The sequence below is a fragment of the Nocardia sp. NPDC051990 genome (genome assembly GCF_040680755.1).
GTDB lineage: Bacteria > Actinomycetota > Actinomycetes > Mycobacteriales > Mycobacteriaceae > Nocardia.
This window is the reverse complement of sequence record NZ_JBFAXH010000005.1, coordinates 56,800-113,288: the sequence shown is the minus strand read 5'-3', so window position 1 is coordinate 113,288 and position 56,489 is coordinate 56,800. Positions and strand designations below refer to the sequence as shown.

The window sequence follows — 56,489 nt, the reverse complement described above, 5'->3', positions numbered from 1 at the left end:
TGTAGCGCAGTGGGGACCCGGCCGGTCAGCTGTGCATCACACCTCGGCGACCGCGGCGGCATAGGCACGTGCCAACCGGTCGGTGGCGGTCGGCGCATCCGGATCCGGACGCGGAATCCCGAGGTGCGACTCGCGCAGCTCGTCCATGAACTCGGCCCATAGCCGCGGCCCACCCCCCTCCAGCAGTTCGGCGCGCACCCGCAGGCGTTTCGTCGTCGGGCGATGCCGGAGCCCCCATGCGCCCAATTGCGCCATGATCGGGACCAGTTGGATCGCGGGTTCGGTGAGCCGGTACTCGGCCTTCTGCCCGGGGCGGGCGTCCTCGCGACTGAGCAGTCCGGCCGCGACGAGGCGCTTGAGCCGGTCGGACAGGATATTGGACGCGATCCCCTCCTCCGATCCGGCCAGCAGTTCGCGGAAGTGGCGGCGATTGCCGAACATCACGTCGCGTAGCACCAGCAACGTCCACCGATCGCCGATCACCTCGATGGTCGCGTTGATCGGGCAGCCAGAACGTCCCTCGTCACGCATGCAGCGCTCCTTCCGTCGAATTTCTGCTTGCAATCTACAACCAGTTACCCTCAGGGCGCCCAAGCGATTGCAAAATGCAAGCAGGTCGAGAGTGGGGAGACCCGGGGCCAAGTCGCGCGTACACAACCTCGCGATCTCGCTCGACGGCCACATCGCCGGACCGAATCGACTCGAGAGTCCGCTCGGCGAGGGCGGGATGCGGCTACACAACTAGGGTGGGCCACCCGCTACGCACACCAGATGGACGGCGCGGACACCGGCGAGACCGGCGTGGACAACGATTTCATCGTCGCGGGCGACGCCGGAATCGGCGCAACCATCATGGGACGCAACATGTTCGGCGCGGGTGAGCGGCTCTGCGAGGATCTAGGCACCCTGCCGGGCTACGAGATCAGCGCTGCGGTGCGCTCCCCCGGGGTCACCCATGTCACGTTCACCAAGAGCACCTGAGTACCCCCGAAAAACGAGGAGAGGCCCGCACCCCCTGCCGGGTGCGAGCCTCTTAAGTCACGCTTGAATCAGATAGCGCGGACGTCCTGGGCCTGCGGACCCTTCTGGCCCTGGCCGATCTCGAACTCCACGCGCTGGCCCTCTTCCAGGGACCGGAAACCCGAGCCGGAAACGGCCGAGTAATGCACGAAGACGTCAGGGCCGCCTCCGTCTTGAGCGATAAAGCCGAAGCCCTTCTCGCTGTTGAACCACTTCACACTGCCTTGAGCCATGTTCTTTACTTCTTACTTCCTGTTGGTGAGCCGAGCAGATCACTTCGATAAGCCCGATCTCGCGATCAACAATGCCATCATCCGACGAATCCGGCCACATCCAGCAGCGGTAACTGTGAGCAAAACGACGTTGGCGCAGCCCGGTGGCCGCGGACGCAACAGCGGGTGCGAAGGGCTGGCTACCCTGATAAAAAGCGGTCGCAACACATGGACCCGCCGGTCAGCGCACATTTTCGGCTACCCGCGTGGACGCGGCCGAAATCTCAGCAACCGCGCTCGGCGCGGACCTCGGACCAAACCTAAGAATTCACGAAGAAAATCCGCGACTTCGGAGGTGGATGTGCACTAAGTGGTCGGTTTTCAGTTATGCGACTGTGACCAAGTGTCCTACACCGCAGAGCCGCCCGCAAATTCGGTGAGCGATAGGACATTGCCATCGAGGTTCGGGAACCAGGCGATCTTGTCGCCGCCGGGCGTGTTCGGAGATGCCGTTGGCGTCTTGGTCCATGCCGTTATATCGGCAGAATTCCCTGCACGCGGCTACTCCGCTGATTCGGCTCTGTTCAGATAACGCACCTGCGCCGCCTTGGCATCGTCGTACTTCGCGCGGCCCGACAGATACTCCGGCACGCCGACCTCCCACCACGCGCCCGCATCGGTCCAGGTGGACGACTGGGTGGGCACGACCACGACGGCCGGGCGGGACTCGCTCAAGGCCGCTGCTCTTGCCCGTGCGTACGCGCCGCGGAACTCGGTCAGATCGGCTGCGGTGAATACCGCGCAGCCCAATGCTCTTGCGTGGCTTGCGAAATCGGCACGAGGTGGTTGCGCATGGTTGGTGCGGCAGTCGGCATAGCGGTTGTTGAAGGGGGCACCGCCCTGCCCCTCCTGGAGCCGGGCGATCACCGCGTAGCCGTCGTTGTCGCAGACGACCGCGACGAACCGGTGGCCCGCGAAGGCCGCGGAGAACAGTTCGGAGTTGAGCATCAGATAGGAGCCGTCGCCGAGCATGGTGGTGACCAGACCGTGCACATGCGCCATGGCCGCACCCCAAGCGCCCGCGAGTTCATAACCCATGCAGGAGAATCCGTACTCGACGTCCATGGTAGGCACGGTGCCGGTGGCCCGCCAGCCGCCGATCAGCTCGCCGGGCATGCCGCCCGCGGCGGTCATGACGTAGTCGTCCGGTGCACTCAATTCATTGACGACGCCGACGATTTGGGCGTAGCTCGGAATGCCAGGTGTCGGTGCGCGCAGCTTGTCGATATGGGCGTCCCAGGTGCTACGAAGCCCTGCCGCGCAGCCGGACCATTCGGTGTCGACCCGCCAATTCGTGAGGAGCGCGGCCAATTCCCGCACGGTCGCGTCGGCGTCACCCACGACCGCGAGCGCGCCATGCTTCACGGCGTCGAAACGTGCGGTGTTGATGGTGATCAGCCGGACATCGGGCGCAAAGACGGTCCAGGACGCCGTGGTGAAGTCCTGCAGTCGGGTGCCGATGGCCAGCACCAGATCCGCCCGTGCGGCAGCGGCATTGGCCGATGCCGAGCCGGTTATGCCGAGCGGACCGGCATACAACTCGTGGTCGTGCGGTACAAGGGTGCGGCCGGCCGTCGTTTCGGTTATCGGAATGCCGTGCTGCTCCGCGAATTCGAGTACCAGCCGACCGGCACCCGAATAGCGCACACCGCCGCCGACGACCAGCAGCGGACGTCGCGCCGAGCGCAGTGCGGCTGCTGCATCAACCAGGACCCGGGAATCGGGGCGCGAACGCGTGATTCGGTGCACGACCGGCTCGAACAGGGCGTCCGGGAAGTCGTAGGTCTCGGCTTGGACATCCTGAGGCAGCGCAAGTGTCACCGGGCCCACATCGGCGGCATCGGTCAGTACTCGGGCCGCCTGGGGCAGGGTGGCGATGAGTTGTTCCGGGCGGGTGATGCGGTCGAAATAGCGGCTCACCGCGCGGAACGCATCGTTGACGGTGAGGGTCGGGTCGCCGAAGTGTTCGACTTGTTGCAGCACCGGATCCGGTGCGCGGCTGGTGAAGGTATCCCCCGGGAGTAGCAGCAGCGGTAGACGATTCGCATGGGCGACACCGGCGGCGGTCACCATATTCAGCGCGCCGGGACCGATAGAGGAAGTCGCGATCCCGACCTGGCGACGGTGGGTCGCCTTGGCCAAGCCGATGGCCGCCAGGGCCATCCCCTGCTCGGTATGCCCACGCCAAACCGGGATTTCATCGCGACGCTCGGACAGTGCGGTGCCGAGGCCGAGCACATTGCCATGCCCGAATATCGCGAAAGCCGCGGGGAACAGGGGGACTTCGCGCCCGTCGAAGGTCTCCGAATGCTGGGCGACCAGCCAGCCGACCAATGCCTGCGCGGTTGTCAGCCTCACGGCGTCACCACGCGCTGTAGTTCGTGCTGTAGTGCGTCCAATTCCGCGCCTCCGGCCATTTGTCTTGTCAGCTCCGGCAGGTCGATCTCCGACTTCTCGTACGAACCGAGCATCGCACCGCGTTTGAGCAGCAGGAAGCGGTCGCCGACTGGATAAGCGTGGTGTGGGTTATGGGTGATCAAGATGACACCCAGCCCTCGATCCCTGGCCTGCACAACGTACTTCAGTACGACACCGGCTTGTTTCACGCCGAGAGCGGCCGTGGGTTCGTCGAGAATAAGCACCTTGGCCCCGTAGTGCACCGCCCTGGCGATCGCGATGCATTGGCGTTGTCCGCCGGACAGTGTGCCGACCGGCTGCTCCAGATCGTGGATCTCGATCCCCATGTCCGCCAGTGCCTCTCGCACGATATGGCGGCCCTTACGACGGTCCAGCAGTCGCAGGGGACCGTATCCGATGGTCGGCTCGGAACCGAGTACGAAGTTGCGCCAGACGCTCATCAGCGGCACCACCGCGAGATCCTGGTAGACGGTCGCGATGCCGTGGTCCAAAGCCACACGGGGCGAGGACAATCGAGCCGAATGGCCATCCAGCTTCAGTTCACCGCGGTCGTGCTGGTGCACACCGGCCAGAATCTTGATCAGCGTTGATTTGCCCGCACCGTTATCGCCGAGAATGCAGGTGACCTGTCCCACCCGCACCACGGTCGAGACGTCATGCAGTGCGACGATACCGCCGTAGCTCTTGCCGATATCGATCGCTTCGATCAGTGGTGGCGTCATCGACGTACCCTTTCGGCTCGCTTCTTGAATATGTTGTTGACCAACACCGCGGCCAGCAGCAGCACGCCGAGGAACAGCATGAACCAGTCGCTGTCCCATCCAGCGAAGACGATGCCCTGCCGCGCCATGCCGAAGATCAGCGCACCGATCGCGGCGCCGATCGCCGAACCGAATCCACCGGTCAGCAGGCAGCCGCCGACCACCGCCGCGATGATGTAGTGCAGTTCCAGCCCGATACCCTGATTCGCCTGCACGCTGGAGAACCGGAGGATGCTGCAGGATCCGACGACCCACCCGGCGAAGGCGGTAGTCATGAAGAGCAGGATCTTCGTCCGATCGGCGGGGACGCCGACGGCCCGCGCGCTCGGCAGCGCACCACCCACCGCGAAGATCCAGTTGCCGAACTTGGTGCGTACCAATACAAGTGCGGCGATCGCGGTCAGCACCACCCACCAGACGATCGATGCCTGCAAGTGCGTGTCGCCGATATCCAGAGTCGAGGCGAAGACCCAGCCGGCCGAGTTGTATCCGTTTGCGCTGCGAATGCCCGACACCTGAACGGTTCCGGTGACCAGCCGGGTCACACCGAGGTTGAGACCTTGCAGCGCAAGAAATGTGCCGAGGGTCACGATGAAACTCGGTAGCCCGGTGCGCATCACGAGCCAGCCGTTGAAGGCACCGATCGTGAGCGCGAAGAGCAGCGAAACCAATAACGCGAGCCAGACATTCCACCCCGCGTGCACTGCGAGCAATGCGGTGACCAGCGCGGTGGATGCGGTCATGACACCGGCGGACAAGTCGAATTCGCCGCCTATCATCAGTAGTGCGACCGCGACCGCCATGATGCCCAGAGTGGACGAATCGTCCAGCCAGGTCGCGATGCCGAGCGGGCTGAGGAACCGGTCGGTAATGATCGAGAAGAATACGAAGACGAGCGCGGCGCCCAGCAACGCGCCGATCTCCGGTCGCACGACCACCCGCTGCAATAGTGACGGCCGGTCCGGCGGGCTGCTCGGAGTTACCTCGGAAGCTTGTGTGGCAACAGTCATTTCATTCACTCCCTCAGCGCATACCCAGTGCAACTCGGGCCGCCACGGCCTCGACATTGTTCTTGTCGACGAAGGCGGGGCCCGTCTGCACCGGTGCGCCACCACCGACCGAATTCAGATTCGTCCGATACAGCTGCAGCAGGACAACCGGCAGATAGCCCTGCTCGTACTGCTGCTGGTCCACGGCGAACAGCAGCTTGCCCGCCCGAATCGCCTCGACCACATCGGTATTCAGGTCGAAGGTCGCAACCGTCGCGGCCGACCGCGATTCCTTCACCCCGTCCACCGCACGGGCGGCGACCTGTGAATTCAGCGTCAGCACGGCGTCGATGGACCGATCCGTCTCCAACGCGCCCTTGATGCGTGACTGGGCGTCGGTGGGATTGTTGATATCCACCTGCAGTGTGGTGCCGTTGCCGAAGGCCTTCGTCGCGCCGTCACAGCGCTGATTGGCGCCGATATTGCCCGCCTCGTGGATCACGCACAACAGCTTCTTGCGGCCGGCGTCGGCGAGGCGCTTGCCCGCGGTCTGTCCGGCCAACGTTTCGCTTTGTCCCACATGACCGATGGCGCCGAATTTCGCGCTGTCGCTCTCGCCCGAGTTGATGGTCACCACCGGAATGCCCACGGCGACGGCCTTTTCGATCGATGGGCGTAGGGCTTCGGGGTTCGCCATCGATACGACCAGACCGTCTACGCCTTGGGCAACCGCGTTATCGATGAGTTTGGCCTGCTGACCCGGATCGCCCGAGGAGTTGTATTCGATGCGGACGCCGAGGTCCTTGCCTGCTGCCTCCGCGCCGTTCTTGACGACATTCCAGAAGGCGTCGCCGGGACTCCCATGCGTCACCACCGCGACGGAGCCCAGCTTGCCCTGCGCGACTGGGGATTGGGTCGGTGCGGGCACATCCGCACCCGGACCACTACACGCGACGAGGAAGGTGGCCGCGGCTAGCCACGGCAGCACGCAGCGGGATCGCCGCCGCCAGGCCGTGCGTATTTCGAGCGACATCGTTGTCATCACTTCCCATCTAGATTCGGGCCCAGACAGATCGGGCTGAGCCCAGCGCGGAACCTATGTCCGCAAGGTGGTTCAGACTGCGGGTGGCGTCGCGGCTCGGCAGTTCCACCGAATCGCCCGGACGCAATGCCGTGTCCTGTTCGATGACATACCAGCCGCGATAGCCTGCCGCGTGCACGCTGCGTATCAGGGCCGCGATGTCCACATCGCCCGCGCCGAGCGGGACGTAGATGCCGCCGCGGACGGCATCGCTGTATTCCATTGCGCCGCTGCGCACTCGGTCGGCGAGCGTGGTGCGCACATCCTTGAGATGGATATGTCCGATGCGATCCGGATAGCGCTGCGCGAGACGCACCGGGTCGGTGCCACCGATGAGCAGGTGGCCGGTATCCAGGCAGAGGTCGAGATCGGAATCGGCCAGGAACCTGTCGACTTCGGCTTCGCGCTCGACGTAGGTGCCGACATGGGGATGCAGGGTGGTGCGCAATCCGAATTCGGCGGCGACATCCCGGATGGCGGCGGCGGTTTCGACCAGGGTCGGCCATTCCTCGTCGGAAAGTGCTGGGCGCGTGTCGTATCCGTCGAGCCCGGTCGCGGCCGCGAGAACGATCATTTCGGCGCCCGTCGCGGCGAGCAGCGCGGCGTTCTTGCGGGCGGTCTCGATTGCCCGGTCCGAGTCGCGGTGTAGCGGGACGGCGAGAAAGCCACCGACCGCGGTGACATCGAAATCATCGAGCAGCGACCGCAATTCGGCTGGATCCCGCGGCAGGTAGCCGGGTGGGCCGAGTTCCGTCGCGGAGATGCCGAGGGCGGCCATTTCGGTGAGCACGGTCCGCGCATCGAGCACATGACCCCAGCCGGGGACTTCACAGACTCCCCAGGATATCGGCGCGGCCGCGATGCGCAGCGGATAGCGAGGTTGGGTCATCCGGGCTCTCCGACCTTCGGTGTCGATCGACGTTTGGCGCTATTGGAGCGCTCCAACTATGTAACGTAGGTCATATTGTGTCAAGTACTGCATCGGTCACTGTTTTATTGCTTCTACCTGCGAGTACTGGCGTTTCCAGCGGAAATGCCCAGCGCTCACGATGGAAAAAATGTCGGATTAGAGCGCTCTATTGATCGGAACGCGCCGACCTTGTAACGTCCGACACTGCAAGAGCACGGTGGATGCGGAACGGAGGCGATATGGCGCGACCGACCATGGAGGACGTCGCCGCCCGCGCCGGGGTGTCTCGCGCGCTGGTCTCGCTCGTCATGCGCAACTCCCCCAAGGTCAGCGAACATCGGCGCCGCGCGGTACTCGCGGCTGCGAAGGATCTCGGCTACCAGCCGCACATCATGGCGCGGTCGCTGGCCAGCCGGACCTCCAACATCATCGGCGTCATGGTCTCCGACCTGCGCAATGCCTTCTTCGCCGATGTGGTGGAGGGGATGGACGCGACCGCGCAGGACGTGGGCCTCGAGCTGATCCTCAATACCGGGCGCCGCAGCGCCGCACGTGAGCGCACGGCTCTGGCGAGCCTGCTGTCCTTCCGCCCCGGCGGCATCATCCTGCTTTCACCGGTACTGCCGGTCGCGGCCATCCGCGAGGCCGCCGACAAGTGCCCGATCGTGCTCATTTCGCGCACCTCAACCATCGCGGGTGTCGATACCGTCAATGACGATGGCGAGATCGGCGGCGCTCTTGCCGTGGATCATCTGGTCTCGCTCGGCCACCGCCGGATCGTGCATCTCGACGGCGGCGCGGCCTTCACCTCCGCCTCGCGCCGTCGTGGTTATCGTGCCGCGATGGCGCGAAATGGGTTGGAGCCCATGATTATCGCCAGTGAGCACACCGATTCGGCGGGTATCGCCGCAGTCCAGAAGCTGCTGAATCTGTTCTCCCGCGACAACTTTCCCACCGCACTGGTGTGCGGCAACGACTTCAATGCCGTTGGTGCGATGTCGGCGATGGAAGAGGCGGGACTTTCTGTGCCGCAGGATGTTTCGGTCGTAGGCTATGACAACACATCATTGGCCGCGTTGCGACATGTTTCTTTGACCACCATCGATCAGCCGCGAATTCAGATGGGCCGCTTGGCAATCGAAGCGCTCATCGAGCGGCTGCGCGACGGTCGCACCGAACCGGTACGCCACCGTCTGGAACCTGCCCTGATTGTGCGCGCCACGACCGCGGCACCGCGCAACTGAACGCTATTTCACGAGAAGGAGAGCCGATGACATCTGCACTCACCGTGGGCCTCGCCGGCGTCGGCCGCATCGGCGCCTCTCATGCCGAAACACTGAAGCATCTGCCCGGCGTCGACACCGTTATCGTCGCGGATGCCGACCCCGAACGCGCCCACGCCGCCGCCACCGAACTCGGCGCTCGAGCCGTCCCCGATCTCGACGCACTCTTCGCCGCCCCACTCGACGGCCTGATCATCGCCACCGCCACCGACTCCCACCCCGAGCTCATCACCCGCGCCGTCGACGCGGGCATCCCCGTCTTCTGCGAAAAGCCGGTAGCCGCCGACATCCAGGGCACCCTCGATGTCATCACCCACCTCGAAAACTCCACCGTTCCAGTACAAATCGGCTTCCAACGCCGCTTCGATGCCGGCTACCGAGCCGCCCGAGCCGCCATCGCTTCCGGTTCACTCGGCTGGCTGCACACCTTGCGCGCCACCACGCTCGACCCCGCACCCCCACCCGCCGAATACATCGGGCGTTCCGGAGGTCTGTTCCGTGACTGCGGCGTCCACGATTTCGACATAATCCGCTGGGTTACCGGGCACGAAGTCGTCGAGGTCTACGCCACTGGCGCCAACCGAGGCGCCCAATTCTTCGCCGACGCCGGGGATGTGGATACCGCGACGGTATCGCTGCGTCTGGATGACGATACGTTGGCAACGGTTTCGCTCGGGCGCTACAACGGTGCGGGCTACGACGTACGGCTCGAAGCCCTCGGTTCCCGTGGAAACGCCATCGTAGGTCTCGACGATCGAGCCCCTTTGACCTCCGTCGAACCGGGCTACGCCCCTTCAGGTTTCCCCGCCTACCCTGGATTCATGGAACGGTTCCGTCGGGCGTATACCGACGAACTCGCCGCATTCGTCTCGGTAGCGGCCGGCGAACTCGACAACCCTTGCTCCCCTGCCGATGCGTTGGAGGCCTTCTATATCGCTGAGGCGTGCGAACTTTCGCGGCACGAGCACCGCAGGGTGGCGGTAGACGAAGTCCGCCGCTGACCGGACCACGATCAGCGACCGGCCGCGTAGTAATGCTGCGCGCCGGCAAGTCGATTCGCCGACCGGCGGCGTTCGGCAGCCAGCGCGTCCAGCGCGCGGGTCAACTCCTTTTCCTTCGCTAGGAGCTCGTCCCGGGCAGCCTGCCATTCTTTGGGTTCGAGCACCGCCGCCAGCTCATCGTCTGTTGCTACCGGCCGGCGCCGAACGCGGCCAGGACGGGTTCGGGCGTACGTCCTGCGAACCGCTCTTGGAAATCGAGGACTCCGACCCAGGTCGGGTGCAGGCCGATCCGGACCATCCGCAGGCCGGGCTTGTCGATCGCCGCGAGGTAGGCGGTCCCAGCCTCGTCGCCCATCACCTGGCGCTGCATCGTCGCGTATTCGGGGAGTACGCCCTGGGCTTCGGCCAGCGATACCTTCCCGCGGAGCATTAGCACCTGAGGGGGGCGGTCGGTGGTGTCGATGCAGATCGCGACGTCGGGACGGGCCCGCAGGTCCCGGACCTTGTAAGTGCCGGCGAAGGCACCGATGACCAGTTCGTCACCGGTCCAAAGGAAGTTGACCGGGATCACGCGGGGTGTCCCGTCGTTGCCGTGGTAGGCCAGGCGTGCCACCAGGGGGGTAGTAAGCAGTCGCTGAGCCGTGACGGTTTCCAGCAGTCGCACGTCACCTTGCGGCAGGCTCGCCGCTTCGCTGTTCAAGAAATTCATAGCCCCAAACTAGCCGGATTAACTCCTAAAAAACAAGTAGTGCTCCTAAACAAGGAGCGAAGTGTTATTCTGGTGCCATGAGCGGCAGGCGTAGCTATGGGGATCCGTGCGGCGTGGCCCGCAGCCTCGATGTCATCGGTGAACGGTGGGCCCTGCTGGTGGTGCGTGACCTCCTGCTCGGCCCCAAGCGCTTCAACGACCTGCTCGGCGGCCTGCCCGGTGTGAGCCCGAACGTTTTGAGCCAGCGGCTGCGCGATCTGGTCGACCACGGTGTCGTTCACCGCCGCGACCTGGGGGCACCGGCTCGCGTCCACCTCTACGAGCTGACCGAATGGGGTCGCGAGCTGGAACCCGTGCTACTCCAGCTCGGACGGTGGGGAAGCCAAGCTCCGCTCCCACCTGATCGCGAACTCGGCCTCGACTCGCTGCTGCTCAGCATCAAGGCGGGTTTCGACCCAGCGCGTGCTGACGAGCTCCACGGCACCTATGAGTTCCGCGTCGACGCCGACACCTACGTTGCGGAAATCACCGACGGCTCCGTTCAGATCAACCGCGGGAGCACAGCGCGACCCGACGCAACGCTCACCATCAACATCGACACCTTGCGGGCCGTGTGCGCCGGCCGACGCATCCTGGCAGACGCGGTCCGGTCCGGCGATCTGCACCTCGACGGCGACCAGCAAGCGGCAACGCGCCTGACCGACCTGCTCCTGGCACCGTTCTCAACGCCGCCGGCCTGAACGGGGTCCCCGTAGCACTGTCGAGTTTCGGTCGAATAGTCATAGCCGCGAAGTCGGTTCACCGACGGCATGCACCCGCCGATCCCATGATTTCCCGGCGAAGAGGACACAAGTCGCCGCACGAAGTCAGGCCGACACGATTTCGAAAACCGGATGGGTGCGGGCGGTGTCGAGGAATTGCTGTGGCGACGAGTCCATACCCACATCCAGGTATGGCAGCACGAAGAACCGTCGATACAGCGCCACAACGGGTTTCGGAACGCGCGGCGGCCCCGACACCAGCGACGCGCGGAGCACCCTGGCCGCGTGATCGGCGGGCAACTCCACGACCGTCACGGTCTCGACGTGTTTGCCGTGGCGCAACGTCGCCTTCCCTTGTGCCGCACGCAGGTTGCGCACCCAGTTCACCGTTCCGTAGGACGCCACCAGGTATCGCCGGTCGTCTTGTTCGAACACTGCCAGCGGCGTCTCGATCGCGCGGCCGGTGCGACGTCCGGGCACCGTGAGGACACGGAAGGTCCACATCGGCAGTCCAGCGCGGATCACGATCCGCATCCACGCGTTGGACGCCCTTACGCCCCACCGTGCTCGATACGGCTTGGCCATGAACTCGAGCTTCCGCCCATCCGTCATCGAAGGCAAGGAGCCACACGGCCCCTGATCCGAGCCGACCCACAATCACGACAACTGGTGGCGTCCGCCGCCGAATTACGGAACCATTGGTCTCATCTCTAGTACGACCCTTCAGGTGTGGCCCATCCGCAATCCAAGGAGGAGTCATGGACAGGGAATCGAACCACATTGGTCAGCCAGACTTCGAAGCGCTGTACCGTGAGGCGCCGCCGGAGCAGGATGCTCCTCCGTTGATCCCCTGGGACATCGGCGGCCCACAGCCGGTGGTGCAGCAGTTGGTGGCCTACGGCGCTGTACGGGGCGAGGTGCTCGACCCCGGAACCGGTCCGGGGCACCACGCGATCCACTACGCATCCAAGGGCTACTCGGCCACCGGGATCGACGCGTCGCCGACGGCGATCGAGCGGGCCAAGCGCAACGCGGAGCGCGCCGGGGTGCGGGTGAACTTCGAGGTGGCCGATGCCACCAGACTCGATGACCTGGAGGATCGGTTCGACACAGTCGTCGACAGCGCGTTCTACCACGTGTTCCTCGACGACGAACAAATCCAGACCCAGTACGCGCAGGCCCTGCACCGGGCCACCAAACCCGGGGGGCGACTGTTCATGTTCGAATTCGGCCGCCACAACGTCAACGGCCTTCAGCCCGCAGGTTTGCCGGCGGAGAATTTCGACCGGGTGCTTCCCGCGGCCGGATGGCGCATCGACTACCTGGGAACCACCACTTACCAAGCCACCCTCAGCCCAGAGACCTTCACCCATCTCACCAAGGAGATGAGCGGCGACTCCGGATGGGCTGAGCGGATGAAGCCGATGCAAGAACAACTCCAGGTCATTGCGCCGTTGCTGAAAAACAACCGGGTGCACCTGCCTGTGTGGGCCGTGATCGCCACCCGCCTCGACTAGTCCTTCCGAGCTGTCGCACCACTCACGCACAACCGTCGGCGATCTGCTGCACCGTGCTGCCGCTCGTCGTAGAGGCGCTGGACCATGGCGGCCTGTTCAGCGGTCGGCCCCGCGACGAGGAGGTTGCGGTGGCGGATGGTGCGCGGTCCACGCGCGAGCAGCGGGGGCGGCCCTCGACAGGGGTGCGGGAGTCGGTTGTGGTTGCGGCGCAGGAGATTTTGGTGGAGGCGGGGGTGGCTCGGTTGTCCACGAAGGAGGTTGCGAAGCGGGCGGGAGTAGCCGAGTCGAGCATCTTCTATCACTTCGGGGATCGAATGGGGTTGTTGCAGGCCGTGATTCAGCGGGATCTGCGGCCGGTGAAGGATGCGCTCGGGGAGGTCGAGGCACGGCCTGGGTTGCGAGCGGGGCTGGTGGCGCTCGTCGAGGCGCTGGAGGGGTTCTTCTCGGATGCCATTCCAGTGATGGCCGCGATGCAATCGGATGTGGAATTACGCGCGAAGTTCGCGGAACGCAGTCGAGAGTTGGATATCGGGCCGCATCGTGCGGTCGACGCGGTTGTCGCGCATCTATCGATGCCGCATGCCGACCAGCGCGTGCCCGCCTCGGTCGATCTGCTAGCTGCCGCTTTACTCTTGGTCGGTGCAGCGCATCAGCGGGCGCTGCAACGTCAGCTGAGCCCGCCCGATGTGATCGCGGGGCTGCCGACAATAGAATCCATTGTCGACACGGTTATGGCGATCTTCGATTGCCCCAGGGCGGATCCGTGAGCAGCCGCGTCACCTCGTCGACCGAGCCAAAGAACTTACTAATCACAGTCTAGAACCAGCGGATTTCCGCTCGACCCCGGAGGCCGACACCTGCCGTCTAGGGGAATCGTCATACCAAAGGATGAATCTTCCCGAAATCGTGCTCGCACGTTTGCCAATCGGCCGGGCGGGGCCGAGGGTAGATGTGCAAACTCGTTACGTCGCCGGGTATCCCCTACATTCGGCGACGCAACGAGGGCGTTCGCGCGCCACGCGGACGCCCTGTATGCCGCAGAAAGAAAGGATCCACGGTGTTCTCTAGAACAACCCCGCGCCGGACCCTGACCCGGGTGGCCATCGCCGGCGCCCTGGCCGCAGTCCCCTTGACCGCGCTGGCCATTCCCGCCTCGGCCGACCCGGCCACCAGCGAACCCGGCGTGACCGAGGTGCGGCGCCCGCACCACAACGACTGGGATTGTGACCGCCCAGACTTCTTCGACGACTGGGATCATTCGCACGGCCGTGGGGACGACTGCGATCGTCCGGGCCGCTGGAACGACCCGTGGCGCTTCCCCCGCCACCTGTTCCCCCGCGGGGCATTCGGCAGCAGCTGATCGATAACGGCCCGGCACCACAAGGGCGGTTTCAAGGGGTCATCGCAACACTGCTGGCGTTAGACGGTGAGTAGATCACGCAGGCGCTCGGCTGGGGTATCCCAGTCGAGCGTTTTGCGTGGTCGCCCGTTGAGTTGCTGGGCGACGTGTTCGGGCACGGTCGGGTATCCGCTGGTCAGCGATGTCGTTCGACTCCGGGGCTGATGAGGTGCTGGCGAGGGCCTGGTTAGCGCGGGCACGAGGCGAGTGCAGAGCACGCATCGGCGATCAGTGTTGCGTCGATGGGGATGTCTCGCCACAGGCAGCCTTGGAGAAGACCGCGGGCGAGTGCGGTGGCGGCGGTCGCGATTCTTTGCGCCGACGGCTCGTCAAGGGTGGTCCTGTGTGCAGATGACCGTCCGGTGAGAGCCGCGGTGAGTGTGTCGATGATCGGGTCACCATCGTGGCGGACCCGGTCGGCGAAGCGCGGATCGTGCAGGACCAGGGCCGTCAGCTCGAGCTCGAACAGGTATAGGCGCCGGAAGTCGGGGGCGGCTGCAGCATCGGCCATTACCGTGCCGTAGCGGTGGAGCACCTCGGACGCCGAGCACCCGGGCGGCAGGTCCAAATCCAGGTGGGGCATCAGCTCATCCCGGCAGTAGGCGATGGCCGCATAGAACAGCTCTTGTTTGCCGCCGAAGCACGAGTACACCGCGCCGGTCGTCAGGTCCGCCCGGGCCGCGATCGCCTCGACCGTCGCGTCCCGGTATCCCCGGGCGGCAATCAGGTCGATCGCCGCCCTCAGCAGCGCCCTTCGGTTCCGCTCCTGGATCTGTGCCCGCGTCGCCATCGCCCTCCTTGAGCTAATCGCATTATTCGAATAGTGTCATTATCCATGATTCCGGAGATCGTCACGATTCTGGACGGCATCCCGTACCAACACCGCTTCCCTGCGCCGGACGAGGTCAGCGAACGGCTAGACGCGGTGGCGGGTCGCCATCCGAGCCTGGTGCGCCGGCGGCGCGTGGGAACCTCTCGGCAGGGCAAGCCGATCGATCTGGTGAGCATCGGTTCTGGTCCACGCGATGCGCTGGTGTTCGCCGGTCCACATCCCAACGAGCCGGTCGGCTTCCTCACCGTCCCCTACCTGGCCGAACTCCTGTGCGCCGATGACGGCTTGCGCGAACGGCTGGGCTACACCTGGCATCTCATGGGCTGCGTCGATCCTGACGGCGCACAACTGAACGAAGGCTGGTACGCCGGTCCGCTCACACGCCGGCACTACGCCCGCCAGCACTACCGGCCGCCGTTCAACGAGCAGGTCGAGTGGGCCTTTCCGCTTCCGGGTGGCTCGGATGCGGTGCTGCCGGAGACCCGTGCGTTGATGCACGTGATCGACACCGTCCGGCCAGAGCTGATGTGCTCGCTGCACAACGCCGAGTTCGGCGGTGTCTACTACTACCTCAGCAACGAGCGGCCTCGCATCGCCGACGCGCTTGCCGAACTGTCCGCCCGGACCGGAATCCCGCTCCACGTCGGTGATGCAGAACTACCGGGCACCAGGCCCATCCGCCCCGGCGTGTTCGTAATCCCGTCGCTGGAGTCGGCTCACCAAGCCATGACCGAGGAAGCCGATGGTTCAATGGGCGCCTCGAGCGTGCACTACGCCGGCCGACACGGCACCTTCTCCCTCATCATCGAAGTACCTATCTGGACCAACCCGCATAGCGCCGACAACACCACCTCCGATCAGCGGCGCGCTGAGGTGCTCACCGCCACGGCCGGCATGCTGCAAGAGATCTCCCCACGCATCGGCGAGGCCATCGATCCAGCACTCGAAACGATGACCACTGCTGGTTCATTTTTCGCCCGCTCGCTGGCCGATCTTCGCCGCAACGCCCCCGCTCTGGCCGCCGCACTTCGACACCAAGCGCGACACGCGGGTGATGCTGTGGCCACCGTCGCAGAACGGTTCGCCGCGCGACAGACCGCCCACACCCTTCGCCTGCGTGCCTGTGGCATCGCATTGCGACTGCTGGACGAGCAAGCCAGCTGCAACAACCGCACCGCAACCCTCCAAGACGCCCGCCGCGCCCTCGACGATCTGTTCACCGCCTGGGCCGATGAAGCCGACGCCGAAGCGGCGAGCACTCCCGTACCTCTCCATCGTCTGCTCGGCGCCCAACTCGGCGCCATCCTCACCGCTGCGGCACTCCACAACGAGGCAGCCAGCATCAGCCGATGAGCACGCTGTTGCACCGAAAACACCCATCTGAACGGGGATAAAGAAAGTGGATCCTGCGCAGGCCCTGGACTTCCTACGGCTCCACCACCACGCCGTTCTCAGCACTTTCGGCAAAGACGGGCGCCTGCAGCTCTCGCCCGTCGTCGTCGCGCTCGATGGCGCCGACCGCGTCGTGCTGAGTACGACCAAGACACGGGCCAAGGCCCGTAACCTTCAGCGAGATCCGCGGGTCTCGGCATGTGTCTTCACCAGGCCATTCTTCGGGCCATGGATACACATCGAAGGCACAGCCGAGATTCTGCCTCCAACCCTGGGTCTAGACCTCGAGGCTCTGAAAAACCTGCACGATGCGCTCAGCGACGAGTACCCCGACTGGGAAACGTTCAACAGAGGCATCCACGCCGACGAGCGCGTGGCGATCCGCTTCACAATTGAGCGCGCCAGCGGTATCACCGAACAGTAAGAACGGACGCACGCGACAGTGGCGAACAACCGGTCGCTCCGAGGTTGCGGCTTCCCCGGACACATGGCTACCTGGGATCGGTGCCTATGTGGACGGCAAGGGCGCAATCGTGCTCGCCGCTAGGTGATTTGTCCGCCGCTGCGACGGCGGTCAGACGGCAGGATCGAACGTTCGGCGTATTCGGCAACAGCCGCTACTACCTTGTGCGAAGTGCCCATCGGATATGCGACGGCGATGGAACAGGTTGGACGCGGCCACAAACGGACCGAGAAGCATTTGGCTCCAACCAGATTCGGAGCGATTCGAATCGGGGACTTCCCTGAACAAGTCCCGATCCCGGCTCATACTTTCGAGTGAAGTTTCCCTGAATCCGACTGTTGCAGAGGATTTTTCGGCTCGCGCCCGCAATAGTGGAAGAATGACAATGACGCCTCGACGGATACTGGCCCAGGTGGCCGTGGCCGCTCTCATCGCTGTTCCCTTGACCGCCTCGGCAATTCCGGCCTGGGCGGCACCGGCAACGGGTTCGGCCGGATCGGGACAGGTGGATGAGTGCGAAAACGCCGAAAACCGGGACGAGTGCGAACAGGCACAACGGGACGCGCAGGCCCGACGGGACGAGCAGGCCCGGCGGAACGAGGCCTGGTGGGACGAGCAGGCCCGGCGCGACCGGAAGAACCGTGAATGGTCCAACAGCCCGAATAACCCGGCCAACCCGATGAGCCCACTCAACCCGGGTAACCCGAACAGCCCGATGAACCCCAATAACCAGCACAGACCGAACAACAGCTAGGCGCGCACGGTGGTCCGGTCCCGGACGGCCCGGACCACCGAGAGCAGCGATGCCGCACACCGACGACTTGTCGATACCACTGCTACGGCGACGGTGCGCCGCAGTCGGCCAATCCGCAAGTCAATTGCTCGAGCGGGCCGATTCGCGTTCGCCATTTCGACGACTCACGGCATCGGCACCCGGAAATGGTTGGGTTCGGCATCCGCTGGCACACCGCTCGCCTGCGTGAAACCCTCCACCTCGGAACGCAATTCGATGAGATGCCGCGCATGCGCATCGAGCGCCTGATCCTCGGCGGAAACCGGAACCCATTGACGCACCGGCCGCGCCTTACCGTTCTCATCGACCGTGACCACGACCGCGAGACCGTGTGCGGCGAGCGCAGGTTCATCGGAATGCGTATCCGTCGATGTCACATGCACGCTGACATGCATACTCCGCGGACCGGTGTGAATCAGCCGCGCACTTACCTCGACAATGTGCCCGATGACAATCGGCCGGTAGAACCGGATCCCGCCGAAGTATGACGTGATCACATGCTGCCCAACCCAATCGGCACCACAGATATACGCCGCCTCATCGATCCACTGCATGGTGCGACCGCCATGTACCTTGCCGCCCCAGTTGATATCCGAAGGCGCGGCCAGGAAACGGAGTGTGGAAGTGGGCGCGGTACCCGCCGCCGTGTACTGCTGCGCGGCCATCGCCTCTTCGATCCGTTTGCGAACCGAAACCCGCGCACGCGCTTGGCGATGCCGCCCGAGTTCGAGAATCGACGTCGGATTCCATTGCGGCACCTCGACGGTCCGCCGGTTGTCGTCGATCGCGACGAAGATAGTCAGGCATTGCGCCGTCTGCACCGGCTTGCGTCGCGTGGGATCGGTCGAATAGACGCTGACGAGAATATGCATGCTGGTACGCCCGGTGTGCACGAGATTCGCATGCAGTTCGACTAATTCACCAACGGCGATCGGACGGTCGAGATGAATATTGCCGACGTAGGCGGTAACGCAATAGCAACCGCTCCACTGAGCCGCCGCCGCATAGGCGACCTTGTCGATCCATTCGAGTAGCTTGCCGCCGTCGACCGAACCGGCGATGCCCGCATCAGCCGGTTTGACAAGAAAGCGGTGGATAGCCTCGGCTCGGCGACCGGCTGACGCCGGTCCCGGAACGAACATGGGGTCAAGGGTGCTTGATGAAATGCTCACGACTCACGATCTGCTCGGCGGACAATGGCTACGACTCCGCTGTCTCCGAAGACGATAGGCAACCGCGCCGCTACGGGCGAGTAGTCAGCCCGCCGAAGTAGCGGTCAGTGGACATATTTCGCGGAGCGAGCGGAGATGGGTTGACGTCTGGTTGATTTCGTGTTGACGAGGCTCATATCGCCGCCGTAGTGGGCCAGGACACGACGGTCCATGACCGCGCGCCAGATCGGCGGGACGATGGCCAACAGGATCATGGTTGCGTAGCCAGCAGGTAGCTGTGGCGCCTCCTGAGAGCTGCGCAGGGTCTGGTAGCGCCGACCCGGATTTGCGTGGTGGTCGCTGTGACGTTGTAGATGGAACAGGAATACGTTCGTGACCAGATGGTCACTGTTCCAACTGTCACACGGGGAGCAGCGCACGTAGTTACCATTGCGACCGCGCTGGCGGAGCAGTCCGTAGTGCTCGATGTAGTTCACCGTCTCGAGCAGCCACGCGCCGATGAACGCCTGCAGCGCCAGAAACGGGATCACCAGAGGCCCGAAGATGAGGATCAACGTGCCGAACAGCGCGACACTCATCGACCATGCCTGCAGCAGATGATTGTCGCGGCTGAACCAGCGCTTTCCCTTGCGGGATAGGCGTTCACGCTCCAAAGCAAGGGCCGAGCGGAAGCCGCCGAACATACTGCGCGGCAAGAACTCCCACAGTGATTCGCCGAATCGGGCACTGGCCGGATCTTCCGGCGTCGCGACGCGCACGTGATGGCCGCGGTTGTGCTCGACGAAGAAATGCCCATATCCCGATTGCGCCAGTGCGATTTTCGCCAGCCAGCGCTCGAGATGCTCGACTCGATGGCCGAGTTCGTGGGCGGCATTGATTCCGATGCCCGACGCGAAGCCGAGCGTCACGGCCAAACCCAGCTTGTCGGAAACGCTCAGTGCGGGTCTGGACCAGAGAAATCCCGCGATGAACAGGCCGATGAACTGTAGCGGCAGGAAAAGGTAAGTGCACCAACGGTAGTAGCGATCGTTGGACAAGGCCTCGTAGTCCTCGTCGCGCGGATTGCTCCCGTCACTCCCTATTGCACAGTCCAGCAGCGGAATCAGAACGAGCACAATGATCGGACCGATCCACCAGAACATTTCCAGGCCCGTGCGGGCCACCAGTTGTGAAGGAAATACCGCGCTAATCGGTGCGATCAACCCCAGTATCCACAGATACCGCTTGGGGTCGCGCCTTTCCGTACTCTCGAAGATCGACATAGGTGCCTCAGGCCTCCAACAGAACAACACCGACAGGGGGGGTGTGGCCGCCGAAATCCGTTGCGGTAAAACTGTCGTCCCAGAATAGCTGTGCCCGCGCCGACTGCCAGCGATCTGTCGAAATCAACCTTCTGACCTAACGACTTTCGTCAGCCGAGGGGTGCATTGTCGCCGTGGCCGGGAGATCGAACGCGGTACTCGGTCAGCGTGCCGGCGGCGGGTTTCGGCCTGGAATCGGCCCGCCGCCGGGCATTACGGGACCGAAAATCAGAAGTGCTACGGCAGCGCCGCGCAGTTGTTCGGGGCGGGCATGCCCGCGAGCCGATCGGTCAACCACTGCTGCGAGGCCGCCAGTGACGGGAAGAAGGCAATCACGTGGGTGCCCACAAGTCCTGATGCGGGGGGAATTTCGGCGTTCGCTTCCAACTGAACGGGCACTCCGCTACCACACCAACTGGCGGCCACTTCGTGCACCGGCGCAAATGGCGCTCCCTGGTCGTTCCTGGCCGACGCGGCAAGTATCGGAACGGCCGGGGCCAGCGTGCCGATACGCTGCTGGGCGAAGGCCGACTGCAACGCCGGGGACCGATCGATAACGGCGGTGAGCGGTTCTCCGCTGGTGGTCCACTCGGACGTGTTCTGATGCTCCTGGGCAAGTCCGGTCGGGACCGCGCATTTGCCCAGGGATTCCTCCAGGATCGCCTTGCCGAGGTCATTGAGTTCGGCGTCGAGCACCGGGCGAGTTTCCGGGTAGTCGGCGGCAATGCCGTTGAGTATCCAGGCGATTGCCGGTGCGAAATCGGCGCGGCCGTCGTTGAATCCGATGAAGTATTCGTCGTCCACCACCGGCCCACCGACGTAGGCGCCGCTCACGTTCAGATCGGGGGCGTAGTTCGGTTGCAGTTCGGCCGCACCGGCGGAGGCCATACCGCCCTGCGAATACCCGTAGAGAATGACCGGCGTGCCGGGGTTGAGACCGGTGCCGGGCAATTGCAGGGCGGCGCGCGCGGAGTCCAGTACCGCGTAGCCTTGCGCCTTCCGGTTGAGATAGTCGTGCACGTCGGGGGTGCCTAGGCCGTGATAGTCGGTCACCACTACCGCCGCACCGCGATTGAGCAGCGAACGGATTGCCACCAGGTCGTATTCGAAGATTATGTCCAGCGGAGGCTGGTACTGGGCGACCTGCGACATCAGCTTCGAGGGCGCGCATTGATCGCCCTGTCCCTTGGTACCACCCGCGTACGCGATCAGCGGTCGTTCGCCTGGCCCGGTCCACGGCAGGATCGGCTGCAGATACGTGCCCACCACCGCCGTGGGCGCATCGTGGGTATCGTGGCTGACATACATCAGGCGTGTCGCCGCCGCGGGGACAATTCCCGGCTGTCCGGGCGCCGACAATGCCACCTGTGCCGGTTCAGCGCGAACGATGGCGCCAGGTCCGTCCGGCAGTGCTGGCGGCGGAAGGTAGAAATCACCGGCCTCTGCGACCGGTTGTTCCCCCGGCGGTTGCGTCGATGCGTGTGGTGCGTTGACCATCCCGCCGCCGACCACTACAAGGGCTCCCGTCAAAGCTGCGGTCAATCCAATCATCCGGCTGCGCACGATTTCGGATCCTTTCTGCGATTTGGGGTACCCATGGCATCTAGAATCGGATAGAGACGGTATCCCGGGATTATTCGGTTTTCCGTGGATCCCGACGAAAAACGCCTATTCGCGACGGCCTCGACCCTTGCAAACACCGAGGTCTGTTTCGGCGCGTTGGTTTGAGAATCTTCGATTACGAGCTTCGATCGAGGCCGATATTGCTCAGGTACGCGGTAGCGGCAATTGCGCGGCCGATCCGCCGAAACGACAGTGGCCCACCCCGATGCAATCGGGGTGGGCCACTATGGTGTTCGTGCGTATTACGCGGTTTCGGTAATCGGGCGGTCGACCCAGCTCATCAGACCGCGCAGCTTGGCGCCGGTGACCTCGATCGGGTGCTCGGCGTTGGCCTTGCGCAGCGCCTCGAGCTCCTTGTTGCCGCCCTCGACATTGGCGACGAGACGCTTGACGAAGCTGCCGTCCTGGATGTCGCGCAGGATGTCCTGCATGCGCTTCTTGGTGTCGGCGTCGATGACCCGCGGACCCGACAGATAGCCACCGAATTCGGCGGTGTCGGAGACCGAGTAGTTCATCCGGGCGATGCCGCCCTCGTACATCAGGTCGACGATGAGCTTGAGCTCGTGCAGCACCTCGAAGTACGCCATCTCCGGCGCGTAGCCCGCCTCGACCATGACCTCGAAACCGGTCTTGACCAGCTCTTCGGTACCACCACAGAGCACGGCCTGCTCACCGAACAGGTCGGTCTCGGTCTCTTCCTTGAAGGTGGTCTTGATGACACCGGCGCGGGTACCGCCGATGCCCTTGGCGTAGGACAGCGCCAGCGCCTGGCCCTCCCCCTTCGGGTCCTGCTCGACCGCGATCAGCGCCGGAACGCCCTTGCCATCGACGAACTGGCGACGCACCAGGTGGCCCGGCCCTTTCGGCGCGACCATACCGATGGTCACGTTGGCCGGGGGCTTGATCAGGCCGAAGTGGATGTTGAGGCCGTGACCGAAGAACAGCGCGTCGCCGTCCTTCAGGTTGGGCTCGATGTCGTTGGTGAAGATCGACGCCTGGGCGGTGTCGGGGGCCAGCAGCATGATCACGTCGGCCCAGGCGGAAACCTCCGCCGGCGTGCCGACGGTCAGGCCCGCCTCTTCGGCCTTCGGCCGCGACTTCGAGCCCTCAGCAAGGCCGACGCGGACCTCGACGCCGGAGTCGCGCAGGCTCAGCGAGTGCGCGTGTCCCTGGCTGCCGTAGCCGATGACAGCGACCTTGCGGCCCTGGATGATCGACAGGTCGGCGTCGTCGTCGTAGAACATCTCGACTGCCACTGTTGGATTCCCTTCGGAGGATCATCCCCGCCGCGGCGGGGAACACCTGTTCGGTACAGGTGATGAGTGTGCAAAATTCGGATCAAATCGGGTCCCCCGCGTGCGCGGGGAGCGCGGCACGCCGACCGTCGATCGCAGCAAGACTAGCTGGTCGTGACGATCGATGGAGCATGCACTAGCCGACCAGCCCGTTTTTTGGGCTGGTCGAAAGACACAGCACGCCACGGCGCTGAACGTCAGCGAGTCGCGGTGATGGATTTCGGTCCACGTCCCACGGCCACCACACCGGACTGCACGATCTCCCGGATGCCGTACGGCTCGAGCATCCGCAGCAGCGCGTCGAGCTTGGACCGGGTTCCGGTCGCCTCGACGGTGAGCGCGTCCGGCGAGACGTCGATCACCTTCGCGCGGAAGAGCGTCACCGCCTCGATGACCTGGGTCCGCACGCTGGCGTCCGCACGCACCTTCACCAGGATCAATTCGCGGGCGACCGAGGTGTCGGCGTCCTGCTCCACGATCTTGATGACATTGACCAGCTTGTTGAGCTGCTTGGTGACCTGTTCGAGGGGCAGGTCCTCGACGGTGACGACGATGGTCATGCGCGAGATCTCCGGGATCTCGGTGCCGCCGACCGCCAGTGATTCGATATTGAAGCCACGGCGGGAGAACAGCGCCGCGACCCGTGCCAGCACGCCCGGCTTGTCCTCGACAAGCACGCTGAGGGTGTGCGTCGTACTCATGCGTCGGTCCCCTTGTTCTTCTCATGCGACATCGCCTCGTGGATGACGGTGGGCTCGGAAGCCTGCTCGTCCTCATCGAAGAGCGGACGGATGCCGCGCGCGGCCATGATCTCGTCATTGCTGGTGCCCGCGGCGACCATCGGCCACACCTGTGCGTCCTTGCCGACGATGAAGTCGATCACCACGGGACGGTTGTTGATGGACTGCGCCTCGCGGATCGCGGCCTCCACGTCTTCCTCGCGCTCGACCCGGATGCCATGGCAGCCAAGGGCTTCGGCGAGTTTGACGAAATCGGGGATGCGCAGGGTGTGCGTGCCCAGATCGGTGTTGGAGTAGCGCTCCTCGTAGAACAGGGTCTGCCACTGGCGGACCATGCCGAGATTACCGTTGTTGATCAGCGCGACCTTGATCGGCACGCCCTCGACGGCGCAGGTGGCCAACTCCTGGTTGGTCATCTGGAAGCAGCCGTCACCGTCGACTGCCCACACCTCTTTATCCGGCGCGCCCATCTTGGCGCCCATGGCCGCCGGGACGGCGTAGCCCATGGTGCCGAGACCACCCGAATTCAGCCAGGTGCGCGGCTTTTCGTACTTGATGAACTGCGCGGCCCACATCTGGTGCTGGCCGACGCCCGCGCAGTAGATGGCGTCAGGTCCGGCCAGGCGGCCCAGCGCATCGATGACGAATTCCGGCGACAGCGAGCCGTCGCTGGGCGTCGTCCAGCCGAGTGGGTAGCTCTTGCGGATGCCGTCGAGGTACTGCCACCAGTCGGTCAGGTCCAGCTTCGGCGCGCCAGCGGGGTCGGCCTTCAGCGTCTCGATCAGTTCGACGATCACCTCCCGGCAGTCACCGACGATCGGGACATCCGCGTGCCGGTTCTTGCCGATCTCGGCCGGGTCGATATCGGCGTGGATGACCCTGGCGTCGGGCGCGAAGGAGTCCAGCTGACCGGTGACACGGTCGTCGAAACGCGCGCCAAGGGTGATCAGCAGATCGGACTTCTGCAGCGCGGCGACGGCACCGACGGTGCCGTGCATGCCGGGCATACCCATGTTCAGCTGGTGGCTGTCCGGGAACGCACCGCGCGCCATCAGGGTGGTGACCACCGGAATGCCGGTCAGCTCGGCCAGTTCCAGCAGCTGCGGCGCGGCGTCGGCCTTGATCACGCCACCACCTACATAGAGCACCGGCTGCTTGGACTCCAAGATCATCCGCGCGGCCTCGCGCACCTGCTTACCGTGCGGTTTGGTCACCGGACGGTAGCCGGGCAGCCGCATCTCCGGCGGCCAGCTGAAGGTGGTCTGCGCCTGCAGCACGTCCTTCGGGATATCGACGAGCACCGCGCCCGGACGGCCGGACGAAGCCAGGTAGAAGGCCTCCGCGATGATGCGCGGGATGTCGATGCCTTCGGTGATGAGGAAGTTGTGCTTGGTAACCGGCATGGTGATGCCGGAGATATCGGCTTCCTGAAACGCGTCGGTGCCGATCAGTCCGCGCCCGACCTGGCCGGTGATCGCGACGATCGGGACCGAGTCCATCTGCGCGTCGGCGATCGGGGTGACCAGGTTGGTCGCGCCGGGACCCGAGGTGGCCATGCAGACGCCGACCTTGCCGGTGGCCTGCGCATAACCGGTGGCCGCGTGGCCCGCGCCCTGCTCATGCCGGACTAGGACGTGACGGACCTTGGTGGAATCGAAGAGCGGGTCGTAGACCGGGAGAATCGCGCCACCGGGAATGCCGAATACCGTATCGACGCCGAGCTCCTCGAGGGAGCGGACGACGGACTGCGCGCCGGTGACCCGCTCGGGCGGGACCTGGCGGCGGTTCGCCGCGGTCGTCGGACCGCCAGCGGGCGCGGCCTGCTGATTCGCCGAAGGCGCTGGCCTGCGGGCCGAGGGCCCGGGCCTTGCGGTTGGTGCAGTCACCGTCTTCGTTCCTAACTGTTCGTAACTAGACCCCGGACAACTGTGCTTGCACGTGGTGCCTTGCGAAGCGGCCACGTGCCAGGACTTTTGTCCCGAACACAAAAAAGCCCCCGACAGCACATGGCTGTTCGAGGGTGGCGCGTCGCAACGCGAGCTGACGTATTCGACTCAGGTAGTCAGGCTCAACGCTGGACGCGCCGGCCGATTACGAGCAACTCGTTTCGATTCACGCGCATGACGGTATGTGTGCGCGAGTCGATCAGTCAAACAGGTCTCATTATGTGAGACCGAGCGGGTGCTCTAGTCCGTTCACCATGATGCGAAGATGGTGGTGTGTCATCACCGCATCAGTCCGTGCCACCGGCTAAATCGTCCCACACGCCCGCGGCGGGATCGGAAACGGGTAGTTCGCCGGAACCGACCGAGCCGAAGCAGACGGTGCAGGTCATCCGCATTACGCAGATGGCCCATCTCGGTGTGGTCGTACTGCTGTTCTGTGTCTTCTTCGCCTTTGTCGGCTGGCCGATCGGGCTGTGGTGGCTGCTGCTGCTTCCGGTCGCGGCGGCGGTGTGGATCGAGCGCACGCGCACCACAGTGTCCGAGGACGGGCTGGATTTGCGCACGGTTTTCGGTTCTCGGCATCTCGACTGGGCGCAGGTCGCCGGTGTCAGCATTCCCAAGCGCGGGTTCGTGCGTGCGCACCTCACCGATGACACCAACGTGAAGCTGCCTGCGGTGAGCTACGACCGGCTGCGCGATCTGATCCGGGCGTCGAACGGCCGGATTCCGGATCTGTTCGCGGCGGAAGCGGCGGCGCGCGAGGCCGAGTACGAGGAGGCGGAAGCGCGCAACGCCGATGCCGGTGCGGAAGCGCCCGAGGCCGACGCAGGTGCGCAGACAGCGAACGCCGACGCGAAAGCACCCGAGGCCGACGCCGAAGCATCCGCCGCCGAGACCGAGGCGCGCGACTTCGATTCGTAGCTGTTCGCCAGCAGCGGGAACAGCGACCGCCGCCCGGTACGCTCGCTGCTGGATGCGCGATCTGGTGACCGCGCCGGACGGACAATCCCCGCCCGCACTCACCGGACCGATGGATACCGACAGTGCGGAACCGACACGACCGATGACACCGTCCGCGCCGACGACCACCCTCGCGGCGACACCATCCCGAACCACAGACCGATCGCGATCAGCGCCGTCGAACGCCACGAAAGTCCCACCCACGCGCGGGAGTAACGTGGACAGTCGTTGAATTCGCTCGCTGAGCGAACTCCGCGCAGTCGCACATCAGCCCCCGCGACCTCCTGAGGATCCACATGCCACCGCTTCGTTCCCGCACAACCACCGTCGGCCGCAATGCCGCGGGCGCACGCGCACTCTGGCGCGCCACCGGTATGACCGACACCGACTTCGGTAAACCGATCGTCGCCATCGCGAACTCCTACACGCAGTTCGTGCCGGGCCACGTGCATCTGAAGAATGTCGGTGAGATCGTCGCGGACGCGGTGCGCGCCGCGGGTGGTGTACCGCGGGAATTCCACACCATCGCGGTCGACGACGGCATCGCGATGGGCCACGGCGGCATGCTCTACTCGCTGCCATCACGCGAAATCATCGCCGATTCGGTCGAATACATGGTGAACGCGCACACCGCCGACGCGCTGGTGTGCATCTCCAACTGCGACAAGATCACACCCGGCATGCTCAATGCCGCTATGCGCCTGAACATCCCGGCCGTCTTCGTCTCCGGTGGGCCGATGGAGGCCGGTAAAGCCGTGGTCGTCGGCGGTGTCGCGCAGGCGCCGACCGATCTGATCACCGCGATCGCGGCCAGCGCCAATATGAATGTCAGCGAGGACGGCCTGTCCGAGGTCGAGCGCAGCGCCTGCCCGACCTGCGGCTCCTGCTCGGGCATGTTCACCGCGAATTCGATGAACTGCCTCACCGAGGCGCTCGGACTCGCGCTGCCCGGCAATGGATCCGCGCTGGCCACCCATTCCGCCCGCCACGCGCTGTTCGAAAAGGCCGGCACCGTGATCGTGGATATCGCCAATCGCTGGTACCGCGAGGACGATGCCTCGGTGCTGCCGCGGAACGTGGCCAATGCCAAGGCCTTCCGCAATGCGATGGCGCTGGATGTCGCGATGGGCGGTTCCACCAATACGGTGCTGCACACCCTGGCCGCCGCGCAGGAGGGTGAGATCGACTTCGATCTGCAGACCATCGAAGAGACCAGCCGCCGGGTGCCCACGCTGTCCAAGGTCTCGCCCAACTCCGACTACCACATGGAGGATGTGCACCGGGCCGGCGGCATTCCGGCCATCCTCGGCGAGTTGCGCCGGGCCGGACTGTTGGAAACCGACGTGACCACGGTGCACACCAAGAGCTTCGACGAATGGCTCGATACCTGGGATATCCGCTCCGGCAAGGCATCCGAGGAAGCGATCGAGCTGTTCCACGCCGCACCCGGCGGCGTGCGCACCACCGAGCCGTTCTCCACAAGCAACCGGTGGTCGTCGCTGGATACCGATGCCGCGGGCGGCTGCATCCGTGATCTCGAGCACGCCTACACAGCGGAGGGCGGGCTGGTCGTGCTGCGCGGCAACATCGCGCCCGACGGCGCGGTGCTCAAGACCGCCGGTATCGATGAGGAACTGTTCACCTTCCAGGGTCCGGCAGTGGTGGTGGAGTCCCAGGAGGAGGCCGTCTCGGCGATCCTGGGCAAGAAGATCAAGCCGGGCGATGTCATCGTGGTCCGCTACGAGGGTCCGGCGGGCGGCCCGGGTATGCAGGAAATGTTGCACCCCACCGCGTTCCTGAAGGGCGCGGGTCTCGGCAAGGAGTGCGCGCTGATCACCGACGGCCGCTTCTCCGGCGGCACCTCCGGTCTGTCGATCGGCCACATGTCGCCCGAGGCGGCCAGTGGCGGCGCCATCGGTCTGATCGAAAACGGCGACCAGATCCGCATCGACGTCACCACCCGCACCCTCGAGGTGCTCGTCGACGATGCCGTGCTGGCCGAGCGTCGCGCGAAAATGGAGGCGTCCGAACGGCCGTGGCAGCCGGTCGACCGCGTACGTCCGGTGACCACCGCACTGCGCGCCTATGCCGCCCTGGCGACCTCCGCCGATAAGGGTGCCGTGCGGCGCGTGCCGTAATAACCCGACACGCACCGGCGTCCCCCGTGCCGCATGAGGGACGCCGTTTCCGGTCCATCCAACCGGGTGGCAGCCGGTCGACCGCGGGACCCACTTGCCAGACGCGACATGTACGTGCGTCTGCCGCGGGTGCACAGCCGTGCCGCGGCAACAACACAGAGCCCCGATGCGGCGGATTCGGGAGCAGGTTTACTTGAAGGGGCCGATACCGGTCAGCGGGTTGCCGCCGTGCAGCCAGTACCAGGTGCCGACTGCGGCGGCTATGGCAAGGATCAGGACGACAAACGAGCCGTAGGCGGGTCGGGTGGCCCAGCCGCGGTTGCGGTCGAAAGACAGGCGGCCGGGGCCGGTCAGCAGCAAGACGACGGCAGTGCCCGCGAGGATCGACTCCAGTTCCACGCCGCTCTGCACCGAGGACTTGTATTGGAAGCCGGGAATCATGCCCTGCTTCCACAGCCACGCGTCGATGATCACCGCGAGCACCGCAGCCGCGGCGAGCGGAGTAGCCAAGCCGAGCACCAGCAGGCCGCCGCCGCCGATTTCACCGGCGATGACCAGGGCGGTCGAGAGGGTCGCGTGGTCCCAGCCGCCCGCGGCCATCATGTCACGGGTGGCGTCCAGCCCCTGGCCGTGGAACCAGGTGGTGAGCTTCTGCAAACCGTGGTAGATGAACGTGCCGCCGACGACGAGGCGCAGTACGAACAGGCCGAGATCGAGAGTGCCGCGGCGGTTGTCGCCATTGCGGCGGAGCCGCGGGCGGCTCGGCTCACCACCGGATGGACTCGCGGCGGGCGGAATGCTGGCGAAAGCGTAGGCCGCCGAATCGTTCGCCCTGGTCTGTTCGCCGACCGAGGGGATGTCCGGATCGAGACCGAGTTCCTCCTCGGTGCGTGGCACATCCTTGGCCAGATCGGGGCTGAGCGGTGGGAAATCGGAGGGCAATCTGGGCAGCGCGCCGGTGGGGGAATCGTAAGGACTGGTCACGCCACGACCGCTGGATGACACCGCCGACTGCTCATCCGTGGGCGATGCCGCACCCACGGTTTTGGGCACGGATGTGTCTTTCTGCTCTTCGGTCACGGTCGATACCCTATGCGCCCGCGTGACCACGTGCGTGGTCTCGAAGCGACGGCGTGTCCGTTTCTCGACCCGGAGCAGCACATCGGCCGCGGTTTCCGTAACGTCTGAACCATGAGTTTGGTTGTCGCGGGGCGTATCGCCCTGAGCTTGGCGCTCAGCACCGTCGCGCTGGTCGGCTGCGCTCGCTTCGACGATTCCGCCTCCAGCCCGTTCACACCCGAACCGACCTTCAACCCCGCCGAACCCAAATCGCCGCAGCAGAAACCTGCGCAGCGCCCGCGCCCGACCGGTCCATGCATCGATCCGGATCCGAATGTGATCACGACCTGCCTGGATTCCACCGCGGGCATCATCTCGCTCGGCGAGGACGCGCTGGTCGCCGAGCGGCGCACCGGACGCATCTACAAGACGGTCCCGGTGGATCCGAGCGATCCGCAGTCACCGCCGTTACTGGTGGGGCAGGTGGATGTGGACGGCTCCGGTGACGGCGGCATCTCCGATATCGCCCTCTCGCCGACCTACCACGAGGACGGACTCATCTACGCCTACATCACCACCGGATCCGATAACCGAGTGGTGCGCATCGCGGAGCACGGCCCGCCGAAGGCCATCCTGACCGGAATTCCGAAGGGGTCGGTCGGCAATCACGGTGCGCTGGAATTCATCTCGCCGACCGAACTGCTGGTGCTGACCGGGGATGCGGGCAATCCCGGTTTGGCCAGTGCGCCGTCGTCGCTGGCGGGCAAGGTGCTGCGGATCAATTCGCCGGCACCGGGTGCCAATGCGGAGGTCGTGGTGTCGGGCCTCGGCACCGCGGGCGATCTGTGCGACGACGGTAAGGACAGCGTCTGGATCACCGATCGCACCCCGACCGAGGATCGGCTGCAGCGCCTGAGCCGGGACGGAACCGTCACCACCGCGTGGACCTGGCCGGATCGCCCCGGCGTCGGCGGCTGTGCGGCCGGACCCGATGTGGTGGCGATCGCGATGTCGGGGGCGAAGGCGCTGGCATTCGCGAATCCGGATGCGAACACCCATGCGATCACTGTGGCGCCGACGTTAACGGTGCAGGATAAATACGGCAGGCTCGGCGGTGCGGCAGCCAGTGCGGATGGCACCATATGGGCGACCACCGTCAACAACGACGATAATCACGGCCCCTTCGACGATCGGGTGATCAAGATCCCGCCGCAGTCCCCCGGCACCGGACCGGACTAGAAAACGCACTGGACCGGTCCCGAGGGACCGGTCCAGTTTCGTTGGGGGAGCCGAAACTCAGGCGCAGGCCGCGAGCACCAGCTCACGCACCCGGGCCGCATCGGCTTGGCCGCGCGTCGCCTTCATGACGTCACCGACGATCTTGCCCGCGGCCTGGACTTTGCCCGAGCGGATCTTCTCGGCGATATCGGGATTGGCCGCCAGCGCCTTGTGCACCTCCGCCTGCAGCGCGGTCTCATCGCTGACCATGCCGAGGCCCTTGGTCTCGACGATCTTCGCCGGATCACCCTCGCCCGCCAGCACGAAGTCGACGACCTGCTTGGCGACCTTGTTGTTCACCGTCTTCGACTCGACGAGCTTGATCACCTCCGCCACCTGGGCGGGCGTGATCGACAACTCCTCCAGCGGGACCTCACGCTCCTTGGCCTTTTCGGTGAGGTAGGCGACCCACCATGAGCGGGCCTCGTTGACCGGGGCGCCCGCATCGACGGTCGCGATAATGAGATCCAGCGCGCCCGCGTTCACCAGGTCGCGCATGACCTCATCGGACAGACCCCAGTCGGACTGGATGCGAGCGCGGCGCAGCCACGGGTATTCCGGAATGGTGCCGCGCAGCCGCTCCACCCAATCCTCGGCGGGCGCAACGGGTTCCAGGTCCGGCTCAGGGAAGTAGCGGTAGTCCTCGGCGGTTTCCTTGCGGCGACCTGGCGAGGTGGTGCCGTCGCCCTCGTGAAAGTGCCTGGTCTCCTGCACGATCGAACCACCGTCGGCGAGAATGGCGGCCTGGCGGCGCATTTCGAAGCGGACCGCGACCTCGACGCTCTTGAGCGAGTTGACGTTCTTGGTCTCGGTGCGGGTGCCGAATTCCGTTGCGCCGATGGGCATCAGCGAAACATTGGCATCGCAGCGCAGCGAGCCCTGCTCCATTTTTACGTCGGAGACCTGGAGCGACTTCAGCACCTCACGCAACGCGGTCACGTAGGCGCGCGCCACCTCCGGCGCCCGCTCCCCCGCGCCGGTGATCGGCTTGGTGACGATCTCGATGAGCGGCACGCCGGCCCGGTTGTAGTCCAGCAGCGAGTGGCTCGCGCCGTGGATGCGGCCGGTGGAGCCACCGATGTGGGTGGACTTGCCGGTGTCCTCCTCCATATGCGCGCGTTCGATCTCGACGCGGAAGGTGCTGCCATCGTCGAGCACCACGTCGAGGTGGCCGTTGACGGCGATCGGCTCGTCGTACTGGCTGATCTGGTAGTTCTTCGGCTGGTCCGGATAGAAGTAGTTCTTGCGCGCGAACCGACCCCACGGGGTGATCGCGCAATTCAGGGCCAGCCCGATCCGGATCGCCGACTCCACGGCCTGCTCGTTCACCACCGGCAGTGACCCCGGCAGACCGAGGCACACCGGGCACACGTGGGTATTCGGCTCCGCACCGAACTCGGTCGGACAACCGCAGAACATCTTGGTCGCGGTGTTCAGTTCGACGTGAACCTCCATACCGAGCACCGGCTCGAACCGATCGATGACATCCGCATAGTCCATCAAGTCGACGGTGGGTGCACTCATAGCGGTCAGTCTATTAACCCGCCCACCGCCCTCGCCAAGCGGTCAGCCGCGCCGCGCGGCCCAACTGGTGAGCTGCCGCATAGCCGGTGCGTACCTCGCACAAGATAGAGCGTGTGCGGTGCTCGCCGGATGTGCGGTAGCGCTCTGGTCTGATCGGGAGGTTAGCGGGGTTGGGTGTGTTGGGTCAGCCAGCTGGTGGTGTAGGTGAGGACATCGGGGGCGATGGTGGTTTCGATGGCGGAGTATTCGCTGGGGAGGCCGGAGTTGGCCGGTTGCATGAGGTGGTTGAGGTCGGGGAAGACATGGACGGTGGCGTCCGGATCGGCGGCCAGGCGGTCGCGCATCGGTTGTTCGTTCTGGGTGGCCAAGACCTGCATGTCCTTGCTGCCGAAGAAAGCGAGGACCGGGATACGCAGGGCGGAGAGCGCGGGGGCCGGGTCGTAGGTGATGAAGGACGCCATGTAGGTGGTGTTGTAGGCGTCGAGGACTTCCGCGGAAGCGCGCTGGTTCGGCGGGAGGGATTCGTTGTGGCGGTAGGCGAGGTCCTTGGCGGCGGCCAGATCGCCGCGGCGGATCAGATTGGTCCAGTTGGTGATGTAGGTGACCTGGTCATCGATTTGGGACTGCGATGCGCCGCCCCCGCCGAGCAGTGCACGGTTCTGTTCGATCAGCACCTCCCAGCCGGGTACCGAGGGACCGGCCATCAGGATCGCGAAGGCGACGCCGCTGTCGGGACGCGATGCCACCACCGGCGCCAGATAGCCGCCCTCGCTGTGGCCGAACAGTCCGACGCGGGCCGGGTCGATATTCAGACGGGCGCGCAGGAAGCGCACGCCTGCCGCCGCGTCGTCGGTGAGATCGTTGTAGGTGGCATCGTCGAGTTTGCCGCTGGTGCCGCCGACGCCGCGGTCATCGGTGCGCAGTACGGCATAGCCCGCGCGCGTGAAGGTGTCGGCCAGCAGCAGGAAAGGCTTGTGGCCCATGAGTTCTTCGTTGCGGTCTTGGGGGCCGCTGCCGGAGATCATCAGAATTGCCGGGAAGGGGCCATTGCCCTCCGGCCGGGTCAGTGTGCCCGCGATGGTGATATCGCCGTTGCGGTAGGTGACGTCTTCGGAACGGTACGGGTACGGCGGTTTCGGCTCCTGTGGACGCGTGGGCGGCGGGATCTTGCCGGGCTCGAGCGTCAGCGGCAGGCTCTGGCCCGCCTGCCGGAACTCACCGACAATCCGGTTGGCATCCTTGTCGAACTTGCCCTCGAACACCGGATCGCCCGAAATATTCGGAATCGCGAACGCTATCCGATCCGGTCCGGCGGAAACATCTTTCAACTCCGCACCGCTCATGCCCTGCATCGGAATATCGAGGGTGGCGCTGCCGTTACCGGCGAAACTCACCCCAACCGCCAACGGCGCGCCGGGCACCTCGATGGACCCGTGCCAATCCCCGGTCAACGACCGGGTCTCGCCCTTGTCCGATGACGAGCACCCCGCCACCGATGCGACGATCAGGACCAGAACCGAGACTAGCCATCGCCGATTGCGCACGCCGCAACACTACCGATCCGCGCGGACCTATCGGACGAACTCGGACGCACACGACTGCTCGCATGCACCGCCAGTCCTGCCCGCAGCCGGGCACCCTTTGCGTTGTGTGCCCGGCTATCAGCAGGGTGCCCGGTTTCAAGCCGCTCTCGCCGCCGCCCGGGGTACGGTCGTGCCAGCGACCGCGGGGCCAACCTTCACGCCCCGCGGGCGTACCGGACGGCTGCGGCGATCGCGTCCATGTCGAGTTCGAGGGTCGGGTCGTCCTCTTGTGCCTCTTGGAATTCCAGCATTGCGTCGGCCATGCCGCCGCGGCGAGCAATGGCCAGGAGTTCGCGGCGGACGTAGGCGCCGAGCGGGAGTTCGGCGGCGCGGGCACGGCGGCCGAACATGCCGAGGGCGTCGGCCGGCAGATCGTAGACCTGGATGAGGGTTACGGCGCCGGAGTCGAACTCCGGGGTCAGATCGCGGCCCTGGGATTCCAGGAATTCCACGATCGTGTCCACGGAAGTTCGCCGGCGCGCCATTGCGATCAGTTCCTGACGAACCTGAGCTTCGATCGATATGCCCGCGACGCGAGCACGACGGCGGAATACGGCAACAGCATCGGTGGGCAGGTCGGATACCTGGAGTTGAGCCACGTCGACCAGAGTAGCTGTGCGACAAGGAATTCGGCAGGTCTCGATTGTGCAACAAATCGCCGGATTCAGCCGAAAAACGCCTCCGCTTCGCGGTAGCGCTCGGCGGGCACCCGCTTGAGCTGCTTGGTGGCCTCGGACAACGGAACCAGATCGATGGAAGTGCCGTGCAGAGCAACCATTTGGCCGAATTGTCCGGCATGCACGGCCTCGGCGGCGTGCAGACCGAAGCGGGTCGCCAGCACCCGATCGTACGGTGTCGGGCTGCCGCCGCGTTGGACGTGTCCGAGCACGGTGGTGCGAACCTCTTTGCCGATGCGGCGCTCGATTTCGGCGCCGAGCTGCTGCGCGACACCGGTGAACCGTTCGTGGCCGAATTCGTCGATACCACCCTCGAGCAGCGCGAATCCGGAATCGGGCGCCGGGTGCGCCCCTTCGGCGACCACGCAGATGAAGTGCTTATCGCCGCGCTGGAAGCGGCGCTTGATCATCGAGCACACCTCGGCCACATCGAAGGGCACCTCCGGTACCAGCGTGAGGTGCGCGCCCGCTGCCATGCCGGAGTTCACCGCGATCCACCCCGCGTGGCGGCCCATCACCTCGACCAGCATGACACGCTGATGCGATTCGGCGGTGGTGTGCAGCCGGTCGATGGCCTCCGAGGCGATGGACAGTGCGGTGTCGTGGCCGAAAGTGACGTCGGTGCAGTCGATGTCGTTATCGATGGTCTTCGGGACTCCGACCACCGGGACGCCCTCGTCGGACAGCCAACTCGCGGCGGTGAGTGTGCCTTCGCCGCCGATCGGTATCAGTGCCTCGATCCCGTTGTCGTCGAGAGTGCGCTTGATCTGATCGAGTCCGGTACGCAGTCTGTCGGGATGGGTGCGAGCGGTGCCGAGCATCGTGCCGCCCTTGGTGAGCAGGCGGTCGGTGCGATCGTCGTTCTGAATGGTGATCTTTCGATCTTCGAGTAGACCGCGCCAGCCGTCCTGGAAGCCGACGATCGCGTCGCCGTAGCGTCCGTTCGCGGTCCGAACGACGGCACGGATGACCGCGTTCAGTCCTGGACAGTCGCCGCCTCCGGTCAAGACTCCGATGCGCATGGCGCATATCTTGCCCCGCTTCGCGCGATCACGCGGTCACACCCCCGTGAACACGGGGTAACGGCTACGACTCAATACACATAGACGCTCGCGGTCGCACCGCCGCCACAGGTCGCGAATTGGTCACCGGCAGTGCAATTCATCTGGTAACCCCGATTATCGACCGGAATGTGCGCCATCACAATTGTGCTGTCACCGCCGTCGGCGTAGGCCTTGCGCACCTCCTCGGCGCAGGCGTAACTGGTGACAGTGGTGATCGCGGACGAGGTGAAACAGCCGAGCGCCGCTCCACCTCGCCGAATCGCCCACGGTCGTGGTCCCACGATCTCACCCGCTGAGTCGGGTTTCTCGGTGTCGCCGTTACCCGGTCAACTGTGCGCGCCGACGGGGCCGCCGTGCGAACCAGCGGGCTCCGACTCGACCGGGATCAGGAACAGCTGCCGCCGGAGAGTTCGTCGAGGTGCTGGGAGATCAGCGTGGCGAGCCGGTTCAGGATGCTCGTTCCGTCGGACAAGCTGCCCGAATCGGGTTGGATGGCAACGGCGACCGCGATCTGACCGCCCGGTCCCTGGATCAGGCCGAATTGGCGGACCAGATAGGCGCCGGAGGTGTCGGGCCCCCAACCGCCCTTGAATCCCGCGCCCTCGAGTTCACCGATGCCCCAGCGCTGACTCCACGTGATCTGTTCCATCAGATCGATCACGTCCGAGCTCTGCGGTAGGCATGGCAGCCGGGAGGCGAACCGCACCTGTTCGGTGAGCGCCCAATCCGCCTGTCCGAATGCGGAGGCATCCGAACGTGTCTTGGTGGCGGGCACCGTAGTCTTTGTATCGCCGCCCTCGCGCAGCACGGCCTCGACCGCCTTGGCGGCCTCCTGGCCGCTGCCGAGCGACTGCCAGAGCGTATCGGCCGCGGCATTATCGGACTGGGTGATCGCCGCCGTCGCCGCGTAGCTCGAGCTGGTCGAGCTCTTGCGCTGTGCGGCAATGACCAGCGGCACCTTCATCGTCGACCAAGCGGGTCCGGTCGTCCAATCGCCGAAGGTCACCATCTTCTCGCCGCCGACCGGCATGATCGCCATGCCCAGCTTGCCGTGCACACTCAACTGCAGTTCCTGGAAACCGGCGGCCAGCGTGCCCGGCACCGTGAACGATAGCTGCTGCTGGTCGGTATGCGCGGCGGCCGCGGTGATACCGGGCTCAGCGGAGTGTTCGTCGGCGTCCGTGCCGCATCCGGCCACCAAGAGGAGTCCGGCCAGCGCCGTAGCGCCGAGCGCTTTGCGCAGGCGCCGGGATAACTCAAAATACATATTTCGACACATTCTCGTTTCGAACGTCCGCGAGTTTCGATGTCAATACGGCATTCCGACACCGTACTTGGCATCGACACCGAGCGCCCACCGCAACCGCGCCGAAACCGCCGAACCCGGAACAGCGACAATGGCTTACGACGTGGTCAACGGGCATGTACACCGTAATGCGTCCGCTTTGCGCCATCGGTCGTCGGTGACCGCGCGCTGCCGCCCTCATCCGCGAACTCATTGTGTTCATGGCCTCGCAACGTACTCGACAATTCCGGCACGACCCACTTTTCGTGGTACCAGGGGTACTGCATGCCTCGAAGGATCGGGCGTGTCGCCCTGGCGCACAGACTCGGAGGCGGCGCAGGATGGTTCGATGGAGCTGACTTCGGTACCCATCGATAAGCCGGACGATCTCAATGTCATCATCGGACAGGCCCACTTCATCAAGACGGTCGAGGACCTGCACGAGGCACTGGTCGGGATCAGTCCGCATCTGCGATTCGGGTTGGCATTCTGTGAGGCATCCGGGCCGCGGCTGGTCCGGACCTCCGGCAATGACGACGATCTGACCGAGCTCGCCACCAAGAACGCCGTGGCGGTCGGCGCGGGACATTCGTTCATCGTTTTCCTGCGTGAGGGCTATCCGATGAATGTGCTGAATGCGGTGCGACAAGTCCCCGAAGTTTGTGGAATCTTCTGTGCCACAGCCAATCCGGTCGAGGTATTGATCGCCGAGGCCGAATTGGGCCGCGGGATTATCGGAGTTGTCGACGGGGGTGGGCCGCTCGGCGTCGAAGGCCCCGACGACACAGCAGCCCGCAAACAACTACTGCGCCAGATCGGCTACAAGTTGTAGGTCGGCTACCGCACGGCAGTGCCCGGTCTCGCGAGCACGCAATCATGAGGCGGTACGAATGACCGACCGCCGCACCGGTGAGTTCGAGGCGGACGGTATGGCGCTGATCAGGACGATGTCGGCCGACTGCTCCCGCCTAGGATGGAGCTACCTCCAGAGCTCCACGAGAGGAGCAGTGTGCGGCGACAACGAGCAGCTCAGGACGGGAGCATGATGAGCCAGCACGTCACCTACCGGAGAATCTATGAAGCACCGATTCCGTCGGGCGGCACCCGAGTACTCGTCGATCGAGTCTGGCCACGTGGGATGCGCAAGGAGGACGCGCATCTGGACGAATGGATGCGCGATATCGCACCGTCGACCGAGCTGCGCAAGTGGTACGGGCACCAGCCCGAGCGCTTCGCCGAATTCCGTCGCCGATATCTGGCCGAACTGCGCGATACCCAGCACCGCGAGGCCGCCGAGCACCTGCGGGAGATTGCCCGCGAACATCCGGTGACCTTATTGACCGCCACCCATGACATCGACCACAGCCAGGCCGCCGTCCTCGCGAACTGGATCGCGGCAGAAGCAAATACGGCACCCAGGTCCTAGCCGACGTTACGGGCGGTCCCGCGGTGCGCGGGCACGCTGGCCGGATCCTCCGGCCACGCGTGCTTCGGATAGCGGCCACGCAGGTCGCTGCGGACCTGTGGCCACCCGGTGCGCCAGAACGACGTCAGATCCGCGGTGATCGCGACGGGGCGTTGGGCGGGTGAGAGCAGATGCAGCACGATCGGGACGCGCCCATCGGCCAGCGACGGTGTCCGCGTCCAACCGAAGACCTCCTGCACATTGACCGCGAGCACCGGTGGATCGGTCGAATAATCGAGACGGAGGCGGCTACCGGAGGGCACCGGCAGGCGCTCCGGCGCGAGTTCGTCCATGCGCGCGGCATCGGGCCACGGCAGCAGGCGGCGCAACGCTTGTCCCGCATCGATGCGTTCGAGGTCACCGCGGCGGCGGGCCGTGGCGAGTTCGGGGCCGAGCCAGGTGCCGGCATCGGCCAGCAGTGATTCGTCATCGACCGGCGGCCAGGGGTCGCCGAGCGTGCGGTGCAGGAAGTCGAGCCGCTGACGCAGGGTGACCGCATCGGAATCCCAGTGCAGCAGAGCGAGTCCGGTCGAGTTCAGCCCGCGTCGTACTGCCGCGCTGAGCAATTGACGATTCGGATCACGAATCTGGCGCTCCGACAACACAATCGCGCCCAACCGTTCGACCCGCCGAGCAACCACATCACCGTCGGACCAATCCACCTCGTCCGCGATCTCCAGCAGATTCGATGCCGCACGGCGGGCGAGCTTTTCGTCGGCGACCGCGGCCAACCGTATCCGGCCCTCGGAACGCCCCGGATCGCGTGTCGCCACCGCCACCGCCAGCCACTCCGCAGCACCCAGCCCGGATCCCGGCGGCAGCGTCACCGCGGTGCCGCCGGCCATCAGATAGCTTGTCGAGCCCGGACTACGCCGCCGCGCCAGCCGCTCCGGATGTGCCAGTGCGACAACGAAAGCCGGGTCGTCGTCGCCATCCGTCGGATCGACCAACCGCGACAGACGCTCGACCTCCCGCCGCCAGCGCCCCGGCCGCTCCCGCCGCAACACGCCCAGACCGGCCACGAGATCGACGCCCGGCATGAGGGTGTCATCGTCGAGGATCGCGACCACTTCCGCGGCCGCCCGGGTGCCCACCTCGGCGGCGCCGTCGAGCAGCGCTCGCGCCAATCGGGGATGCAGTCCGACGCGTGCCATGTGTCGTCCACGCTCGGTCACCTCCCCCGTTCCGGTCACGGCTCCCAACGCGCGCAACACATCTCGCCCAGCGGCCAACCCACCTTGCGGCGGTGCGTCCCACCAGGCGAGGCCGTGGCCATCGGGTGTGCCCCAACACGCGAGCTCCAACGCCAGCCGAGTCAGATCCGCCGTGCGGATCTCCGGCTCCGGATAGGCGGGCAGGGTGCCGTTCTCGTACTCCGGCCAGCAGCGCCATACCGTCCCTGGTGCCTCGCGTCCGGCGCGCCCGGCCCGCTGCTCGGCCACGGCAGCCGAAACCCGAACTGTCGCAAGGCCGGACAACCCACGTCCCCGATCGATGCGCGGCACCCGAGCCAGCCCCGAATCCACCACGGCCCGCACGCCGGGGACCGTCAAACTGGATTCGGCTACCGCGGTGGACAACACCACGCGCCGCCGCGAACCAGGCCGCAACGCAATATCCTGTCCGGCAGCGGAAAGCCTGCCGTGTAGGGGAACCAGATCCACGTCCACATCGGTCAGCAAATCCGTGGTCCGGCGGATTTCGGCTGCTCCAGGTAGGAAGACCAGCACATCCCCGTCGACCCCGGCGAGCGCCGCCCGCGTGGCGCGAGCCACCTGAGCTTCGACCCGTTCCCTCGGCAACGGCGGAACATATGTCGTCGCCACGGGAAAGCTCCGGCCCCGCACGTGCACCACCGGCGCAGCCCGATCACCACCCAGGAGCACCGAAAGATGTTCGGCCGCAACGGTTGCCGATGTAGCGAGCACCCGCAGCTCCGGCCGCAATCCGGCCCGCGCGTCCAGCAGCAACGCCAACAGCAAGTCCGCGTCGAGATGGCGCTCATGACATTCGTCGAGGACAACGACATCCGCGCCCGCCAACTCGGGATCGCCCTGCAACCGCCGCACCAGCAATCCGGAGGTGACAACCTCGATCCGAGTTCGGGCACTCACCCTCCGATCTCCCCGGACCGAATACCCGACCGTCTCCCCGACCGACTCACCCAACAACGCCGCCATCCGACCCGCCGCCGCTCGCGCCGCCAACCGCCGAGGCTCGGCCACAACCACCCGCCCGACACTCGCCAGCGCCAGCGGCACCAATGTCGTCTTCCCGGTTCCCGGTGGCGCGACCAATACGGCGGTGCCACGCTCGGTCAATGTCGCGACAATGCGATCGAGCGCGCCGCGCACCGGCAGATCGGGAAGTTCAGGCAGTTTCATTGCCAACCAGTCTGTTCATTGCCAACCAGTCTGCCGACCCGTTGTCGGCGGCCTGACAGGGAGGTCCACCTCGGCATTACCGAAACCCTCAGCACGCCCGCGACGCCTATCCCACCGCTCCGACGGCGCGTTTTGGTCCGATTTCACTGAAATATGTTGTGTGGCAACAAGACCCATGCCCACATACAATTCGCTACGATAGAAATGTGCGGATCGGAGTAGGGCTCTCCACCGCGCCAGGAGCGTGGCAGGCAGGTGCGGAAGCCGCAGCGCACGCCCGCGATCAGATTGCGGGCGAGACGCTGTCGCTCGCTGTGCTGCTGGCATCACGAGCACATACCGACGATGCCGCGGCCGTACTCGCCGGGGTCCACCAGACGGTCCGGGTGCCCGCACTCGTGGGTTGTGTGGCGCAGGCGATCGTGGCGGGCGCCCGTGAGATCGAGGACGAGCCCGCGGTGGTGGTATGGCTGGCATCCGGTTTACCCGCCGCCGCCGAGACATTCCAGCTCGAATTCATCCGCACGGCGACCGGAGGACTACTCGCCGGCTACCGCTTCGACAAGGCCGCACGCGACTTCCATCTGCTGCTGCCGGACCCGTTCTCCTTCCCTGCCGACGTTCTGCTCGAGCACCTGAATGCCGATCTGCCCGGCACTACCGTGATGGGCGGGCTGGTGAGCGGCGCGCGGGGGCCGGGCGGTTGCAGGCTGTTCCACGATCACGATGTGGTGACCTCCGGTGCGGTCGGCGTGCGACTTCCCGGCCTGCACGGTGTCCCTATCGTGTCGCAGGGCTGCCGACCGATCGGCCATCCGTATATCGTCACCGGCGCGCATGGCGCGGTGATCACCGAATTGGGCGGCCGACCACCGATCCAGCGGTTGCGCGATATCGTCGAGGTGCTGCCACCCGACCAGCAGGAACTGGTGACGCACGGATTGCAGATCGGCATCGTGGTCGACGAGCATCTGCCGGTACCCGGACAGGGTGATTTCCTGATCCGCGGCCTCCTCGGCGCTGACCCGTCGAGCGGCGCGATCGAGATCGGCGAGGTGGTCGAGGTCGGCACGACCGTGCAGTTCCAGGTTCGCGATGCGGTCGGGGCGGACGAAGACCTGCGTGCGGCCCTCGTCCAAGTCGGTTCGGACCTGCCGGGACGCCCGGCGGGTGCGTTGCTGTTCACGTGTAACGGACGGGGTCGGCGGATGTTCGGGATCGCGAATCACGACGCCGCGACGATCGAGGACCTGCTCGACGGCATACCGCTCGCGGGCATCTTCGCCGCGGGCGAGATCGGGCCCATCGCCGGCCGCAATGCGTTGCACGGATTCACGGCATCGATGGCGGTATTCGTCGAATGAGCGTCGACCTGCGGGTCTACGCCGAGCTGAACGATTTCCTACGGCCCGACAAGCGGCACACGGTGCTGCGGCGACCATTCCGACCCCATCAGACGGTGAAGGACGTCATCGAGGCGGCCGGCATCCCGCACACCGAGGTCGACCTGGTGCTGGTCAACGGGCAACCGGTGACCTTCGGCCAACGTCCGCGACACGGCGATCGGATCACCGCCTATCCCGTATTCGAAACCCTGGACATCGGCCGGGTTACCGGGGTGCGCCCACACCCGCTGCGCGAGCCGCGCTTCGTCGCCGATGTCAATCTCGGCGGCCTCGCCAAGCTCATGCGGTTGATGGGTCTGGACGTGCACTGCCAATGGGATGCCGACGACGCCGCACTCGCGGAGCTGTCGGCGGCCGAGCACCGTATCCTGCTCACCCGCGACCGTGGACTGCTGAAGCGGCGCAACGTGACGCACGGTGTATATATCCGGTCGGACCAACCGGTCAACCAGATCGTCGAGGTGATCCGACGGCTCGACCTCGGCGATCGCTTGGCGCCGTTCACCCGCTGCCTGCGCTGCGGTGGCGCCGTTGTCGCGGTCGCCAAAGCCGAGGTCGAAGATCGGCTGCAACCGCTCACCCGCCGCCATTACGACACGTTTCGGCAGTGCCGCGACTGCGGGCGGATCTACTGGCAGGGCTCGCACCAGGTCCGGCTGGCCGCCACCGTCGCGGCGATCCGCACCGGACTGAATCAATAGGTCCGCGGAATCCGACAGCTCGCCGTTTGGTGTTCATGTGGCCGGTGACGCCGATGCGAGTCAAGCCGACTTTTCTGCCCGAGGTCAGTCGGGCGGCGGCAGTTCCAGCAAACGGGTGCCGACCGTTAGCAGCCGGGCGTGGGTGCTGTCGGTCCCGCGGAGTCGTCGTGAGAGGGCGAGGTCGTTGGCAATGTGAATGGCCGATTGGACGCGCACGCGGGCGGTGGTGGCGTCCAGACCGGGGCGGACTCGGCGCAGGAGTTGTACCCATTCCGCGATGTACTGGTGTTGGAGGACTCGGACTCGATGGCCTTGCGGCTCGGGTAGTTCCACGCTCTCGGTGAGTAGCAGGCGGACGTCGGCGGGGCGCTCGAGTGCGAAATCGGCGTAGCTGGCCAGCAATCGGCGTAGTGCGTCCGTTTCGTCGTCGGCCTCGGCAAGGGCACGGTCCAGATCGCGTCGCAACCATTCGTTGCCGCGTAAGAACGCGGCCTCGAGGATCTCGGTCTTGCCCGCGAAGTGGTTGTAGAGGCTGGGGCCGGCCATGCCAACCGCACGGCCGATGTCCTCCATGCCGACGTTCGAAAACCCATGGTCGGCAAACAGTTCCGCGGCGGTGTTGAGGATCGTGGTGCGGCGGGCGGATACCGCCACACCCGGTCGGGTGGGCGCGGGAGGTGCGGCGGGCGGGAGGTCGGGCAGCTCGCAGTCGACGGCGATGACCAGCAGCCGTTCCACCAGCCGGGTGAGGCGGTCCTTGGGCATCTGGATGTTCTGGAAGGAGATGCCGGTCATGATCGCGAGCACAGCCGATGCCAGGAATTCGGAATCGGCCCTGCTCAGTTCCGATCGCCGCGCGCGGATCAGCGCGGCCGTATGCGCCAGGACCTGGCCGATGCGCTGTCCGACGGTCCGACGGTCCTCAGGAGTCAGGTAGCGGGCCTCGCGGTGCCAGATCACCCCGAGACCACGATCACGCACCGATGCGCGGGCCGCCACCGCGGGCAGATCCTCCGGTGTGGCCTCGGCCAGCTGGTCGCGCGCCCGGTCGACCGAACCGAACACCACTTCGGTGAGCACCTTCTGCTTGGAGCGGAAGTGCCGGTACAGCGCGGACGGGCCCATGGCCACGGCCTCGGCGATATCGCTGATACTGGTGCGCGCGAAGCCGCCCCGATAGAACTGCGCGCTCGCCACCTCGACGATCAGCTCCCGCCGATTGGCCGGGCGAGTCCCACGCGCCGGGCGCTCACCGGTCGCCGTCATCGTTGTCCCTCCTGATCGCACTATCACCGGCCGCGCCGTTCACCGTCTCGATCCTGCCATCGTGCGCGCCCGGTCCGATGGCAGGCGCGGGATCACAGCGACCGGGCAATGAGTTCGCGCACCACCTCATTGGCACCGGCGTAGATCTGCTGGGCCCGCGAGTCGGCGTACATACGCGCGATCAGGTACTCGAGCATGTAGCCGTAGTGGCCCGCCCGCGCACAGCAGGCCGAGTTCGCCCGCGCGCAGCCAGAATGCGCGGTCGACGTGCTTCTGCTCGATCCAGCGCTCCCGGTGCGGCAGTGCCTCGGCCTCGAGGAAGTCGGTCGCCATGCGCACGACGATGACGGATTTCAGATCGGCGACCGCACTCCCGTCCGCTCGGGTGATGGTGGTTTCCTTGACGATGAACTCCAGCGCCCCGCCTTTCTTCGCGTACACGTCCGTGATCCGGGGGCGCGCGGTGAGCACGTCACCGGCATGCGCCACCGAGTGGTAGCGAAACTCCTGCTCGCCGTGCAGCACCCGGCCCAGGTCCACGCCTAGTGCAGCCATCCGATCGAAGGGCTCGGGCTGTTCCAGTTCGACCGCGAACAGGAAGGTGGGCGGCACCGGCGCCGGCCGCCGCTTGCTCGTCGGTGAAGACCGGATCGGTCTCGCCGATCGCCTTGGCGAACAGGCGCAACCGGCCCGCGTCCACAGTCAGGGTGACCGGTGCGAGTTCCGCGCCGATGACATTCGGATCTACGGCCATGTCAATCCACCTTCTGGTACAAGGTCACCACGGCCGCGCCGCCGAGACCGATGTTGTGCTGCAAGGCAATTCGTGCGCCCTCCACCTGCCGGGCATCGGCGGTGCCGCGCAGCTGCCAGACCAGTTCCGCGCACTGCGCCAGCCCGGTCGCGCCGAGCGGATGCCCCTTCGACAGCAGGCCGCCCGACGGATTGGTCACCACGCGACCGCCGTAGGTGTTGTCGCCGTCGGCGATGAACTTCTCGGCCGTGCCCTCCGGGGTGAGGCCCAGCGCCTCGTAGGTGAGCAGTTCATTGGTGGTGAAGCAGTCGTGCAGTTCCACCACGGGGATTTCGCGCGGATCGACTCCGGCGTCCTCGTACACGCGCTGCGCGGCGGCACGGGACATGTCGTAGCCCACGATCGGCAGCATGGAGTTGTCGGCGAAGGTGGAGGCGTAGTCGGTGGTCATGGCCTGCGCGGAAATGACCACGTCCGAACGCAGTCCGTGTTTGCGCGCGTACTGCTCGCTCACCAGGATCGCGGCGGCCGCGCCACAGGTCGGCGGGCAGCACTGCAACCGGGTGAGCGGGCCGTAGATCTGCGGCGAGGCCAGCACTTCCTCGACGGTGACCGGATCACGGAACACCGCGTAAGGGTTGTTGGCCGCGTGCTTGCGTGCTTTGACCGCGATCTGCGCGAACACGGCCGGGTCCATCCCGTACTTCTCGGCGTACTCCCGGCCCACACCGCCGAAGAACTGCGCGGCGAACGGGGCCTCGCTGGTGCCCTGGAGACGCTGGACGACCTCGTCGAAGCGGTCGAACGGCGTCGGGCGATCGGTGTAGGCCATGGTCAGCGCGCCGCGCTGCATCTGCTCGAAACCCATGGCCAGCACCACATCCGCGACACCGTGGGCAACGGCCTGGCGGGCCAGGAACAGTGCCGAGGACCCGGTCGAGCAGTTGTTGTTCACGTTCACCACCGGAATGCCGGTGGTGCCCACCCGATACAGCGCGGCCTGCCCGGCGGTGGAATCGCCGTAGACATAGCCCGCATAGGCCTGCTGCACGGCGACGTAATCGAGCCCGGCGTCCGCGAGCGCGGCGCGCACCGCCCGCTCGCCCATGACGTCGTAGGTCTCGGTCCGGCTCGGCGTGGTGAACGGGATCATGCCGACGCCAGCAACCGCGACTCTGTCTGTCATCGATCTTCTCCTAGAGTTGAAAACTAATTGCAATTCACATAGGAAAGCAGAGACGGCCCAAGCGAACAAGAGTGCGGGCCTCGATGCCCAGGGCGGTCAGGACACCTGGATGTCCGAATCGCCCCAGAACCGCTCGCGCAGTTCGCGTTTGAGGATCTTGCCCGCGCCGGACAGCGGCAGCGCGTCCACGATGGCCAGGCTCCGCGGGATCTTGTAGTTCGCGATCAGGGCCTTGCAGTGCGCCCGCAGGTCCCCAGCGGTGAGCGGCTTCGGCGGTCTCGGAGGATGCTGGGCCAGCGCGTTCTCCACCTCGGCGGAATACACGTTCTCACCACCGGGTGCGGGCACCAAACCGGCGAAAGTGTCGTCCACCAGCAGGATTCCGGTGCCGGAGTCGACCAGCGAGTACGCGATCTCCTCCACGGTCCAGCGCACGTTCACCGGATTCATCACCGCGCCCAGCCAGACCGTGGCGAAGTAGTACTCGTGATAGCGGTCCGAGTTCAACGCGAGGATCCCCACCCGAGCCCCTCGCCGGACCCCCAGCTCCGTAAGCCCACCCGCCAGCCGCGCGATCCGCTCGGCCGAGTCCCTGTTCCGAAACCCCACTGTCGCGGAGAACATCAGGCTGTTCGCGCAGAAGTGTTCAGCGTTGCTTCAGGCGTTGTCGAGAACCGGACTGGGTTCGGTGTCGGCTGTGCTGGTTCGGTTGTGGCTGTAGGTGATTCCGATGACGAGGACGGCGAGCAGGACTACTGAGGTGCCCCAGGTACCGAAGCCGAGACCGCCTTTGGCGTGCGGCTTGGACAGTAAGTCGCCGACGGTGGCGCCGAGCGGGCGGGTGAGGATGAATGCCAGCCAGAACAGTAGTACCCCGGAGATCGGGGTGAGGTAGTGCGCGGCGAGGATGACCGCCATTATCGCGCCGATGAGGGCCGCGCTGCCCCAGTAGCCGAGACCCGAGGTGTCGGACAGGTAGTCGCCCAATGAGGTGCCCAGCGTGTTGGACAGCAGGATCGCCGCCCAGTACAACACCTCGGCGCGCACGGTAGTGATACCGGTGACGTCGTAGGTTTGACCGGTGAGTTTCCAGATCAGGAACACAATCGTCAGCCCGCTGATGAGCAGGGCGACGCCGGTGCCGTAGCCGAGTCCGGCGTCGGTGGAGGTGTCCGAGCCGGGCCCGCGGTTGATGAAATCGGAGATCGTGGTGCCCGCAGTGCTGGTGGCGGCGATGACCGTCCAGTACAGGGCGGGATGGAAGCGGCGGGCCCGCAGCTGGGTGAGCAGGCTTACCACGAAGATCGCCAGAAACAGTGCCGAGGCGGCGGCGTAGCCGAGGTGCAGGGTTTGGGCGAGCAGGTCGCCGCCGGTTTCACCGAGGGTGGTGGCCGCGATCTTCAGAATCCAGAACAGGGCAGTGATCTGCGGAAGCTTGTAGCCGGTGCGGGTCGTGGCCGAACTCATAGGCGGCATCCCTTTCTTGGTGGTGGCACCGGGTGGTCGGTTCGGCAGTGTGCCCCGTCGCCGCTGAGAGCACGCTGAGACCGCGTGGGATCGTCCGGGCCGGTGGCGTGCCGGGAGATCCGGGCCCGGGATGGCCGATGATGGGGGTGTGGATCGGTTGGCGAGGTGGGTGATGCCGTCAAGGTGGGGGCTGCGCATCCGGTCGGCGATCGCGGCGGCGGTGATGGTGGGCCTGGTGCTGGCGGCGGCGGCCGGGGCGATGGCGTGGTTGCTGCATCGCTCGCTGGTAGGCGATCTCGATACCGCCGCGGCGATCCGGGTCGGTGAGGTGTCCGCGGAGTTGATGCGGATGCCGGAGGCCGAGCTGCCGGAGCCATTGTTCGACACCGACGGCCGGGTGGCCGGGGTGCAGGTGATCGATCCGCAGGGGCGGGTGGCCCGGGCCTCGTCGGGGAAGCTGACGAGACCGTTGACCGAGTTGCCCGTCGCGGATGCCCGTGCGACCGGGTTGCGCCCCGCGCGCGGCTATGACGAGGATCTGCGGGTGGCCACGGGCACCGTGCCGACGGCCACGGGAACCGTCACAGTGCTGGTCGCGGCCGATACCGAATCGGTGGAACGCACCCTCAAAGCGGTAGCGGTGTTGCTGGCGGTGGGCGGGCCGGTGGTGGTGGCCGCGGCCGCGGCCGCGACGTATTTGCTGGTGGGCCGGTCGCTGCGGTCGGTGGATGAGATACGGGCCAGGGTGGCCGGTATCGAGTCGACGGATCTGTCACAGCGAGTGCCGGTGCCGATAGCGCGCGACGAGATCGCGCAGCTGGCCGAGACCATGAACGCCATGCTGGCCCGGGTCGAGGCGGGGCACCTGGCGCAGAAGCAGTTCGTCGGTGACGCATCGCACGAGCTGCGCAGCCCGCTGGCCACCGTGATCGCGGCTCTGGAACTAGCCCGCGACCGGCCCGAGGTATTCGACCGAGAACTCATCACCGCAACACTGCTGCCCGAGGCCCGGCGGATGCTGCATCTGATCGAGGACTTGCTGACACTCGCAGCGGCTGACGAGCACAGGCTCGAATTGCGCACCGGCGATGTCGATCTCGACGATCTCGCCGCCGAACTCGCTGCGACGCTGCGGTCACGGGGCACGGTCACCGTCAGCACCGCGATCCACGCGGTGCGCGTGGTCGGCGACCGGGCGCGGTTGCTGCGGGCGCTGCGCAACATCGTCGACAACGCCGCCGCGCACGCGCGGTCGCGGGTCGCTATCCGCACGCAGGAGTGCGACGGGAGCGCGGTCGTCATTGTCGACGACGACGGCCCTGGGATCCCGGCTGCCGACCGGGACCGGGTGTTCGGTCGCTTCGTGCGCCTCGACGCCGACCGGGCCCGGCGAACCGGCGGAGCGGGGCTCGGGTTGGCCATCGTCGCCGGCATCGTCGCCGCCCACGGCGGCACGGTGACCGTCACCGAATCAGGCTGGGGTGGAGCCCGTTTCGTCGTCGCCCTCCCCCGCGCCGGGGTCGATCAGCCGGTACCCGACTCCGCGTAAGGTCTCGATGCTGCCGCGGTCGAACGGAGCGTCGATCTTGCGGCGCAGATAGCCGACGTAGACCTCGACGACGTTCTCCGGCCCGTCGTAGTGGGCATCCCACACGTTGCGCAGAATGTCGGTCTTGGTGAGCACCGTTCCCTTATGTCGCAACAGGCATTCCAGCAATCCGAACTCACGCGGAGTCAGCGCCACGGGGGTGTCGCCGCGGTACACCGCGCGGCGTGCAGGGTCCAGCCGCAGATCCCCAGCCGACAGAACCGCAGGCTGCTGCGGTGCACGACGGCGCAGCAGCGCCCGCAGCCGGGCGAAGAGCACGGGAAAGGAGAACGGTTTGGTCAGATAGTCATCGGCACCCAGATCGAGCGCGTCGACCTGGTCGTAGTCGCCGTCCTTCGCGGTAAGCATCAGCACCGGAGTCGTGACGTCCTCGGCGCGCAGCCGCCGCAATACCTCATAGCCACTGAGGCCGGGCAGCATGATATCCAGGACGATCGCGTCGAAGCAGTCCTCGATCGCCCACCAGAGGCCGTCGGTGCCGGTATCGGCGACCTGCACCACGAACCCCTCCAGCTCGAGCCCGCGCCGCAGCGTCTGCGCCAGCAGCGGCTCGTCCTCGATCACCAGCACCCGCACCTGTCTCAGCATGCCGCACGGTCCGTGCCGAGGCATGGGCGGTGCCGCGTTCTCAACGTCCTCTCAGCGGGCGCGTGCCACTGTCGTGGCATGCCGACCGAGTCCCCCACCGCCCCTCGATGGTCGATGGCCCTGTCTTATCGGCGACCTCAGCTGGCACTCCTCGTCACGGCCGTCGTACTGGCGGTGGCGGCGGTCGGCCTGACGATCGTCGTCGTTCACGAGGGCGGCCCGATTGGTGTGGACGCCGCCTGGCTGGACTGGATCATCGCTTACCGCAACGGCACCCTCACCGCGGTGGCGATAACGGTCAGCGACCTCGGTGACACCACCACGATGGCGGTACTCACCGTGCTGGCCTGTGTGGTGCTGGCGTGGCGGCGGCAGTGGCGGAATCTGCTGCTGGTCGGAGGAGCCTCGGCCGGTGCGGCCGTACTGGTCGTCGTCGGTAAGCAGCTGGTCGGACGGGCCCGTCCCCCGGTGGTCGATCACCTCGTGGTGGAAACCAATCAGTCTTATCCGTCCGGTCACAGCCTGGGCTCGGCCGTCGTGCTGGGTGTCCTGCTCGTCGTAGTCCTGCCCCACCTGCACCGGCGGCCCGCCCGCGTTGCTGCGATCGGCGCCGTGGGCGGCGTTGTCGTCGCGGTCGGCCTGTCGCGGCTGTACCTGGGCGTGCACTGGCCCACCGACATCGCAGCCGGATGGGTCTTCGGCGCCTGCTGGCTGTCCATCTGCCTCGTGCCGTATCGCGCGGTCACGCTCACCTGGCACCGCGGCGAGGCGGCCCAGCGTCCTCTCAGCGAGCCCGGGCAGTATCGCAGCCATGAGCCCAGCGTCAGACCTTCCGATGCCACCGGAAGGATGCGTTGCCCCGCTGACTACTCAACCTCCGTTCAGCTGCGGCCCAGAATTTGATCGTCCCTTTCTTCGAATGAGGTTGTTCGGATTCAGATTTCGGATTCGATGGGCGCGCAGCGGAGTCCCGGCCGTTTGGAGCACCGTGTTGCGACAGATCGTTTTGACCTTGACTTGTGTTGAGGTTCTAGCTTTGCGTCCATGATCAACACGCAAACGTCGGCGAAAACGATTCTGGTGACCGGCGCGACCGGCAACATCGGCAGAGCACTGGTGACACAACTGGCTGAGCATGATGAGGTCCGCGTGCGAGCGGCGACCCGCAAGGCAACCTCCGGCGGGCTGCCCGAAGGGGTCGAGCCGTTCCAGGCCGACCTGCAGCATGCGGACTCGCTGCGGCCCGCGGTCGAGGGTGCGACCGCGTTGTTCCTGATATCACGCATCGGGGATGATGCCGGCATCCTGTCGTCGGCCCAGCGTGCGGGCGTCGAGCATGTCGTGCTGGTGTCATCCATCACCGTGCAAACGCATCCCCATCTGGGACCAGCGCAGGAGAACGCCGCCGTGGAACAACTGCTCGAGACCAGCGGCATGGACTGGACCATCTTGCGCCCCACCCAGTTCGCGTCCAACACCTTGTGGTGGGCGGACTCGATCCGGGAACGCGGTGGTGTGGAGGTCCCCTTCGCCGACGTCGGTCTGCCCACCGTTCATCCCGGTGACATCGCGCGCGTAGCTCATGCGGCATTGACCGAACCCGGGCATCGCGGTCGCGAATACGCCCTGACCGGACCTGAGCTGATCACTCCTCGCCAGCAGATCGAAACCATCGCTTCAGTCCTCGGACATCCACTCTCGGTCACCGAGATCAGCCGCGCGCAAGCGCGCGAACGGATGATTCCGGCGATGGGATCGCAAACAGCGGACGCGCTTCTCGATGTCATGGGTGGTGACAGCAACGACGAACTGCTGACGGTCCGTGACACCGTCGCTCAGGTAACCCGTTCCCCAGCTCAGACGTTCCACGACTGGGTTTCCCAGAATATTTCCGCGTTCCGATAGGTCGGATAATGTCGCCGTCCGGTGGAATCCACAGCGAAGGACCTACTCCGATAGCGCGCTACCCAATCTCACCCAGGGGTCGAATTCGCTGTCGTTCATGACCGCCGCCCCTTGCTCGAAAGGTTGCGGAACGGTGATGCGGTCGGCACCGTTCGGACTGGCCGGTGCGGGCGGTGATCTCGCATTCACCACGGCTGCTCGGAGCGCGCAGCTGATCCACGGGCATCCCACGGGATATTTCGCCGCAGGTGCGTTCGCGGCAATGATCGATCGTGTTGTGAGCGGTGTCGAACTGCCGATTGCCGTGCAGCAGACCATTACTCAGCTCGCGGTGTTCCCCGCGGGTGCGGAAACCATGGCGGCACTGACCCGAGCTGTCGAACTGTCCGAGAGCGTGGCGACCGCTGAAAAGATGGAGTGTCCGGGCTGCCGATGAACTGGGCATCCGCAGTCGAGGGTCGCGATGTGCTGGTCCAGGTCGCCGATGACCTCGTCCTGAACTACTTTGTCGGCGACCGGTCCGCGTTGGACAACCGGTACCCGTTCGACGAGGGACTGTAAGGGTCGTTCGTTGTTCGCGTGACTGTGTCGGCCGGTTCTCGGACATCGGGACGGCTTGGGTCCGAACGGTCCGATCAATCGGCGACCACTTCCTCGCCGAGGAATCCACCCGACTGATACCGCCACAGCTGCGCGTATGTTCCTTCCGCGGAGAGCAACTCCTCGTGAGTCCCCTCCTCGACGATTCGCCCGTGGTCGAGCACCACCAGCCGGTCCATTCCGGCCACCGTGCTCAGCCGGTGCGCAACGACCAGCGTTGTACGCCCTTGCATCAACTCCCAGAGCGCTTGCTGCACAAGCAATTCGCTTTCCGAGTCGAGGGCACTGGTGGCCTCGTCCAGGAGCAAGATGGGCGCGTCTCGTAGGATGGCCCGAGCCAGCGCGACCCGCTGACGCTGGCCGCCGGACAGTTTCACGCCACGCTCACCGATGAGCGTTTCCATACCCTGCGGCAGCGCGTCCGCGAACTCGGTGACGTGCGCGGCCTTGGCGGCCCGCAGGATCTCCTCGTCCGTGGCGTCCGGGCGTGCGAACCGAATGTTCTCGCTCAGGGTCCGGTGAAACATGGCCGGATCCTGTGGCACGTAGGCGATCAGACTGCGCAGATCCGCCTGCCGCAGCCGGGCGATGTCCTGCCCGCCGATGCGTATGGTTCCGGTTTGGATATCCATCAACCGCAGAAGTAGTTGGGTGATGGTGGTCTTGCCACCGCCGGATCGTCCGACCAGGCCTACTTTCGTGCCGCTGGGCACGTGCAGATCCAATTCGTGGAACAGCTGTCGCGCACCTCCATACGTGAAGTTCACGCTCTCGAACCGCACGTCGAAGCCCTTGGGATGCAGTGGTTCCGGATGTTCGGTATCGAGCACCTTCGGTTCGTCCAGCAGCAGTTCGGTAAACTGCGCCGCCTCGGTGAGCACGGTCTCCAACCGCCGGTAGATCTGGTTGAACCGGAACATGATCCCGGTGGCGTTGAAGTAGTAGGTGAATGCCACCACAATGGCCTCCACCCCCACATTCCGGCCGCTGAGATCCAACGCGACCAGCAGGCCGATCACGTTGGTGAGCACCACGAGCGGCGCCACCAGCGTATCTATCCGCAGATTCGCGTAATCCCAGGAGCGCAACGACTTTCGCCGTGAGGATGCGACTCGGCGGTGATGCTCGGCCGCCTCCTGTGGTTCGGCAGCGAAGGCACGCACCACCTGCATATTGGCCAGGCTGTCGGCCAGATGCCCGGAAACCCGCGCAATGGCGGCTTCCCGATCGTCCACCAGCTTCTGGCGGCGCTGGATCAAGGGCATGATGACCAGCGCGGTCACCACGATCATCCCCATCAGCACCACGACCAGCATGGGGTTGTAGCGCCACAACACAACCGAGGCGAACATCAGCGGCACCAGTGCCGCCAGAATCTCGAAGGCGAGGGTGTCCACGAACTGTTCGAACCTAGCCGCGAAGCTGAGCGAGCGCTTCGTCAGCGAACCGGCGAAGTTGTTGTGGAAGAACGCCGCGTCCTTGGCGAGCAGCTCGTCCATGGCACGCACATACAGGTGCTCGATACCGTAGGCGTCGACGCGGTTCAAGCAGTGAATCCCGATGCGCCACAGCAGTTCCGCGAGCAGCAGGGTGCCACCGAATGCGAGGATATACGAAGCCAGAGCCCTAAAACTCGTATCCCCGGTTACCGCGACCCGGCCGACCATCATGGCGACGATCAGTGGTGCGATGTACAGGTTGCAGATATTGCCAAGTGCTGGCCCCAGCAGCGCCGGAATCGTTGTGGCCTTGCGAGAGGCCATTTCCCGGCCATAGAAACGCAGCACCAGCTTGATCGCCGTCGCGCGTGAACTCATACTCCCCCTCGTCTCGAATTGAACGAGCGACTCAGGTGAACAATGATCCCGCGTCCAGGCGGGTTACGGCCAGCGAATATTCGCCCGACCGCGAGTTGGGTCCACTCTCAGGAAATACCTCCAGCATTACGCCGATGCCAAGAGCGACATCGTTGAGAGGATTCTCACCCGCGCCCTAACACCTGATCCCGCACGTTTATCGAACTCGGCGAACACCGCTCTCGCCTCGGCAATCGACTGCCTGCTCGGCTGCTGCGCATCGTCCGGCTGCCGGAAGTACTTCCTGCCAACCTCTTTCGACATCGCCGGTTATCGGCCCCGTGAATTCGTCAGAGGCAGGGCTTACGGCATGGCAGCTCGTAGCGGCCATGCGATGTCGTCGACGGCGAGCCAGGATTCGCCGGCCACGGCCGTCGGCGTGATGCCGGTGAACGCAACGATATCGCGGTGCAGGTGGGATTGGTCGGCGTAGCCGCTGTCGGCCGCGACCCGGGCCGGGTCGATACCGGCGGCGAGGCGATGGACGGCACGGTCGAAGCGGATCAGTGTCGCCGCTCGCTTGGGCGGCAAACCGAGTTGCGCTTGGAACCTGGACCACAAGCGTTTGCGGCTCCAACCGACCTCGTCGGCCAAGGCATCGATCCGGACCAGGCCGTGCCCCGCCCGGATCCGCCGCCAGGCCCAGACCACTTCCGGCTCGGCCGCCGGTCCGGCCGTGCAGCGGCAAGCCAGTAGCACCTCGATGAGCGCGAAGCGCTCCGTCCACGAGGAAGTTTCGGCCAGCTGCTCGCGGATCCGTGCCGCCTCCCGGCCCCACAGGTCGTCCAGGAGTACAACGGCGTCGGTCAATTCGGCGAGGGAGGCGCCGAGCACGGCACCCGCGATCAACGGTGACAACCGCACTTGCACGCATTCGATCTGCTCGCCGCGCACGTGCCGCGTGCCGGTTCCGAGACCGACGGCGAGGCTGCCCCGCCACCGTCCGGTGCCGTCGTCCACGACGGGCGAACGCGCGCCGAACTCCAGCAGCAGTGTCACAGCAGGATGCGGAAGTGCCCGCTGGTCAACAGGATTCACACCGTGGTCGCGGAATCCGGCCATGACGACACCAGGTATCCGGGTGGGCCGCGAGGGACAAACGACATCCCACACAGGTTCCGGCCCGGAGCACACCCTCACATGCTGTAGGCCCGGGAACATTTGTTCAAGCCACCGGTCCTCACCAGCTGCGACAGTCAGCGGATGATTACACCTGAACTCGATAGCGATTCGGACCGAACCCGGCTGGACCACCGGCGCACAGGAAAACGCCGCAGGCACCGCTACGTCGCTGCGGCCATCGTCGGCGCGATTGTCGTGCTGTTGCTGGGAAACTCGGCGGTGACCGCGCACCAGAGCGCCGCGGCCACCGGCGAATCGACACTGACCGTCGACGGTCAGAACATCCATGTCAGCCAGGACGGTCCCGACGACGCCCCCGCCCTGGTCCTGATCCACGGGTTCGCCGCGTCCACCCACTGGTGGGACCGGCTTGTACCGCTGCTGACCGACTCCTACCATGTCATCCGCCTCGACCTGCTCGGGCACGGCAGCTCGGCCAAACCCGTCGGCAACGGCTACTCGATCCCGCAGCAGGGCAACCGGGTCGCCGCAGTACTGGAACAGCTCGGTATCCAGCACGCCATCGTGGTCGGCCACTCCACCGGAGGCTCGGTCGCCACCTCTCTCGCCGAACAACGCCCCGACCTGGTGACCGCGCTGGCGTTCATCGGCACCGGCCCCAGCCTCGCCGACGACACCTCCGAAAGTCCCGTCAGCCGGCTGCTCATGACTCCGGTCGTCGGGGAAGCGCTATGGCGGCTACGCACCGACGACCTTCTCCGTCAGGCCGCGAGCAGCGCCTTCGCCACTGACGAATTCCCGGTCCCGCAACAGTTCGTCGACGACGTGCGAGGCATGACATACCACGCCTTCACCGCCACCACGGCGGGCGCCTTCGACTATCTGAACCAGCGCACCATCCCGGACCGGCTGACCGCCCTCGACAAACCCCTGCTGGTGATCTTCGGTGAACAAGACCGCCGGTGGCGCTACT

Annotated in this window: 55 protein-coding genes and 4 pseudogenes (1 of these 59 running past the window's edge); 24 read left to right on the top strand and 35 right to left on the bottom strand. The window is 65.7% G+C overall.

What is annotated here, in order from left to right; all coding sequences use genetic code 11:
* Positions 1-36: 36 nt before the first annotated feature.
* Positions 37-531 (bottom strand): helix-turn-helix domain-containing protein, encoded by a 495-nt coding sequence (locus AB0L63_RS12245; protein WP_364498561.1) that lies wholly within the window; start codon positions 529-531, stop codon positions 37-39.
* A gap of 91 nt (positions 532-622) precedes the next feature.
* Here AB0L63_RS12245 and AB0L63_RS12240 point away from each other — a divergent pair, with 91 nt between their 5' ends.
* On the top strand, positions 623-745 hold the full coding sequence (locus AB0L63_RS12240; RefSeq protein ID WP_364498559.1) for a hypothetical protein: 123 nt from the start codon (positions 623-625) through the stop codon (positions 743-745).
* A 26-nt stretch (positions 746-771) separates the two neighbouring features.
* On the top strand, positions 772-981 hold the full coding sequence (locus AB0L63_RS12235; protein WP_364498556.1) for a hypothetical protein: 210 nt from the start codon (positions 772-774) through the stop codon (positions 979-981).
* 68 nt (positions 982-1,049) lie between these two features.
* Here AB0L63_RS12235 and AB0L63_RS12230 read toward each other — a convergent pair whose 3' ends face one another.
* From AB0L63_RS12230 to AB0L63_RS12205, 6 genes are all read right to left on the bottom strand, one after another.
* On the bottom strand, positions 1,050-1,253 hold the full coding sequence (locus AB0L63_RS12230; protein WP_040693519.1) for a cold-shock protein: 204 nt from the start codon (positions 1,251-1,253) through the stop codon (positions 1,050-1,052).
* Positions 1,254-1,793: 540 nt separating this feature from the next.
* A complete protein-coding gene (gene iolD, locus AB0L63_RS12225) occupies positions 1,794-3,650 on the bottom strand; it encodes a 3D-(3,5/4)-trihydroxycyclohexane-1,2-dione acylhydrolase (decyclizing) (RefSeq protein ID WP_364498552.1) in 1,857 nt (618 codons plus the stop codon).
* Positions 3,647-4,432, bottom strand: coding sequence for an ATP-binding cassette domain-containing protein (locus AB0L63_RS12220; protein WP_364498550.1), 786 nt, complete (start codon positions 4,430-4,432; stop codon positions 3,647-3,649). Before AB0L63_RS12220 ends, iolD begins: the two co-directional genes overlap by 4 nt.
* Entirely contained in the window at positions 4,429-5,481 is a 1,053-nt protein-coding gene (locus AB0L63_RS12215; protein ID WP_364498547.1) for an ABC transporter permease, read from the bottom strand. The genes AB0L63_RS12220 and AB0L63_RS12215 overlap by 4 nt, the downstream gene beginning before the upstream one ends.
* A gap of 13 nt (positions 5,482-5,494) precedes the next feature.
* Positions 5,495-6,502 carry a sugar ABC transporter substrate-binding protein gene (locus AB0L63_RS12210; RefSeq protein ID WP_364498544.1) on the bottom strand — a complete coding sequence of 336 codons (1,008 nt, stop codon included), beginning with the start codon at positions 6,500-6,502 and terminating at the stop codon, positions 5,495-5,497.
* 10 nt (positions 6,503-6,512) lie between these two features.
* On the bottom strand, positions 6,513-7,430 hold the full coding sequence (locus tag AB0L63_RS12205; RefSeq protein ID WP_364498541.1) for a TIM barrel protein: 918 nt from the start codon (positions 7,428-7,430) through the stop codon (positions 6,513-6,515).
* Between the two features lie 260 nt (positions 7,431-7,690).
* On the opposite strand from AB0L63_RS12205, the gene AB0L63_RS12200 reads away from it, so the two are divergent.
* Together AB0L63_RS12200 and AB0L63_RS12195 are read left to right on the top strand one after the other, a co-directional pair.
* Positions 7,691-8,695 (top strand): LacI family DNA-binding transcriptional regulator, encoded by a 1,005-nt coding sequence (locus AB0L63_RS12200; protein ID WP_364498538.1) that lies wholly within the window; start codon positions 7,691-7,693, stop codon positions 8,693-8,695.
* 26 nt (positions 8,696-8,721) lie between these two features.
* A complete protein-coding gene (locus AB0L63_RS12195) occupies positions 8,722-9,735 on the top strand; it encodes a Gfo/Idh/MocA family oxidoreductase (protein WP_364498535.1) in 1,014 nt (337 codons plus the stop codon).
* Between the two features lie 11 nt (positions 9,736-9,746).
* Here AB0L63_RS12195 and AB0L63_RS12190 read toward each other — a convergent pair whose 3' ends face one another.
* Both AB0L63_RS12190 and AB0L63_RS12185 read right to left on the bottom strand, forming a co-directional pair.
* A complete protein-coding gene (locus AB0L63_RS12190; RefSeq protein WP_364498532.1) occupies positions 9,747-9,899 on the bottom strand; it encodes a DUF899 family protein in 153 nt (50 codons plus the stop codon).
* Positions 9,900-9,922: 23 nt separating this feature from the next.
* Positions 9,923-10,444, bottom strand: coding sequence for a pyridoxamine 5'-phosphate oxidase family protein (locus tag AB0L63_RS12185; RefSeq protein WP_364498529.1), 522 nt, complete (start codon positions 10,442-10,444; stop codon positions 9,923-9,925).
* 77 nt (positions 10,445-10,521) lie between these two features.
* On the opposite strand from AB0L63_RS12185, the gene AB0L63_RS12180 reads away from it, so the two are divergent.
* Positions 10,522-11,184, top strand: a complete 663-nt coding sequence (locus AB0L63_RS12180; protein ID WP_364498526.1) for a winged helix-turn-helix transcriptional regulator — start codon at positions 10,522-10,524, stop codon at positions 11,182-11,184.
* Between the two features lie 126 nt (positions 11,185-11,310).
* Here AB0L63_RS12180 and AB0L63_RS12175 read toward each other — a convergent pair whose 3' ends face one another.
* The gene (locus tag AB0L63_RS12175; protein ID WP_364498523.1) at positions 11,311-11,790 is read right to left on the bottom strand and encodes a nitroreductase family deazaflavin-dependent oxidoreductase; all 480 of its coding nucleotides are present in this window, start codon (positions 11,788-11,790) and stop codon (positions 11,311-11,313) included.
* A 173-nt stretch (positions 11,791-11,963) separates the two neighbouring features.
* Here AB0L63_RS12175 and AB0L63_RS12170 point away from each other — a divergent pair, with 173 nt between their 5' ends.
* The 3 genes from AB0L63_RS12170 to AB0L63_RS12160 all read left to right on the top strand — a co-directional run bounded on the left by AB0L63_RS12170 (position 11,964) and on the right by AB0L63_RS12160 (position 14,082).
* Positions 11,964-12,722, top strand: a complete 759-nt coding sequence (locus tag AB0L63_RS12170) for a class I SAM-dependent methyltransferase (RefSeq protein WP_364498520.1) — start codon at positions 11,964-11,966, stop codon at positions 12,720-12,722.
* 53 nt (positions 12,723-12,775) lie between these two features.
* Positions 12,776-13,489, top strand: coding sequence for a TetR/AcrR family transcriptional regulator (locus tag AB0L63_RS12165; protein ID WP_364498517.1), 714 nt, complete (start codon positions 12,776-12,778; stop codon positions 13,487-13,489).
* Positions 13,490-13,779: 290 nt separating this feature from the next.
* Positions 13,780-14,082 carry a hypothetical protein gene (locus tag AB0L63_RS12160; protein WP_364498514.1) on the top strand — a complete coding sequence of 101 codons (303 nt, stop codon included), beginning with the start codon at positions 13,780-13,782 and terminating at the stop codon, positions 14,080-14,082.
* A 226-nt stretch (positions 14,083-14,308) separates the two neighbouring features.
* Here AB0L63_RS12160 and AB0L63_RS12155 read toward each other — a convergent pair whose 3' ends face one another.
* Positions 14,309-14,911, bottom strand: a complete 603-nt coding sequence (locus AB0L63_RS12155) for a helix-turn-helix domain-containing protein (protein WP_364498511.1) — start codon at positions 14,909-14,911, stop codon at positions 14,309-14,311.
* 45 nt (positions 14,912-14,956) lie between these two features.
* On the opposite strand from AB0L63_RS12155, the gene AB0L63_RS12150 reads away from it, so the two are divergent.
* From AB0L63_RS12150 to AB0L63_RS12140, 3 genes are all read left to right on the top strand, one after another.
* Entirely contained in the window at positions 14,957-16,306 is a 1,350-nt protein-coding gene (locus AB0L63_RS12150) for a M14 family zinc carboxypeptidase (RefSeq protein WP_364498508.1), read from the top strand.
* A 46-nt stretch (positions 16,307-16,352) separates the two neighbouring features.
* Complete coding sequence (locus AB0L63_RS12145; RefSeq protein WP_364498505.1) at positions 16,353-16,769, top strand: PPOX class F420-dependent oxidoreductase; 417 nt, start codon at positions 16,353-16,355, stop codon at positions 16,767-16,769.
* 418 nt (positions 16,770-17,187) lie between these two features.
* Positions 17,188-17,562, top strand: a complete 375-nt coding sequence (locus tag AB0L63_RS12140; protein WP_364498503.1) for a hypothetical protein — start codon at positions 17,188-17,190, stop codon at positions 17,560-17,562.
* A gap of 164 nt (positions 17,563-17,726) precedes the next feature.
* On the opposite strand, the gene AB0L63_RS12135 is transcribed toward AB0L63_RS12140, so the two are convergent.
* The 6 genes from AB0L63_RS12135 to AB0L63_RS12110 all read right to left on the bottom strand — a co-directional run bounded on the left by AB0L63_RS12135 (position 17,727) and on the right by AB0L63_RS12110 (position 25,618).
* A complete protein-coding gene (locus tag AB0L63_RS12135; RefSeq protein ID WP_364498500.1) occupies positions 17,727-18,773 on the bottom strand; it encodes a hotdog domain-containing protein in 1,047 nt (348 codons plus the stop codon).
* 104 nt (positions 18,774-18,877) lie between these two features.
* Positions 18,878-20,035 (bottom strand): alkane 1-monooxygenase, encoded by a 1,158-nt coding sequence (locus AB0L63_RS12130; RefSeq protein WP_364498498.1) that lies wholly within the window; start codon positions 20,033-20,035, stop codon positions 18,878-18,880.
* 276 nt (positions 20,036-20,311) lie between these two features.
* The gene (locus AB0L63_RS12125; RefSeq protein ID WP_364498495.1) at positions 20,312-21,616 is read right to left on the bottom strand and encodes a lipase family protein; all 1,305 of its coding nucleotides are present in this window, start codon (positions 21,614-21,616) and stop codon (positions 20,312-20,314) included.
* Between the two features lie 323 nt (positions 21,617-21,939).
* Positions 21,940-22,941, bottom strand: coding sequence for a ketol-acid reductoisomerase (gene ilvC, locus AB0L63_RS12120; protein WP_364389251.1), 1,002 nt, complete (start codon positions 22,939-22,941; stop codon positions 21,940-21,942).
* A 248-nt stretch (positions 22,942-23,189) separates the two neighbouring features.
* Positions 23,190-23,693: an acetolactate synthase small subunit gene (gene ilvN / locus AB0L63_RS12115; RefSeq protein ID WP_040693551.1), complete on the bottom strand. Its 504-nt coding sequence runs from the start codon at positions 23,691-23,693 to the stop codon at positions 23,190-23,192.
* Entirely contained in the window at positions 23,690-25,618 is a 1,929-nt protein-coding gene (locus AB0L63_RS12110) for an acetolactate synthase large subunit (protein WP_364498492.1), read from the bottom strand. The genes ilvN and AB0L63_RS12110 overlap by 4 nt, the downstream gene beginning before the upstream one ends.
* Positions 25,619-25,951: 333 nt before the next feature.
* On the opposite strand from AB0L63_RS12110, the gene AB0L63_RS12105 reads away from it, so the two are divergent.
* Entirely contained in the window at positions 25,952-26,599 is a 648-nt protein-coding gene (locus tag AB0L63_RS12105; RefSeq protein WP_364498489.1) for a PH domain-containing protein, read from the top strand.
* A 335-nt stretch (positions 26,600-26,934) separates the two neighbouring features.
* Positions 26,935-28,776, top strand: a complete 1,842-nt coding sequence (ilvD, locus tag AB0L63_RS12100) for a dihydroxy-acid dehydratase (RefSeq protein WP_364498486.1) — start codon at positions 26,935-26,937, stop codon at positions 28,774-28,776.
* Between the two features lie 189 nt (positions 28,777-28,965).
* Here ilvD and AB0L63_RS12095 read toward each other — a convergent pair whose 3' ends face one another.
* Complete coding sequence (locus AB0L63_RS12095) at positions 28,966-29,856, bottom strand: DoxX family membrane protein (RefSeq protein ID WP_364498482.1); 891 nt, start codon at positions 29,854-29,856, stop codon at positions 28,966-28,968.
* A 111-nt stretch (positions 29,857-29,967) separates the two neighbouring features.
* Here AB0L63_RS12095 and AB0L63_RS12090 point away from each other — a divergent pair, with 111 nt between their 5' ends.
* Complete coding sequence (locus AB0L63_RS12090) at positions 29,968-31,074, top strand: PQQ-dependent sugar dehydrogenase (protein WP_364498479.1); 1,107 nt, start codon at positions 29,968-29,970, stop codon at positions 31,072-31,074.
* Between the two features lie 57 nt (positions 31,075-31,131).
* Here AB0L63_RS12090 and gatB read toward each other — a convergent pair whose 3' ends face one another.
* The 6 genes from gatB to AB0L63_RS12060 form a co-directional block, all read right to left on the bottom strand.
* Positions 31,132-32,637 carry an Asp-tRNA(Asn)/Glu-tRNA(Gln) amidotransferase subunit GatB gene (gene gatB / locus AB0L63_RS12085; protein ID WP_364498476.1) on the bottom strand — a complete coding sequence of 502 codons (1,506 nt, stop codon included), beginning with the start codon at positions 32,635-32,637 and terminating at the stop codon, positions 31,132-31,134.
* 161 nt (positions 32,638-32,798) lie between these two features.
* Positions 32,799-34,181, bottom strand: a complete 1,383-nt coding sequence (locus AB0L63_RS12080; RefSeq protein ID WP_364498473.1) for an alpha/beta fold hydrolase — start codon at positions 34,179-34,181, stop codon at positions 32,799-32,801.
* Positions 34,182-34,375: 194 nt separating this feature from the next.
* Entirely contained in the window at positions 34,376-34,819 is a 444-nt protein-coding gene (locus AB0L63_RS12075) for a hypothetical protein (RefSeq protein ID WP_364498471.1), read from the bottom strand.
* Between the two features lie 65 nt (positions 34,820-34,884).
* The gene (locus AB0L63_RS12070; RefSeq protein WP_364498468.1) at positions 34,885-35,919 is read right to left on the bottom strand and encodes an ATP-dependent 6-phosphofructokinase; all 1,035 of its coding nucleotides are present in this window, start codon (positions 35,917-35,919) and stop codon (positions 34,885-34,887) included.
* Between the two features lie 71 nt (positions 35,920-35,990).
* Positions 35,991-36,242, bottom strand: a complete 252-nt coding sequence (locus AB0L63_RS12065; RefSeq protein ID WP_364498465.1) for a hypothetical protein — start codon at positions 36,240-36,242, stop codon at positions 35,991-35,993.
* A gap of 104 nt (positions 36,243-36,346) precedes the next feature.
* Positions 36,347-37,228, bottom strand: a complete 882-nt coding sequence (locus AB0L63_RS12060; RefSeq protein ID WP_364498463.1) for a serine hydrolase — start codon at positions 37,226-37,228, stop codon at positions 36,347-36,349.
* A 367-nt stretch (positions 37,229-37,595) separates the two neighbouring features.
* Between AB0L63_RS12060 and AB0L63_RS12055 the strand changes: the two genes are divergently transcribed.
* Both AB0L63_RS12055 and AB0L63_RS12050 read left to right on the top strand, forming a co-directional pair.
* The gene (locus AB0L63_RS12055) at positions 37,596-38,078 is read left to right on the top strand and encodes an adenosine-specific kinase (RefSeq protein WP_364498460.1); all 483 of its coding nucleotides are present in this window, start codon (positions 37,596-37,598) and stop codon (positions 38,076-38,078) included.
* 213 nt (positions 38,079-38,291) lie between these two features.
* On the top strand, positions 38,292-38,672 hold the full coding sequence (locus tag AB0L63_RS12050) for a DUF488 domain-containing protein (RefSeq protein ID WP_364498457.1): 381 nt from the start codon (positions 38,292-38,294) through the stop codon (positions 38,670-38,672).
* On the opposite strand, the gene hrpB is transcribed toward AB0L63_RS12050, so the two are convergent.
* Entirely contained in the window at positions 38,669-41,095 is a 2,427-nt protein-coding gene (gene hrpB / locus AB0L63_RS12045) for an ATP-dependent helicase HrpB (RefSeq protein WP_364498454.1), read from the bottom strand. The genes AB0L63_RS12050 and hrpB overlap by 4 nt on opposite strands.
* A 206-nt stretch (positions 41,096-41,301) precedes the next feature.
* Between hrpB and AB0L63_RS12040 the strand changes: the two genes are divergently transcribed.
* Positions 41,302-42,459 (top strand): FIST N-terminal domain-containing protein, encoded by a 1,158-nt coding sequence (locus AB0L63_RS12040; protein WP_364498451.1) that lies wholly within the window; start codon positions 41,302-41,304, stop codon positions 42,457-42,459.
* A complete protein-coding gene (locus AB0L63_RS12035; RefSeq protein WP_364498449.1) occupies positions 42,456-43,202 on the top strand; it encodes a Mut7-C RNAse domain-containing protein in 747 nt (248 codons plus the stop codon). Before AB0L63_RS12040 ends, AB0L63_RS12035 begins: the two co-directional genes overlap by 4 nt.
* Before the next feature lie 84 nt (positions 43,203-43,286).
* On the opposite strand, the gene AB0L63_RS12030 is transcribed toward AB0L63_RS12035, so the two are convergent.
* From AB0L63_RS12030 to AB0L63_RS12000, 7 genes and pseudogenes are all read right to left on the bottom strand, one after another.
* Positions 43,287-44,468 (bottom strand): helix-turn-helix domain-containing protein, encoded by a 1,182-nt coding sequence (locus AB0L63_RS12030; RefSeq protein WP_364498447.1) that lies wholly within the window; start codon positions 44,466-44,468, stop codon positions 43,287-43,289.
* A gap of 92 nt (positions 44,469-44,560) precedes the next feature.
* Positions 44,561-44,680, bottom strand: a pseudogene (locus AB0L63_RS12025) (acyl-CoA dehydrogenase family protein); the annotation flags it as partial.
* A 61-nt stretch (positions 44,681-44,741) separates the two neighbouring features.
* Positions 44,742-45,222 (bottom strand): annotated as a pseudogene (locus AB0L63_RS12020) (MaoC family dehydratase N-terminal domain-containing protein); the annotation flags it as partial.
* A gap of 1 nt (position 45,223) precedes the next feature.
* Positions 45,224-46,408, bottom strand: coding sequence for a lipid-transfer protein (locus tag AB0L63_RS12015; RefSeq protein ID WP_364498444.1), 1,185 nt, complete (start codon positions 46,406-46,408; stop codon positions 45,224-45,226).
* Positions 46,409-46,504: 96 nt separating this feature from the next.
* Positions 46,505-46,744, bottom strand: a pseudogene (locus tag AB0L63_RS12010) (fatty-acid--CoA ligase); the annotation flags it as partial.
* A 12-nt stretch (positions 46,745-46,756) separates the two neighbouring features.
* Positions 46,757-47,032, bottom strand: a pseudogene (locus AB0L63_RS12005) (AMP-binding protein); the annotation flags it as partial.
* Between the two features lie 33 nt (positions 47,033-47,065).
* On the bottom strand, positions 47,066-47,875 hold the full coding sequence (locus AB0L63_RS12000; RefSeq protein WP_364498442.1) for a hypothetical protein: 810 nt from the start codon (positions 47,873-47,875) through the stop codon (positions 47,066-47,068).
* 172 nt (positions 47,876-48,047) lie between these two features.
* Between AB0L63_RS12000 and AB0L63_RS11995 the strand changes: the two genes are divergently transcribed.
* Positions 48,048-49,424, top strand: a complete 1,377-nt coding sequence (locus AB0L63_RS11995; protein ID WP_364498439.1) for a HAMP domain-containing sensor histidine kinase — start codon at positions 48,048-48,050, stop codon at positions 49,422-49,424.
* Here the strand turns inward: AB0L63_RS11995 and AB0L63_RS11990 are convergent.
* Positions 49,347-50,060, bottom strand: coding sequence for a response regulator transcription factor (locus AB0L63_RS11990; protein WP_364499169.1), 714 nt, complete (start codon positions 50,058-50,060; stop codon positions 49,347-49,349). The two genes, AB0L63_RS11995 and AB0L63_RS11990, sit on opposite strands and share 78 nt — an antisense overlap.
* Before the next feature lie 90 nt (positions 50,061-50,150).
* Between AB0L63_RS11990 and AB0L63_RS11985 the strand changes: the two genes are divergently transcribed.
* The 4 genes from AB0L63_RS11985 to AB0L63_RS11970 all read left to right on the top strand — a co-directional run bounded on the left by AB0L63_RS11985 (position 50,151) and on the right by AB0L63_RS11970 (position 52,538).
* Positions 50,151-50,975, top strand: coding sequence for a phosphatase PAP2 family protein (locus tag AB0L63_RS11985; RefSeq protein ID WP_364498436.1), 825 nt, complete (start codon positions 50,151-50,153; stop codon positions 50,973-50,975).
* Between the two features lie 141 nt (positions 50,976-51,116).
* The gene (locus AB0L63_RS11980) at positions 51,117-51,977 is read left to right on the top strand and encodes an NAD(P)H-binding protein (protein ID WP_364498433.1); all 861 of its coding nucleotides are present in this window, start codon (positions 51,117-51,119) and stop codon (positions 51,975-51,977) included.
* A gap of 97 nt (positions 51,978-52,074) precedes the next feature.
* Positions 52,075-52,413 (top strand): ADP-ribosylglycohydrolase family protein, encoded by a 339-nt coding sequence (locus AB0L63_RS11975; protein ID WP_364498430.1) that lies wholly within the window; start codon positions 52,075-52,077, stop codon positions 52,411-52,413.
* Positions 52,410-52,538 (top strand): hypothetical protein, encoded by a 129-nt coding sequence (locus AB0L63_RS11970; protein WP_364498427.1) that lies wholly within the window; start codon positions 52,410-52,412, stop codon positions 52,536-52,538. The genes AB0L63_RS11975 and AB0L63_RS11970 overlap by 4 nt, the downstream gene beginning before the upstream one ends.
* A 74-nt stretch (positions 52,539-52,612) precedes the next feature.
* Here the strand turns inward: AB0L63_RS11970 and AB0L63_RS11965 are convergent, their stop codons facing one another.
* Together AB0L63_RS11965 and AB0L63_RS11960 are read right to left on the bottom strand one after the other, a co-directional pair.
* The gene (locus AB0L63_RS11965) at positions 52,613-54,394 is read right to left on the bottom strand and encodes an ABC transporter ATP-binding protein (RefSeq protein ID WP_364498424.1); all 1,782 of its coding nucleotides are present in this window, start codon (positions 54,392-54,394) and stop codon (positions 52,613-52,615) included.
* Between the two features lie 342 nt (positions 54,395-54,736).
* The gene (locus AB0L63_RS11960) at positions 54,737-55,432 is read right to left on the bottom strand and encodes a helix-turn-helix domain-containing protein (protein ID WP_364498421.1); all 696 of its coding nucleotides are present in this window, start codon (positions 55,430-55,432) and stop codon (positions 54,737-54,739) included.
* Between the two features lie 204 nt (positions 55,433-55,636).
* Here AB0L63_RS11960 and AB0L63_RS11955 point away from each other — a divergent pair, with 204 nt between their 5' ends.
* On the top strand, positions 55,637-56,489 hold the 5' portion of the coding sequence (locus tag AB0L63_RS11955) for an alpha/beta hydrolase (protein ID WP_364498418.1). Its footprint extends 140 nt past the window's final position; 853 of the gene's 993 nt are visible here — the first part of the coding sequence; its start codon is at positions 55,637-55,639; its stop codon lies off the right edge, out of view.

Bases quoted from the DNA above. Each gene is read 5' to 3' on its own strand.
- AB0L63_RS12245 (WP_364498561.1), bottom strand. From the start codon at position 531: ATGCGTGACGAGGGACGTTCTGGCTGCCCGATCAACGCGACCATCGAG.
- AB0L63_RS12235 (WP_364498556.1), top strand. From the start codon at position 772: ATGGACGGCGCGGACACCGGCGAGACCGGCGTGGACAACGATTTCATC.
- AB0L63_RS12230 (WP_040693519.1), bottom strand. From the start codon at position 1,253: ATGGCTCAAGGCAGTGTGAAGTGGTTCAACAGCGAGAAGGGCTTCGGC.
- AB0L63_RS12220 (WP_364498550.1), bottom strand. From the start codon at position 4,432: ATGACGCCACCACTGATCGAAGCGATCGATATCGGCAAGAGCTACGGC.
- AB0L63_RS12215 (WP_364498547.1), bottom strand. From the start codon at position 5,481: ATGACTGTTGCCACACAAGCTTCCGAGGTAACTCCGAGCAGCCCGCCG.
- AB0L63_RS12210 (WP_364498544.1), bottom strand. From the start codon at position 6,502: ATGACAACGATGTCGCTCGAAATACGCACGGCCTGGCGGCGGCGATCC.
- AB0L63_RS12205 (WP_364498541.1), bottom strand. From the start codon at position 7,430: ATGACCCAACCTCGCTATCCGCTGCGCATCGCGGCCGCGCCGATATCC.
- AB0L63_RS12200 (WP_364498538.1), top strand. From the start codon at position 7,691: ATGGCGCGACCGACCATGGAGGACGTCGCCGCCCGCGCCGGGGTGTCT.
- AB0L63_RS12195 (WP_364498535.1), top strand. From the start codon at position 8,722: ATGACATCTGCACTCACCGTGGGCCTCGCCGGCGTCGGCCGCATCGGC.
- AB0L63_RS12185 (WP_364498529.1), bottom strand. From the start codon at position 10,444: ATGAATTTCTTGAACAGCGAAGCGGCGAGCCTGCCGCAAGGTGACGTG.
- AB0L63_RS12180 (WP_364498526.1), top strand. From the start codon at position 10,522: ATGAGCGGCAGGCGTAGCTATGGGGATCCGTGCGGCGTGGCCCGCAGC.
- AB0L63_RS12175 (WP_364498523.1), bottom strand. From the start codon at position 11,790: ATGGCCAAGCCGTATCGAGCACGGTGGGGCGTAAGGGCGTCCAACGCG.
- AB0L63_RS12170 (WP_364498520.1), top strand. From the start codon at position 11,964: ATGGACAGGGAATCGAACCACATTGGTCAGCCAGACTTCGAAGCGCTG.
- AB0L63_RS12155 (WP_364498511.1), bottom strand. From the start codon at position 14,911: ATGGCGACGCGGGCACAGATCCAGGAGCGGAACCGAAGGGCGCTGCTG.
- AB0L63_RS12150 (WP_364498508.1), top strand. From the start codon at position 14,957: ATGATTCCGGAGATCGTCACGATTCTGGACGGCATCCCGTACCAACAC.
- AB0L63_RS12140 (WP_364498503.1), top strand. From the start codon at position 17,188: ATGACAATGACGCCTCGACGGATACTGGCCCAGGTGGCCGTGGCCGCT.
- AB0L63_RS12130 (WP_364498498.1), bottom strand. From the start codon at position 20,035: ATGTCGATCTTCGAGAGTACGGAAAGGCGCGACCCCAAGCGGTATCTG.
- ilvC (WP_364389251.1), bottom strand. From the start codon at position 22,941: ATGTTCTACGACGACGACGCCGACCTGTCGATCATCCAGGGCCGCAAG.
- ilvN (WP_040693551.1), bottom strand. From the start codon at position 23,693: ATGAGTACGACGCACACCCTCAGCGTGCTTGTCGAGGACAAGCCGGGC.
- ilvD (WP_364498486.1), top strand. From the start codon at position 26,935: ATGCCACCGCTTCGTTCCCGCACAACCACCGTCGGCCGCAATGCCGCG.
- AB0L63_RS12090 (WP_364498479.1), top strand. From the start codon at position 29,968: ATGAGTTTGGTTGTCGCGGGGCGTATCGCCCTGAGCTTGGCGCTCAGC.
- gatB (WP_364498476.1), bottom strand. From the start codon at position 32,637: ATGAGTGCACCCACCGTCGACTTGATGGACTATGCGGATGTCATCGAT.
- AB0L63_RS12070 (WP_364498468.1), bottom strand. From the start codon at position 35,919: ATGCGCATCGGAGTCTTGACCGGAGGCGGCGACTGTCCAGGACTGAAC.
- AB0L63_RS12060 (WP_364498463.1), bottom strand. From the start codon at position 37,228: ATGTATTTTGAGTTATCCCGGCGCCTGCGCAAAGCGCTCGGCGCTACG.
- AB0L63_RS12055 (WP_364498460.1), top strand. From the start codon at position 37,596: ATGGAGCTGACTTCGGTACCCATCGATAAGCCGGACGATCTCAATGTC.
- AB0L63_RS12050 (WP_364498457.1), top strand. From the start codon at position 38,292: ATGAGCCAGCACGTCACCTACCGGAGAATCTATGAAGCACCGATTCCG.
- hrpB (WP_364498454.1), bottom strand. From the start codon at position 41,095: ATGAAACTGCCTGAACTTCCCGATCTGCCGGTGCGCGGCGCGCTCGAT.
- AB0L63_RS12035 (WP_364498449.1), top strand. From the start codon at position 42,456: ATGAGCGTCGACCTGCGGGTCTACGCCGAGCTGAACGATTTCCTACGG.
- AB0L63_RS12030 (WP_364498447.1), bottom strand. From the start codon at position 44,468: ATGACGGCGACCGGTGAGCGCCCGGCGCGTGGGACTCGCCCGGCCAAT.
- AB0L63_RS12015 (WP_364498444.1), bottom strand. From the start codon at position 46,408: ATGACAGACAGAGTCGCGGTTGCTGGCGTCGGCATGATCCCGTTCACC.
- AB0L63_RS12000 (WP_364498442.1), bottom strand. From the start codon at position 47,875: ATGAGTTCGGCCACGACCCGCACCGGCTACAAGCTTCCGCAGATCACT.
- AB0L63_RS11995 (WP_364498439.1), top strand. From the start codon at position 48,048: ATGCCGTCAAGGTGGGGGCTGCGCATCCGGTCGGCGATCGCGGCGGCG.
- AB0L63_RS11985 (WP_364498436.1), top strand. From the start codon at position 50,151: ATGCCGACCGAGTCCCCCACCGCCCCTCGATGGTCGATGGCCCTGTCT.
- AB0L63_RS11980 (WP_364498433.1), top strand. From the start codon at position 51,117: ATGATCAACACGCAAACGTCGGCGAAAACGATTCTGGTGACCGGCGCG.
- AB0L63_RS11975 (WP_364498430.1), top strand. From the start codon at position 52,075: ATGACCGCCGCCCCTTGCTCGAAAGGTTGCGGAACGGTGATGCGGTCG.
- AB0L63_RS11970 (WP_364498427.1), top strand. From the start codon at position 52,410: ATGAACTGGGCATCCGCAGTCGAGGGTCGCGATGTGCTGGTCCAGGTC.
- AB0L63_RS11965 (WP_364498424.1), bottom strand. From the start codon at position 54,394: ATGAGTTCACGCGCGACGGCGATCAAGCTGGTGCTGCGTTTCTATGGC.